At 72.1% G+C, this 56,997-nt stretch carries 53 protein-coding genes (2 of these 53 only partly in view); 40 read left to right on the forward strand and 13 right to left on the reverse strand.

Translation table 11 applies throughout. The annotated features are described in order from the left end of the window. Window positions 1-281 carry the 5' portion of a LacI family DNA-binding transcriptional regulator gene (locus tag ACGFR9_RS15680; RefSeq protein WP_393207941.1) on the reverse strand. 733 nt of this gene lie to the left of the window's left edge, so only the first 281 of its 1,014 coding nucleotides appear in the window; its start codon is at window positions 279-281; the stop codon falls past the left edge of the window. Between the two features lie 94 nt (window positions 282-375). Between ACGFR9_RS15680 and ACGFR9_RS15685 the strand changes: the two genes are divergently transcribed. The 17 genes from ACGFR9_RS15685 (at window position 376) to ACGFR9_RS15765 (ending at window position 17,880) form a co-directional block, all read left to right on the forward strand. Further along, a complete protein-coding gene (locus ACGFR9_RS15685) occupies window positions 376-1,635 on the forward strand; it encodes an MFS transporter (RefSeq protein WP_393207944.1) in 1,260 nt (419 codons plus the stop codon). Window positions 1,636-1,644: 9 nt separating this feature from the next. Then, window positions 1,645-3,006: a Pup--protein ligase gene (gene pafA, locus ACGFR9_RS15690; protein WP_030225367.1), complete on the forward strand. Its 1,362-nt coding sequence runs from the start codon at window positions 1,645-1,647 to the stop codon at window positions 3,004-3,006. A gap of 138 nt (window positions 3,007-3,144) precedes the next feature. Then, window positions 3,145-4,146 carry an FKBP-type peptidyl-prolyl cis-trans isomerase gene (locus tag ACGFR9_RS15695; protein WP_393207947.1) on the forward strand — a complete coding sequence of 334 codons (1,002 nt, stop codon included), beginning with the start codon at window positions 3,145-3,147 and terminating at the stop codon, window positions 4,144-4,146. 61 nt (window positions 4,147-4,207) lie between these two features. Continuing rightward, window positions 4,208-4,579 carry an FKBP-type peptidyl-prolyl cis-trans isomerase gene (locus tag ACGFR9_RS15700; RefSeq protein ID WP_311710743.1) on the forward strand — a complete coding sequence of 124 codons (372 nt, stop codon included), beginning with the start codon at window positions 4,208-4,210 and terminating at the stop codon, window positions 4,577-4,579. A 123-nt stretch (window positions 4,580-4,702) separates the two neighbouring features. Then, window positions 4,703-5,680: a helix-turn-helix transcriptional regulator gene (locus ACGFR9_RS15705; protein WP_393207950.1), complete on the forward strand. Its 978-nt coding sequence runs from the start codon at window positions 4,703-4,705 to the stop codon at window positions 5,678-5,680. Window positions 5,681-5,698: 18 nt separating this feature from the next. Further along, window positions 5,699-6,694 carry a WYL domain-containing protein gene (locus ACGFR9_RS15710; RefSeq protein ID WP_311645702.1) on the forward strand — a complete coding sequence of 332 codons (996 nt, stop codon included), beginning with the start codon at window positions 5,699-5,701 and terminating at the stop codon, window positions 6,692-6,694. Between the two features lie 53 nt (window positions 6,695-6,747). Continuing rightward, window positions 6,748-7,041, forward strand: a complete 294-nt coding sequence (locus ACGFR9_RS15715; protein ID WP_030225358.1) for a hypothetical protein — start codon at window positions 6,748-6,750, stop codon at window positions 7,039-7,041. Between the two features lie 9 nt (window positions 7,042-7,050). Further along, window positions 7,051-7,245, forward strand: coding sequence for a hypothetical protein (locus ACGFR9_RS15720; protein ID WP_393207954.1), 195 nt, complete (start codon window positions 7,051-7,053; stop codon window positions 7,243-7,245). A gap of 630 nt (window positions 7,246-7,875) precedes the next feature. Then, on the forward strand, window positions 7,876-8,160 hold the full coding sequence (gene tatA / locus ACGFR9_RS15725; protein ID WP_311645698.1) for a Sec-independent protein translocase subunit TatA: 285 nt from the start codon (window positions 7,876-7,878) through the stop codon (window positions 8,158-8,160). A gap of 47 nt (window positions 8,161-8,207) precedes the next feature. Then, a complete protein-coding gene (gene tatC, locus ACGFR9_RS15730; protein WP_393207958.1) occupies window positions 8,208-9,146 on the forward strand; it encodes a twin-arginine translocase subunit TatC in 939 nt (312 codons plus the stop codon). Between the two features lie 31 nt (window positions 9,147-9,177). After that, entirely contained in the window at window positions 9,178-10,068 is an 891-nt protein-coding gene (locus ACGFR9_RS15735) for a diacylglycerol kinase (protein WP_393207961.1), read from the forward strand. 7 nt (window positions 10,069-10,075) lie between these two features. Then, window positions 10,076-12,934, forward strand: a complete 2,859-nt coding sequence (locus tag ACGFR9_RS15740) for a DEAD/DEAH box helicase (RefSeq protein ID WP_393207963.1) — start codon at window positions 10,076-10,078, stop codon at window positions 12,932-12,934. A gap of 405 nt (window positions 12,935-13,339) precedes the next feature. Next, window positions 13,340-14,917, forward strand: a complete 1,578-nt coding sequence (locus ACGFR9_RS15745) for an ATP-binding protein (protein ID WP_393207966.1) — start codon at window positions 13,340-13,342, stop codon at window positions 14,915-14,917. After that, window positions 14,914-15,321, forward strand: coding sequence for a roadblock/LC7 domain-containing protein (locus ACGFR9_RS15750; protein WP_030225334.1), 408 nt, complete (start codon window positions 14,914-14,916; stop codon window positions 15,319-15,321). Before ACGFR9_RS15745 ends, ACGFR9_RS15750 begins: the two co-directional genes overlap by 4 nt. Further along, window positions 15,318-15,728, forward strand: a complete 411-nt coding sequence (locus ACGFR9_RS15755; protein ID WP_393207969.1) for a DUF742 domain-containing protein — start codon at window positions 15,318-15,320, stop codon at window positions 15,726-15,728. The genes ACGFR9_RS15750 and ACGFR9_RS15755 overlap by 4 nt, the downstream gene beginning before the upstream one ends. Then, a complete protein-coding gene (locus tag ACGFR9_RS15760; RefSeq protein WP_393207972.1) occupies window positions 15,709-16,329 on the forward strand; it encodes an ATP/GTP-binding protein in 621 nt (206 codons plus the stop codon). Before ACGFR9_RS15755 ends, ACGFR9_RS15760 begins: the two co-directional genes overlap by 20 nt. A 54-nt stretch (window positions 16,330-16,383) precedes the next feature. Then, window positions 16,384-17,880: a cytochrome P450 gene (locus tag ACGFR9_RS15765; protein WP_393207975.1), complete on the forward strand. Its 1,497-nt coding sequence runs from the start codon at window positions 16,384-16,386 to the stop codon at window positions 17,878-17,880. Here ACGFR9_RS15765 and ACGFR9_RS15770 read toward each other — a convergent pair. From ACGFR9_RS15770 to ACGFR9_RS15780, 3 genes are all read right to left on the reverse strand, one after another. Then, entirely contained in the window at window positions 17,874-18,827 is a 954-nt protein-coding gene (locus ACGFR9_RS15770; RefSeq protein WP_393207978.1) for an RluA family pseudouridine synthase, read from the reverse strand. The genes ACGFR9_RS15765 and ACGFR9_RS15770 overlap by 7 nt on opposite strands. Before the next feature lie 244 nt (window positions 18,828-19,071). Then, window positions 19,072-19,917 (reverse strand): siderophore-interacting protein, encoded by an 846-nt coding sequence (locus tag ACGFR9_RS15775; protein ID WP_393207981.1) that lies wholly within the window; start codon window positions 19,915-19,917, stop codon window positions 19,072-19,074. A 59-nt stretch (window positions 19,918-19,976) separates the two neighbouring features. Further along, window positions 19,977-20,906, reverse strand: a complete 930-nt coding sequence (locus ACGFR9_RS15780) for a 5'-3' exonuclease H3TH domain-containing protein (RefSeq protein WP_393208545.1) — start codon at window positions 20,904-20,906, stop codon at window positions 19,977-19,979. Between the two features lie 236 nt (window positions 20,907-21,142). Here ACGFR9_RS15780 and ACGFR9_RS15785 point away from each other — a divergent pair, with 236 nt between their 5' ends. From ACGFR9_RS15785 to ACGFR9_RS15800, 4 genes are all read left to right on the forward strand, one after another. Continuing rightward, window positions 21,143-22,234 carry a glycine betaine/L-proline ABC transporter ATP-binding protein gene (locus tag ACGFR9_RS15785; RefSeq protein ID WP_393207984.1) on the forward strand — a complete coding sequence of 364 codons (1,092 nt, stop codon included), beginning with the start codon at window positions 21,143-21,145 and terminating at the stop codon, window positions 22,232-22,234. Continuing rightward, window positions 22,227-24,845 carry an ABC transporter permease/substrate binding protein gene (locus tag ACGFR9_RS15790; RefSeq protein ID WP_393207987.1) on the forward strand — a complete coding sequence of 873 codons (2,619 nt, stop codon included), beginning with the start codon at window positions 22,227-22,229 and terminating at the stop codon, window positions 24,843-24,845. The genes ACGFR9_RS15785 and ACGFR9_RS15790 overlap by 8 nt, the downstream gene beginning before the upstream one ends. Window positions 24,846-25,263: 418 nt before the next feature. Continuing rightward, entirely contained in the window at window positions 25,264-25,833 is a 570-nt protein-coding gene (locus ACGFR9_RS15795) for a helix-turn-helix domain-containing protein (RefSeq protein WP_393207990.1), read from the forward strand. Further along, window positions 25,830-26,558 (forward strand): helical backbone metal receptor, encoded by a 729-nt coding sequence (locus ACGFR9_RS15800; protein ID WP_393207993.1) that lies wholly within the window; start codon window positions 25,830-25,832, stop codon window positions 26,556-26,558. Before ACGFR9_RS15795 ends, ACGFR9_RS15800 begins: the two co-directional genes overlap by 4 nt. Here ACGFR9_RS15800 and ACGFR9_RS15805 read toward each other — a convergent pair. Beyond that, window positions 26,485-27,660, reverse strand: a complete 1,176-nt coding sequence (locus ACGFR9_RS15805) for a TDT family transporter (RefSeq protein ID WP_393207995.1) — start codon at window positions 27,658-27,660, stop codon at window positions 26,485-26,487. The genes ACGFR9_RS15800 and ACGFR9_RS15805 overlap by 74 nt on opposite strands. 70 nt (window positions 27,661-27,730) lie before the next feature. On the opposite strand from ACGFR9_RS15805, the gene ACGFR9_RS15810 reads away from it, so the two are divergent. Next, window positions 27,731-28,672: a LysR family transcriptional regulator gene (locus tag ACGFR9_RS15810; protein WP_393207998.1), complete on the forward strand. Its 942-nt coding sequence runs from the start codon at window positions 27,731-27,733 to the stop codon at window positions 28,670-28,672. Between the two features lie 129 nt (window positions 28,673-28,801). Here the strand turns inward: ACGFR9_RS15810 and ACGFR9_RS15815 are convergent, their stop codons facing one another. From ACGFR9_RS15815 to ACGFR9_RS15825, 3 genes are all read right to left on the reverse strand, one after another. Next, window positions 28,802-29,494 (reverse strand): gamma-glutamyl-gamma-aminobutyrate hydrolase family protein, encoded by a 693-nt coding sequence (locus tag ACGFR9_RS15815; protein WP_393208001.1) that lies wholly within the window; start codon window positions 29,492-29,494, stop codon window positions 28,802-28,804. Between the two features lie 5 nt (window positions 29,495-29,499). Next, window positions 29,500-30,948 (reverse strand): ethanolamine permease, encoded by a 1,449-nt coding sequence (eat, locus tag ACGFR9_RS15820; protein ID WP_393208004.1) that lies wholly within the window; start codon window positions 30,946-30,948, stop codon window positions 29,500-29,502. 138 nt (window positions 30,949-31,086) lie between these two features. Continuing rightward, the gene (locus ACGFR9_RS15825) at window positions 31,087-31,821 is read right to left on the reverse strand and encodes a FadR/GntR family transcriptional regulator (RefSeq protein ID WP_393208007.1); all 735 of its coding nucleotides are present in this window, start codon (window positions 31,819-31,821) and stop codon (window positions 31,087-31,089) included. Window positions 31,822-31,938: 117 nt separating this feature from the next. On the opposite strand from ACGFR9_RS15825, the gene ACGFR9_RS15830 reads away from it, so the two are divergent. The 4 genes from ACGFR9_RS15830 to ACGFR9_RS15845 are packed head-to-tail and all read left to right on the forward strand — an operon-like array spanning window position 31,939 to window position 36,383. Further along, window positions 31,939-33,309 (forward strand): glutamine synthetase family protein, encoded by a 1,371-nt coding sequence (locus ACGFR9_RS15830; protein WP_393208010.1) that lies wholly within the window; start codon window positions 31,939-31,941, stop codon window positions 33,307-33,309. A gap of 8 nt (window positions 33,310-33,317) precedes the next feature. Next, window positions 33,318-34,691, forward strand: a complete 1,374-nt coding sequence (locus tag ACGFR9_RS15835; protein WP_393208012.1) for an aldehyde dehydrogenase family protein — start codon at window positions 33,318-33,320, stop codon at window positions 34,689-34,691. Between the two features lie 6 nt (window positions 34,692-34,697). Continuing rightward, window positions 34,698-35,480: a 3-oxoacyl-ACP reductase gene (locus ACGFR9_RS15840; protein WP_393208015.1), complete on the forward strand. Its 783-nt coding sequence runs from the start codon at window positions 34,698-34,700 to the stop codon at window positions 35,478-35,480. Window positions 35,481-35,507: 27 nt separating this feature from the next. Further along, window positions 35,508-36,383, forward strand: coding sequence for a DUF2510 domain-containing protein (locus ACGFR9_RS15845; RefSeq protein WP_393208548.1), 876 nt, complete (start codon window positions 35,508-35,510; stop codon window positions 36,381-36,383). Window positions 36,384-36,387: 4 nt separating this feature from the next. Here ACGFR9_RS15845 and ACGFR9_RS15850 read toward each other — a convergent pair whose 3' ends face one another. Beyond that, the gene (locus tag ACGFR9_RS15850; protein ID WP_393208018.1) at window positions 36,388-37,590 is read right to left on the reverse strand and encodes an amino acid deaminase/aldolase; all 1,203 of its coding nucleotides are present in this window, start codon (window positions 37,588-37,590) and stop codon (window positions 36,388-36,390) included. A gap of 1,179 nt (window positions 37,591-38,769) precedes the next feature. Between ACGFR9_RS15850 and ACGFR9_RS15855 the strand changes: the two genes are divergently transcribed. Together ACGFR9_RS15855 and mycP are read left to right on the forward strand one after the other, a co-directional pair. Then, complete coding sequence (locus ACGFR9_RS15855) at window positions 38,770-39,582, forward strand: hypothetical protein (protein ID WP_393208551.1); 813 nt, start codon at window positions 38,770-38,772, stop codon at window positions 39,580-39,582. Next, window positions 39,579-40,751 carry a type VII secretion-associated serine protease mycosin gene (gene mycP / locus ACGFR9_RS15860; protein ID WP_393208021.1) on the forward strand — a complete coding sequence of 391 codons (1,173 nt, stop codon included), beginning with the start codon at window positions 39,579-39,581 and terminating at the stop codon, window positions 40,749-40,751. The genes ACGFR9_RS15855 and mycP overlap by 4 nt, the downstream gene beginning before the upstream one ends. Here mycP and ACGFR9_RS15865 read toward each other — a convergent pair. Further along, window positions 40,736-41,704, reverse strand: coding sequence for a serine hydrolase (locus ACGFR9_RS15865; protein ID WP_393208024.1), 969 nt, complete (start codon window positions 41,702-41,704; stop codon window positions 40,736-40,738). The two genes, mycP and ACGFR9_RS15865, sit on opposite strands and share 16 nt — an antisense overlap. A gap of 117 nt (window positions 41,705-41,821) precedes the next feature. Here ACGFR9_RS15865 and ACGFR9_RS15870 point away from each other — a divergent pair, with 117 nt between their 5' ends. Beyond that, window positions 41,822-42,553, forward strand: a complete 732-nt coding sequence (locus tag ACGFR9_RS15870; RefSeq protein WP_393208027.1) for an SseB family protein — start codon at window positions 41,822-41,824, stop codon at window positions 42,551-42,553. Between the two features lie 4 nt (window positions 42,554-42,557). Here the strand turns inward: ACGFR9_RS15870 and ACGFR9_RS15875 are convergent, their stop codons facing one another. Next, window positions 42,558-42,935: a DUF1844 domain-containing protein gene (locus ACGFR9_RS15875; protein WP_393208030.1), complete on the reverse strand. Its 378-nt coding sequence runs from the start codon at window positions 42,933-42,935 to the stop codon at window positions 42,558-42,560. Window positions 42,936-43,332: 397 nt separating this feature from the next. Between ACGFR9_RS15875 and infC the strand changes: the two genes are divergently transcribed. From infC to ACGFR9_RS15925, 10 genes are all read left to right on the forward strand, one after another. Next, on the forward strand, window positions 43,333-43,974 hold the full coding sequence (gene infC / locus ACGFR9_RS15880) for a translation initiation factor IF-3 (protein WP_393208554.1): 642 nt from the start codon (window positions 43,333-43,335) through the stop codon (window positions 43,972-43,974). Between the two features lie 111 nt (window positions 43,975-44,085). Continuing rightward, window positions 44,086-44,280: a 50S ribosomal protein L35 gene (rpmI, locus tag ACGFR9_RS15885; protein WP_003977225.1), complete on the forward strand. Its 195-nt coding sequence runs from the start codon at window positions 44,086-44,088 to the stop codon at window positions 44,278-44,280. A 95-nt stretch (window positions 44,281-44,375) separates the two neighbouring features. Further along, the gene (rplT, locus tag ACGFR9_RS15890; protein WP_004933571.1) at window positions 44,376-44,759 is read left to right on the forward strand and encodes a 50S ribosomal protein L20; all 384 of its coding nucleotides are present in this window, start codon (window positions 44,376-44,378) and stop codon (window positions 44,757-44,759) included. A 270-nt stretch (window positions 44,760-45,029) separates the two neighbouring features. After that, window positions 45,030-45,878, forward strand: coding sequence for a TrmH family RNA methyltransferase (locus tag ACGFR9_RS15895; RefSeq protein ID WP_393208035.1), 849 nt, complete (start codon window positions 45,030-45,032; stop codon window positions 45,876-45,878). A 92-nt stretch (window positions 45,879-45,970) separates the two neighbouring features. Beyond that, window positions 45,971-47,116 (forward strand): ATP-binding protein, encoded by a 1,146-nt coding sequence (locus ACGFR9_RS15900; RefSeq protein WP_030225243.1) that lies wholly within the window; start codon window positions 45,971-45,973, stop codon window positions 47,114-47,116. A gap of 174 nt (window positions 47,117-47,290) precedes the next feature. Beyond that, on the forward strand, window positions 47,291-48,436 hold the full coding sequence (gene pheS, locus ACGFR9_RS15905; protein WP_393208038.1) for a phenylalanine--tRNA ligase subunit alpha: 1,146 nt from the start codon (window positions 47,291-47,293) through the stop codon (window positions 48,434-48,436). Beyond that, window positions 48,436-50,949: a phenylalanine--tRNA ligase subunit beta gene (pheT, locus tag ACGFR9_RS15910; protein ID WP_393208041.1), complete on the forward strand. Its 2,514-nt coding sequence runs from the start codon at window positions 48,436-48,438 to the stop codon at window positions 50,947-50,949. The genes pheS and pheT overlap by 1 nt, the downstream gene beginning before the upstream one ends. Window positions 50,950-51,226: 277 nt before the next feature. Then, complete coding sequence (locus ACGFR9_RS15915) at window positions 51,227-52,273, forward strand: PP2C family protein-serine/threonine phosphatase (protein WP_393208044.1); 1,047 nt, start codon at window positions 51,227-51,229, stop codon at window positions 52,271-52,273. 253 nt (window positions 52,274-52,526) lie between these two features. Continuing rightward, window positions 52,527-53,867 carry a transcriptional regulator gene (locus ACGFR9_RS15920; RefSeq protein WP_393208047.1) on the forward strand — a complete coding sequence of 447 codons (1,341 nt, stop codon included), beginning with the start codon at window positions 52,527-52,529 and terminating at the stop codon, window positions 53,865-53,867. Between the two features lie 200 nt (window positions 53,868-54,067). Next, the gene (locus ACGFR9_RS15925; protein ID WP_393208050.1) at window positions 54,068-54,613 is read left to right on the forward strand and encodes an NUDIX hydrolase; all 546 of its coding nucleotides are present in this window, start codon (window positions 54,068-54,070) and stop codon (window positions 54,611-54,613) included. Window positions 54,614-54,687: 74 nt separating this feature from the next. Here the strand turns inward: ACGFR9_RS15925 and ACGFR9_RS15930 are convergent, their stop codons facing one another. Next, window positions 54,688-55,545 (reverse strand): 3-hydroxybutyryl-CoA dehydrogenase, encoded by an 858-nt coding sequence (locus tag ACGFR9_RS15930; protein ID WP_030225233.1) that lies wholly within the window; start codon window positions 55,543-55,545, stop codon window positions 54,688-54,690. 165 nt (window positions 55,546-55,710) lie between these two features. On the opposite strand from ACGFR9_RS15930, the gene ACGFR9_RS15935 reads away from it, so the two are divergent. Further along, window positions 55,711-56,946 carry a glycoside hydrolase family 10 protein gene (locus tag ACGFR9_RS15935; protein WP_393208053.1) on the forward strand — a complete coding sequence of 412 codons (1,236 nt, stop codon included), beginning with the start codon at window positions 55,711-55,713 and terminating at the stop codon, window positions 56,944-56,946. A gap of 1 nt (window position 56,947) precedes the next feature. On the opposite strand, the gene ACGFR9_RS15940 is transcribed toward ACGFR9_RS15935, so the two are convergent. Then, a protein-coding gene (locus ACGFR9_RS15940) for a DUF1918 domain-containing protein (RefSeq protein ID WP_393208056.1) crosses the window boundary here: on the reverse strand, window positions 56,948-56,997 show its final stretch. The gene runs 148 nt beyond the window's last position; the window shows 50 of its 198 coding nt (coding positions 149-198); its start codon lies off the right edge, out of view; its stop codon occupies window positions 56,948-56,950.

Genomic DNA, 56,997 nt, shown 5'->3' on the forward strand with positions numbered 1-56,997 from the left:
GAGGCCACCCGGGCCGCACCCGTGTAGACACCCGCGAAGAACTCCGTGGTGAGCGCCGGGACGACCAGCAGGACCGTACGGGTGCGGCCCAGGCGGAGATTGCGGGCGGCCAGATTGGGCCGGTAGCCCAGTGTGCGCGCGGCCTCGCGGACACGCTCCGCCGTGGCCTCGGAGACCCGGCCGCGCCATTTGTCGCCGAGGACCAGGGAGACCGCGGCCTGGGAGACACCGGCGGCCTGGGCGACGTCCCGGCTCGTGGGGCGGGTGCCGGCTCGGGGCATCGTCGTGCCGCTCCTTCGTCTGGACTGGTGAACAGCCGACATGGTACGTATGGAGAACGAAGTTATACGTAAAACCTACAGAGGAGAGGCCCGCATGGCCACGGGGTACCTGGAGATCCTCCGGGCGCGGCACGCCACCCGGCTGCTCGTGGGCACGCTCGTGGGACGGCTGCCCAACGCGACCGCCGCCATCGCGATCGTGCTGTTCGTGCGCGCGGAGGGCGGCACGTACAGCCTGGCCGGCGCGCTGGCGGCGGTGTACGGCGTCGCCAACGCCGTGGGGCAGCCGGTGCTGGGGCGGCTGGTGGATCTGCGCGGGCAGCCGCGGGTGCAACTGCCCGCCGCCGTGCTGTCGGCGCTGGCGATGGCCGTGTTCGCCTTCACGGGCACCGGCTCACCGGTGGTGGCGTACGGCGCGGTGGCCGCGGCGGGGCTCTTCTCGCCGCCCCTGGAGGGCGGTCTGCGGGCCCTGTGGTCCTCCGTGCTGCCCAAGGAGGACCACGTCCACCGGGCGTACGCCATGGACGCCGTCGCCCAGGAGGTGATGTTCACCGCCGGGCCGCTCCTGGTGACGGTGTGCGCCTCCTTGTGGTCCGCGCAGGCCGCACTGCTCGTACTGAACGTCATCGGGGTGCTGGGCGCGCTCTCCGTCGTCGTGTCGCCGCCCTCGCGCGCGTGGCGGTCCGCGCCGCGCGAGGCGCACTGGCTGGGCGCGCTGCGCTCCCCGGGGCTGCTCGCGCTGCTGGGAGCCTTCCTGGCCGTCGGCATGGCGCTGGGCTCCATCACCGTCGCGGCCCTGACGTACGCGGACGAGCACGGCGGCGACCGGGTGTACGGCTGGCTGATGGCGGGGATCGGGCTGGGCGCCCTGATCGGCGGCATGGCGTACGGGGCGCGGCAGTGGGCCGGTGAACCCGCGCGGCGACTGCGGGTGCTCGTGGCACTTCTGGCGGTGTGTTACCTGCCGCTGATGCTGATGCCCGGCCCGGTGGCCATGACGCTGCTCACCGTGGTCGCGGGACTCTTCCTGGCGCCGGCCATCGCCTGTGCCTTCGTGCTCGTGGACCGGCACGCCCCGCGCGGGACCGTCACGGAGGCGTTCTCCTGGCTGGTGACGACCTTCACCGTCGGCGCGTCGGTCGGCACGGGCCTGACCGGTCCGGTCGTCGAGGCGGGCGGGGCGCTGTGGGGCTTCGCGGTGCCGGGCGTCGCGGGCGGCGTGTCGCTGCTGGTTTTGATCGCCACCGGACGGGTATTGGCAGTTCCCGCCGGGCGAGCGGTTGTTGCGGCCGGTTCGGAAAATGATCCAAATCGTGCTGTCGAACCTCGTTTCAGGTCGGGTGATCGGGCGTAATGTTCCCTCATGGACCGCCGCATTTTCGGGCTGGAGAACGAGTACGGCGTCACGTGCACGTTCAGGGGACAGCGCCGCCTGTCGCCTGACGAGGTGGCGCGGTACCTCTTCCGCCGTGTCGTGTCATGGGGCCGCAGCAGCAATGTCTTTCTGCGGAACGGCGCCCGCCTCTATCTCGACGTGGGATCACATCCGGAATACGCAACGCCGGAATGTGACAACGTGACCGAACTGGTCACCCACGACAAGGCCGGCGAGCGCATTCTCGAAGGACTCCTGGTGGACGCCGAACGACGCCTGCACGAGGAGGGAATCGCGGGCGACGTCTACCTCTTCAAGAACAACACCGACTCCGCGGGCAACTCGTACGGATGCCACGAGAATTATCTGGTGGCCCGGCACGGGGAGTTCTCGCGGCTCGCGGACATCCTCATCCCGTTCCTGGTGACAAGACAGCTCCTCTGCGGCGCCGGCAAGGTGCTGCAGACGCCGCGCGGCGCCGTGTACTGCGTGAGCCAGCGGGCCGAGCACATCTGGGAGGGCGTCTCCTCGGCGACGACCCGCTCGCGGCCCATCATCAACACGCGCGACGAACCGCACGCGGACGCCGAGCGCTACCGGCGGCTGCACGTCATCGTGGGCGACTCCAACATGTCCGAGACGACCATGCTGCTCAAGGTCGGCGCCACCGACCTGGTGCTGCGCATGATCGAGGCGGGCACCGTGATGCGCGACCTCACGCTGGAGAACCCGATCCGGGCGATCCGCGAGGTCAGCCACGACATCACGGGACGGCGCAAGGTGCGCCTGGCCAGCGGCCGGGAGGCGTCCGCCCTGGACGTGCAGCGCGAGTACTACGAGAAGGCGGTGGACTTCTGCGAGCGCCGCGGCATCCGCACGGGCACCGTCGAGCAGGTGCTGGAGCTGTGGGGCCGGACGCTGGACGCGATCGAGGCCGAGGACCTCGACCGTATCGGTACCGAGATCGACTGGGTCATGAAGTACAAGCTCCTCGAGCGGTACCGGGCCAAGCACAACATGACCATGTCGCACCCGAGGGTCGCGCAGATAGACCTCGCCTACCACGACATCCACCGCCGGCGGGGCCTGTACTACCTGCTGGAGAAAAAGGGACAAGCGGCCCGGATCTGCAATGATTTGAAGATCTTCGAGGGCAAGTCCGTTCCCCCGCAGACCACCAGGGCCCGGCTGCGCGGCGACTTCATCCGGCGGGCCCAGGAGCAGCGCCGGGACTTCACCGTCGACTGGGTGCACCTCAAGCTCAACGACCAGGCCCAGCGCACCGTGTTGTGCAAGGACCCGTTCCGCTCGGTGGACGAACGCGTGGAGAAGCTGATCGCCGGAATGTGAGAGAGACGTTCCACCGGGAGATCCCGAAATTCCCGGAACGTCACACGGGCGCCGTACGTTACACCGTGCGGCGCCCTTCTCACGCCGTAGAGTTGCGCGGACGCCATCCACAAGATCGACGATTACGAGGCCCCCACCGTGCGCCGACGCTCACTTCTCATTGCCGTTCCCGCCGGACTGGCCACGCTCGCCGCGTGCGGCGACGACAAGTCCGACTCGGGCAAGGCCAGCGACAGCGCCTCCCCCTCGGCGCCCCAGACGTCCGCGGCGCCCTCGCCGAAGATCGTCGACGGACCGCTGCCGGCGATCACGGCGGGCACGAAGTTCGGGGAGAAGCCGACGGTGGCCAAGGGCAGCGGCGACCCCTCCAAGGACCTCGCGGTCAAGACGGTCATCGCGGGCAACGGCAAGACGGTCGCGGAGAACGACTTCGTGGTGGCCCACTACCTCGGCCAGGTGTGGAGCACCGCGAAGGTCTTCGACAACTCCTACGACCGCAAGGCCCCGCTGGCCATCCAGCTCGCCCAGGGCACCATCATCGACGGCTGGCGGTACGCGCTGACCGGTAAGAAGGCCGGCAGCCGCGTCCAGATGGCCGTCCCGTCCACCTGGGGCTACGGCGAGCAGGGCAACGCGCAGGCGGGCATCAAGGGCACCGACACCCTGGTGTTCGTGGTCGACATCGAGGACTCGTACAACGCCAAGAGCTCCGCCAAGGGCACCGACGTCGCCCAGGACGACACCGCCCTGCCCAAGGTCGGCACCAACACCGACGGCAAGGCGCCCTCCATCGAGGTGCCCGACGAGGACGCCCCGAAGAAGCTGGTGTCCAGCTATGTCATCGAGGGCGACGGCGAGAAGGTCGCGGCCGACAGCAGTGTCCTGGTCCAGTACAAGGGCGTGCTGTGGGACGGCGGCAAGGAGTTCGACTCCACGTACGCCCGGGGGCAGTTGACGTCGTTCTCGCTCCAGCAGGTCGTCAAGGGCTGGGCGCAGGGACTGACCGGCAAGAAGGTCGGCAGCCGGGTCCTCATCGTCATCCCGCCGGAGCTGGGCTACGGCGACAACCCCCCGCAGGGCAGCGGCATCAAGAAGGACTCGACCCTCGTCTTCTCGGTCGACATCCTCGCGAAGCTGTGACGCCTCGAGGATGTAAGACTGTGCGTGTTCGCCTTTCCGCAGACAAGCAGGAGCGTTAGACGTGAGCAGCGACAAGCCCGAGATCGACTTCCCGGGCGGCGAGCCCCCGGCGGACCTCGAGATCAAGGACATCTGGGAGGGCGACGGCGAGGTGGCGCAGGCGGGCCAGACCGTCACCGTGCACTACGTCGGGGTCGCCTTCAGCACGGGCGAGGAGTTCGACGCCAGCTGGAACCGTGGCACCCCCTTCCGCTTCCCGCTGGGCGGCGGCCGGGTCATCAAGGGCTGGGACCAGGGCGTGCAGGGCATGAAGGTCGGCGGCCGCCGTCAGCTGACCATCCCCGCGCACCTCGCCTACGGCGACCAGAGCCCCACCCCGGCGATCAAGCCCGGTGAGACCCTGATCTTCGTGGTCGACCTGCTCGGCGTCTGATCCGACCGGAGCCGATCATCCGGGGCCCATGCCTGTCCGGGCATGGGCCTCCGGCTTTTACCGCGCCACCTCGGGGCGGTACGGTCATCGCTCGTAAGCACCATAGGGAGGCGAAGCGGGTCGATGGCCATTGCCAAGGCCGAGCGGCTGATGAATCTGGCGCTGTGTCTGCTCGGGACGCGGCGGCCGCTCAGCAAGCGTGAGCTGCGGGATTCCATCGAGGCGTACGTCGAGGCCTTCAGGCCGGGAATCGGCGCGGCGGGCTCGGACGACTCCTTCAACCGCATGTTCGAGCGCGACAAGGACGATCTGCGCGAACTCGGACTCGTCATCGAGACCGTGGAGAACGTCGACGGCGAGGTCGGCTATCTCGCCCGCCGCGACAGCAACCGGCTGCCGCCCATCACCCTCGACGCCGAGGAGGCCGCCGCGCTCGGGCTCGCCGCCAAGGTGTGGCAGCAGGCCCGGCTCGCCGGAGCGGCCAGCGGCGCCCTGCAGAAGCTGCGGGCGGCCGGACTGCCCGAGGACGTCGACCCGTACGGCGCCCATGGCGCGCTGGAGCCGCGCATCCCCGTGCACGAGGCCGCGTTCGAGCCGCTGATGCTGGCCTGTCGCGACCGTCGGCCGGTCGTCTTCGACTACCGCAAGGCCAACGCCGCGCAGCCCGGCCAGCGGCATGTCGAGCCGTGGGCGCTGGAGTGCTGGCGCGGCCACTGGTATCTGGCCGGCTGGGACCGCGACCGGGGCGCCGAGCGCGTCTTCCGGCTGTCCCGGATCACCGGGAAGGTGCGCTCGCGCAGCGGACGGTTCACCGTCCCGGTGCCGGACGTCGTCACCGTACGGGAGACCGTGGCGAGCTGGGCGGGGGAGAGCGCGGAGCGTTCGGCGCGGATCCGGCTGCGTTCCGACGCCGGTTACCCCCTGCGGGCGAAGGCCACCGCGGTGCGGGAACTCGGCGACGGCTGGGACGAGTTGGAGATTCCGTACGGGCACGGGCTGGACGCCTGGCTGGTGGAGTTCGGGCCGGACGTGGTCGTTCTGGAGCCCGCCGAGCTGCGGGCCGACGTGGTGGACCGGCTGCGTGCCGTGGCCAAGGGCTGAGGGGGAGCGGACAAGAACGTGGCAGGCAAACCGGTCAGGCCCGTGAACGCCATCGACCAGACCCGGCGGATGCTCTCCCTGGTCACCTATCTGCGGGAGCGTCCCGGCGCGCGGATCGAGGACGTGGCGCGCGCCTTCGGCATCACCGAGGACGAGCTGGTCTCCGACCTCGATGTGCTGCCCATGTGCGGCACCAGCTTCCGCGGCGGCGATCTGCTCGACATCGACACCGACGGTGAGCGCATCTGGTGGCACAACCCGGCCGCCCTCGGCGCGGAGGCGGCCGAGCCGCTGCGGCTCGCCGCCGACGAGGCCACCGCCCTGCTGGTCGCCGCCCGCGCCGTGGCCACCCTGCCCGGACTGCGCGAGAGCGACCGGCAGGCGCTGCTGCGGGCCACCGCCAAGGTGGAGACCTCGGCCGGTGAGGCGGCCGGCGCCAGCTCCCGGCTGTCGGTGACCTTCGAGTCGGAGGGCGGCGTCTTCGCGGACGTCGACCGGGCCATCGCCGAGCGCCGCAGACTGTGGATCCGCTACTACTCGCCCGCCCGTGACGAGGTCACCGAGCGGGAGATCGACCCGATCCGCCTGGTCAGCGTCGGTCATACGTACGTCGAGGCGTGGTGCCGCCGCTCCGAGGCACGCCGCACCTTCCGGCTCGACCGGGTCGCCGAGATCCGCATCCTCGACGAGCCGTCCGCGCCGCCCGAGGTCGAGCTGCGGGATCTGTCGGAAGGGCTGGTGCAGCCGGCGGCGGAGGACCCCGAGGTCGTGGTGGAGGTCGGACCGGGCGGGCGCTGGGTCGCCGAGTACTACCCGCACGACAGCGCGGATGAGCTTCCCGACGGCGGGCTGCGTATCACTCTGCGCACCCCCGAGCCGGCCTCGCTCAGACGGCTGGCCCTGCGGCTGGGCCGCGACGGCCGCATCGTCGCGCCGCAGGCGCTGGCCGACAGCGCCCGGCAGGCGGCGCGTGAGGCGCTCGCGGCGTACGACGGGGTCGAGGCGGCGGGATGACCGCCCCCGCGCAGGGTGCGGGACGGGCAGGACGACAGGCAGGAGCGAGGGCTTTGAGCGAGTCGGCGACGTCCGGTACACGGGGCATGACGGCGGCGTCCGCGTTCGCGGGGATGAGAAGCGTGGCCCCGGTGCTGTTCAGGGCGGGGTGCCCGGACTGCCGGGAGCGGTTCGAACTCGCCGCCAGTGCGTTGCGGCTCGCCATCGGGGCGAGCAGCCGTACGACCTTCTACTCCTTCACCTGCCCCGAGTGCGGGGTGGCCGTCCGCAAGCCGGCGGGGGAGCGGATCGTGGAACTGCTGACCGGTGGCGGGGTGCGTACGCTGCGGCTGCACTCGACGGTCTAGGCTCGCGTCATGTTCTGGCCGATGTTCGCTGTTGTCGTGGGGTTTCTGGGTCTGCTGGTGCTCGCGGTTCTCGCCGTCCGGGTCTTCGTGGAGGCGGAGCGGCTGGGGAGACAGGTCGCGGACTCGGCCGGCCGGATCGGCCGCGCGGCGGAGGAGCTGGAGCGGGCGGCGAGCAGTACGGCTCGGTCGGCGGAAGCGCTGTAGCCCGCCCACCCGCACCCGAAGTCCGGCCCGCGGGGCCGATGCCCACCCCCAGCCCGTCCGCTGCTCAAGCCCGCAGTCCGTCCGGCGTTTGAGGACAAGGCCCGTTCAGGGCCGATGGGGCTGGGGCGCAGCCCCGGGGACGGGAAGGGGCGGCGGGGGCGAGGAACTGGTGCGCTGCCCGCTGGAGGGGGTGCCGCCTGCGCCCACCCGTGCCGCCCCAGCGGCACGACTGCCCGCAGGCTGCGGGGCCGAGGAACTGTCTCTATGGTGCGGCTGCCCGCAGGCTGCGGGGCCGAGGAACTGTCTCTATGGTGCGGCTGCCCGCAGGCTGCGGGGCCGAGGAACTGTCTCAGTGGCACGGCTGCCCGCAGGCTGTGGAAGAAGCAGGCTCGCCGGGGGTGGGCGGGGTTCGGCCTGTCGGGTGGTGGGGCGTGGCAGGTACGCTGCTGATCGCGGCCCGGAGACGAGGCCCGGACCGCGGACGGGAGTACGCACGGGGATTGCCTCACGTTCACCCCCGAGCGTTACGATCGCTGACGACACGATCGTTCGGACGCGTGTCCGACTGGTCGGACGGTCTGGTCGGACGGCATCCCACCCCCAGCAGCCTCGGTGAGAAGGTAAAGACTTATGTTCGGTGGCAAGATCGGCGCTCCCGAGTTGATTCTCATCCTCGTCGTCGTCATTTTGTTGTTCGGCGCCAAGAAGCTCCCGGACATGGCGCGGTCGCTCGGCAAGTCGGCCCGCATCCTCAAGAGCGAGGCCAAGGCGATGAAGGACGACAAGTCCTCCGCCCCCGCCGACCCGCCGGCTCCCCCGGAGGAGCCCTCCGCGCAGCGCACCATCCAGGCCGCCCCCGGCGACGTGACCAGCGCCCGCCCGGTGGCGGAGCCGACGGACACGACCAAGCGCTGACGCAGGGCCGGTGACCACCGGCCCGCCGCACGAGATGGGAACGTGGGTTGCTGAAGCCTGCCCGCAAACAGGAGAAGGATCCCGAGGGGCGGATGCCCCTCGCGGAGCACCTTCGTGAGCTCCGCAACCGGCTCGCGAAGGCCCTGCTGGCCATCATCGCCGTGACGGTCGTCGCAGCCTTCTTCTACAACGACATCATCAACTTCTTCACCGAGCCGGTCTTCAAGTCGGTCGGGTGCGAGAAGTCCTTCGCGGAGCTCGCCCGCTCGGACAGCGAGGAGCCGTGCGCGCAGATCACGATCAACGGTCTGCTCACGCCGTTCACGCTGGCGCTGAAGGTCTCGCTGATGGCCGGTGTCGTACTGGCCGCCCCGGTCTGGCTGTATCAGCTGTGGGCCTTCGTCGCGCCGGGCCTGCACCGGCACGAGAGGAAGTACGCCTACGCGTTCGTCGCGACGGGCTTCCCGCTCTTCCTGGCCGGCGCCTACTTCGCCTACGCGGTGCTGCCGACCACCGCCGAGGTGCTCCTCACCTTCACGCCGTCCAACGTCGACAACCTGCTGCCGCTGGACGACCTGCTGGACCTCGTCACCCGCATGGTGATCGTCTTCGGCCTCTCCTTCGAGCTGCCGCTGCTGCTGGTGATGCTCAACTTCACCGGTGTCCTCACGGGCCGGCGGATGCTCGGCTGGTGGCGCGGCATGATCATGGGCATCACACTGTTCGCGGCCATCGCCACGCCGAGCACCGACCCGCTGACCATGCTCGCGCTCGCGGGGCCGATCTGGATCCTGTACTTCGCCGCGGTCGTCGTGTCCTTGCTCAACGACCGCCGCAAGCGCCGTCTCGAGGCCATGGGCCCCGCCGACGACGAGGCCTCGGACCTGGATCTCACCCCCGAGGACATCGATCCCGTCGAGCCCGTGGCCTCCGTGCCCGAGCAGACGACCCGGGACCGGGTCAACGGTTATGACGACGTGACCTGAGGAGCGTCCCGCAGATCGTAGGGTCACTCCCGTGACCAGCGAGATCACCCTCTTCGTCAACCCCACCGCGGGCCGCGGCCGGGGCGCCCGCGCGGCGCGGCCGGCCGCTGCCGCGTTGCGGGACGCCGGCTTCTCGGTGCGGACCGTGCTCGGCGACGACCCGCAGGACGCCCTGGCCCGGGCCCGTACCGCCGTCGAGGAGGGCACCGGCGCCCTGATCGCGGTCGGCGGCGACGGCATGGCGAACCTCGCGCTGCAGGCCGTCGTCGGCACCGGCACGCCGTTCGGCCTGGTCGCCGCGGGTACCGGCAACGACTTCGCCCGCGCGCTCGGCATGCCGCTGCGCGAACCCGCCGCGGCCGGCCGGATGATCGCCGACGCCCTCAAGTGCGGCCGGGTCCGCGACATCGACCTCGGCAGGGTCGGCGACCGCTGGTTCGGCGCCGTACTCGCCTCCGGCTTCGACTCCCGGGTCAACGACCGCGGCAACCGCATGCGGATGCCCCTCGGACGCTTCAAGTACGACCTGGCGATGGTCGCCGAGCTGGCCGCCTTCAAGCCGCTGCCGTACCGGATCACGATCGACGGCGGCGAGGTCCGCGAGATCGAGGCGACACTGGTGGCCGTCGGGAACGGGCCGTCGTACGGCGGCGGCATGCGGATCTGCCCCGGCGCGGACCTGACCGACGGGCTGCTGGACATCACGGTGGTCGGCGAGTGCAGCCGGGCCACACTGCTGCGGGTGTTCCCGAAGGTGTACCGGGGCACGCACACAGACCACCCGGCGATCACCGTGCTGCGGGCGGCGACCGTCGAGCTGGCCGCCGAGGAGGTCACGGGGTACGCGGACGGGGAACCGGTGGGACCGCTGCCGCTGACCGCCCGGTGCGTGCCGGGAGCGCTGCGGGTCGTCGGCCCCTGAACGGATAATGATCGTCCTGTTGTCGGTGCGGCCCGGTACGCTCGAAAGCACGATGACAGAGGACCTCTCACCGGCCGAGCGGTACGCGGCAGCACGCAGGCGCGCTGCCGAGCAGGCCACCGCGCTCGCCTCCTTCCGCGAGATGTACGACTTCGGCCTCGACCCCTTCCAGATCGAGGCCTGCCAGGCGCTCGAGTCGGGGAAGGGCGTCCTGGTCGCCGCGCCCACCGGCTCCGGCAAGACGATCGTCGGCGAGTTCGCCGTCCATCTCGCCCTCCAGCAGGGCAAGAAGTGCTTCTACACGACACCCATCAAGGCGCTGTCGAACCAGAAGTACGCCGACCTGTGCCGCCGCTACGGCGCGGAGCGGGTGGGCCTGCTCACCGGCGACAACAGCGTCAACTCCGGCGCCCCGGTGGTCGTGATGACCACCGAGGTGCTGCGGAACATGCTATACGCCGGTTCGCAGACCCTCCTCGGCCTCGGCTACGTGGTGATGGACGAGGTGCACTACCTCTCCGACCGCTTCCGCGGCGCCGTCTGGGAGGAAGTGATCATCCACCTCCCCGAGTCCGTGACCCTGGTGTCACTGTCGGCGACGGTGTCGAACGCGGAGGAGTTCGGGGACTGGCTGGACACCGTCCGCGGTGACACACAGGTGATCGTCTCCGAGCACCGGCCGGTGCCGCTGTTCCAGCACGTGCTCGCGGGCCGCCGGATATACGACCTGTTCGAGGAGGGGGAGGGCCGCAAGAAGGCCGTCAACCCGGACCTCACGCGCATGGCCCGCCTGGAGGCGAGCCGTCCGTCCTGGGGCGACCGCAAGCGCGGGCGGGGCAATGTGCGCGAGGCCGACCGGGAGCGGGAGCGCAGACAGCGCTCGCGCGTGTGGACGCCGAGCCGTCCCGAGGTCATCGAGCGGCTCGACGCCGAGGGCCTGCTGCCCGCGATCACCTTCATCTTCAGCCGCGCCGGCTGCGAGGCCGCCGTCCAGCAGTGCCTGTACGCGGGCCTCAGACTCAACGACGACGAGGCGCGGGCGCGGGTCCGCTCCCTGGTCGAGGAGCGCACGGCCTCCATCCCGGCCGAGGATCTGCACGTCCTGGGCTACTACGAGTGGCTGGAGGGCCTGGAGCGCGGCATCGCCGCCCATCACGCGGGCATGCTGCCGACGTTCAAGGAGGTCGTCGAGGAACTCTTCGTCCGCGGCCTGGTGAAGGCCGTGTTCGCGACCGAGACCCTCGCCCTGGGTATCAACATGCCCGCCCGCTCGGTGGTCCTGGAGAAGCTCGTCAAGTGGAACGGCGAGCAGCACGCCGACATCACCCCCGGCGAGTACACCCAGCTGACCGGCCGGGCCGGCCGCCGCGGCATCGACGTCGAGGGCCACGCGGTCGTGCTGTGGCAGCGCGCCATGAATCCCGACCATCTGGCGGGACTGGCCGGTACCCGCACCTATCCGCTGCGGTCCAGCTTCAAGCCGTCGTACAACATGGCGGTCAACCTGGTCGAGCAGTTCGGCCGGCACCGCTCGCGCGAGCTCCTCGAGACGTCGTTCGCGCAGTTCCAGGCGGACAAGTCGGTCGTCGGCATCTCCCGGCAGGTGCAGCGCAACGAGGAGGGCCTGGAGGGATACAAGGCCTCCATGACCTGCCATCTCGGCGACTTCGACGAGTACGCGCGGCTGCGCCGTGAACTCAAGGACCGGGAGAACGAACTGGCCCGGCAGGGCGCGGTGCAGCGGCGGGCGGAGGCCGCTGTCGCGCTGGAGAAGCTCAAACCCGGTGACGTCATCCACGTGCCCACCGGAAAGTACGCGGGGCTGGCGCTGGTCCTCGACCCCGGCCTGCCGGCGGGGCGGACCGACGGCCACCGCGGTTACGAGTACTCCGACGGTCCGCGCCCGCTGGTGCTGACCGCCGAGCGGCAGGTGAAGCGGCTGGCGTCGATCGACTTCCCGGTGCCGGTCGAGGCGCTGGAGCGGATGCGGATCCCGAAGTCCTTCAACGCGCGCTCCCCGCAGTCCCGCAGGGACCTCGCCTCCGCGCTGCGCACGAAGGCCGGGCACATCTCCCCGGACCGGCACCGCAAGAAGCGGTCCCAGGCGGCCGACGACCGGGAGATCGCGCGGCTGCGCAAGGCACTGCGGGCGCACCCGTGCCACGGTTGCCAGGACCGTGAGGACCACGCCCGCTGGGCAGAGCGCCACCACCGGCTGCTGCGCGACACCTCGCAGCTGGAGCGGCGTATCGAGGGCCGGACGAACACCATCGCCCGGACCTTCGACCGCATCGTCGCGCTGCTGACCGAGATGGACTATCTGCGCGGCGACGAGGTCACCGAACACGGCAAGCGGCTGGCGCGGCTGTACGGCGAACTCGACCTGCTGGCCAGCGAATGCCTGCGCGAGGGCGTGTGGGAGGGGCTCGCCCCCGCCGAACTGGCCGCGTGCGTCTCGGCCCTGGTGTACGAGGCCCGGGTCGCCGACGACGCGATGGCGCCCAAGCTGCCGTCGGGCGGGGCGAAGGCGGCGCTCGGCGAGATGGTCCGGATCTGGGGGCGCCTGGACGCCCTGGAGGAGGACTTCCGGATCAGCCAGACGGAGGGTGTCGGCCAGCGCGAGCCCGACCTCGGCTTCGCCTGGGCCGCCTACACGTGGGCCTCGGGCAAGGGCCTGGACGAAGTGCTGCGCGAGGCGGAGATGCCGGCCGGTGACTTCGTGCGCTGGTGCAAGCAGGTCATCGACGTGCTCGGCCAGATCTCGGCGGCGGCACCGACCGGCGACGGATCGACGGTCGCCAAGAACGCCCGCAAGGCGGTCGACGGACTGCTGCGCGGAGTGGTCGCCTACTCGTCCGTGGGCTGAACACCGCCCGGACCGAGGGGACTTCGAAGCCCGGCGCGCCAGGTGCGCGCCGGGCTTCCGCCGTTTCCGGAGCGTCAACGCCCCGTTCGGCGGGCAGGATCAGGGAGGCCCGCCGCCTCTCTCACTCATAACGGTGAGTGGTTTTCGTACGCCCGAACGCCGTGACGCACTGCGTTCGAACGGGCGCGCAGCGTGCAAACGACCCGAGCGTACTCCTGCCCCAGGGGCCGTTTCCGGCACTTGCCGAATATGACATGGCGATGATCCCGCCGGACTAAGCTCGCCCGCAGCGCACCGGGTTGAGATGAATTCGTGCGCTTGTTCCCCTATGTGCATGTTCCCCGACCATCAGTCGATTCGTTTCAGAGGGCTCACATGGCGAGTGTCCAACTTTCCCACGCACGCGTGTTGTTGCTGCCGGCCATAGTGATGGCCGCGGCGACCGGAGCCGCCGTCGCCCTGGTGACGGAGCCCGCCCGGATCGCCGTCGGCGTGTGCGGCGCCGTCGCGACCCTGCTGGTGACCGTCGCCGCGACCGAGGCGGTGCGCCGCGGCCGGGTACTGCGGGAGTCGCAGGCCGAGTACGACCGTCACCGTACGTATCTGGAATCCCGGATCGCCGCCCACGACACGGAGACGCAGTACTTCACCCAGCGGGTCACCCCCGCGGCCCTGGACTTCCTGCACAGCGGGAACGACCCCGACGAAGTCATCCGCGGCCTGCCACAGCTCGACCCCACCTGGCGCGATCTGCCCAAGTACCAGATCGACCTGCTGCGCACGATCCTCAAGATCATCGACGACGAGGAGAACCTGCGCGACTCCGCCCAGCGTTCCTTCGTCAGCATCGCCCGCCGCGTCCAGGCGATCGTCCACCAGCAGGCCAACGAACTCCGCGAGATGGAGGAGGACCACGGCCGCAACCCCGAGGTCTTCGACGACCTGCTGCGTATCGACCACGGCACCGCGCTGATCGGCCGTCTCGCCGACTCCATCTCCGTCCTCGGCGGCGGCCGCCCCGGACGCCAGTGGCCCATGCCCGTCGCGCTCTACAGCGTGCTGCGCGGCGCCATGTCCCGCATCCTCGAGTACCGCCGCATCGACCTGAAGTCGATCGCCAAGGTCAACATCAAGGGCATCTACGTCGAGCCGGTCATCCACGCCGCCGCCGAGATCCTCGACAACGGCACCCGCTACTCGCCGCCGACCAGCAAGGTGAGCGTCACCGCCACCGAGGTGCAGACCGGCGTCGCCATCGAGATCGAGGACGCCGGCGTCAGCCTCGACGAGCAGGCCCGCGCCCGTATCGAGGGCATCCTCGAGCAGGCCCAGAAGGGCACCGACCTCCAGGAGATCACGGAGAACCCGCGCCTCGGCCTCGCCGTCGTCGGCCGCCTCTGTACCGCGTTCGACATGAAGGTCTCGCTGCGCGCCTCCGCGTACGGCGGTGTCCGCGCCGTCCTCATCGTGCCCAGCGAGATGCTGACCGACGAGCCCGGCGTCGGCCTCGCCCACGGCATCGGCGCCACCGCCGTGCCCCGCCCGGTCGACGCCCTCCCGGGACCGGAGCGCACCCCCAAGAAGCGCCGTCCCACCAGCCCCCGCATCCCCGAGACGGTGTCCATGGAGGACGACGTCCCCGAGGTCACCGAGTGGACCGCGGGCGGCCTGCCGCAGCGCCGCAGCCGGGTGAAGACCCCGATCCACCAGCGCTACGCCGAGCAGGCGGCCGCCGAACGGGCCGAGCGGGAGGCCAGGGAACGGGGCGAGGAGTACCACGACATCTGGGCCAGGCCCGAGCCCGAGAAGAAGCAGGACGACCGCGAACCCGGCCTGTGGGTCGACGCCTTCTGGGAGGGCATGCGCAAGGGCCTCGACCCGGACGTCCCCACCACCGACTTCACCCGGAACCCGACCGCCTACCTGCATCTCATCAACGAACCGGCCCGCACCGAGGCCGATGACGAGGGGGACCTCAAGTGATCCAGCAGCGAGCCAACTTCGACTGGATGCTCAAGGAGCTCGCCGACGGCGTACCCGGCGTCGAGATGATCGTGGTGCTCTCCGCCGACGGCCTGCGCATCGCCCGCTACGGCGGCGAGCCCGACGCCGCCGACCGGGTCGCCGCCGCCTGCGCGGGCGTACAGAGCCTCGCCGGGGCCGTCGCCCAGGAACTCCCTTACGGCAACGGCGAGATGAAGATGGTCCTCATCGAGATCAACGAGGGCTACTTCTATCTCATGGCGGCCGGCGCCAACGCCTATCTCGCGGTGCTCTCCGACATGACCTGTGAGCCGGGCCGCATGGGCGGCATGATGCGCGACCTCGTCGTCCGTATCGGCGCCCATCTGACCAGCCCGCCCCGACGGAACGGGCAGACCGTATGACTCCTCCGCAACGCCAGAGGCGCTTCCCCCGGGCCGCCCCCTCCCCGAAGCCGGCCGGACCGGCCGGGAAGAAGGAGGGCGGCGGCAACCCGGAGCGGCTGTACGTGGTCGCCGGACCGGACGGCGAACGGGCGGACCTGGACCTCGTCACGCTCATCGTGGCCGGTTCCCCGGACCCCCCGCCCTCCGCCACCCCCGAGCAGGCGGCGCTGCTCCGGCTCTGTGCCGCCCCCCTGTCCGTGGCCGAACTGTCGGCCTATCTCAGCCTGCCGTTCGGCGTGGTGACCGTGCTGCTCACCGACATGCTGGCGGCGGAACTGGTCCAGGCGCGCTTCCCGATCGTCCGCGAGGCGCTTCCGGACCGTTCCCTTCTCGAAGCGGTGATGCATGGACTTCAAAGGCTCTGAGACCGTCCCGGGCCCCCGCGCCGAGGACCGGCTGCCGCAGACGGCACAGGCCGCGGTGAAGATCGTGATCGTGGGCGGGTTCGGGGTCGGCAAGACGACCATGGTCGGCTCGGTCAGCGAGATCAAACCGCTGACCACCGAGGAGACCATGACCCAGGCCGGCGTCGGGGTCGACGACAACTTCGGCTCCGCGACCAAGACGGCCACCACCGTCGCCATGGACTTCGGCCGGATCAAGATCACGGACCAGCTGGTGCTGTACCTGTTCGGCACCCCCGGCCAGGAACGCTTCTGGTTCCTGTGGAACGGGCTGTTCGAGGGCGCGCTCGGCGCCGTCGTCCTGGTCGACACCCGCCGCCTCGAGGTCAGCTTCGATGTCATGGGGCGGCTCGAGGAACGCGGAGTGCCGTTCGTCGTCGCCGTCAACTCCTTCCCTGACGCCCCCCGTTACCCCATCGCCGACCTGCGGTCCGCCCTCGATCTGTCCGAGCGGGTCCCCATCATGGAGTGCGATGTGCGGCGCCGCGCCTCCAGCCGTGACGTCCTGCTGACCCTGATGCGGTTCCTGCACTCGCTCGCCATGACGGGTTCGCTCACCTGACCCCGGGATCCGCCCCCTCCCCAGCCCCCCGTTCTTCCCTCCGGAGCGACCACTGTGACGACTGAATCGAACCCCCTGACGGGAGACTCCCCGGCCGGCGCGGACTCCTCCCGCCCCGCCCCGCCCCCCGGCTGCCCCGCGCACGGCCAGGGCCCCGGAGGGCTGAGCCGGCTCCATGAGTCGGCGGACCTGAAGAAGCTGTACGAGGAACTGCGGGCCGAGCACGGCCCGGTGGCACCCGTGCTGATCCACGACGACGTACCGCTGTGGGTGGTCCTGGGCCACGCCGAGAGCCAGCAACTGCTGCGCACCCCCGCGCACTTCTGCAAGGACAGCCGCATCTGGTCCGCGCTCGGCGACGGTCTGGTCAAGCCGGACCACCCGCTGATGCCGCACATCGCCTGGCAGCCGATGTGCGCCCACGCCGAGGGAGACGAACACCGGAGGCTGCGCGGCGCCATCGACGTCGCCGTGGCGGCCACCGACTTCCGGGGCCTGCGCCGGCACGTCAACCGCAGTGTGCAGCGCGTCGTCAACCGGTTCTGCGAGACGGGCGAGGCCGAACTGGTCGGCCAGTACGCCGAGCATCTGCCGATGGCCGTGATGTGCCATGTCCTCGGCATGCCCGACGAGTACAACGACCGGATCGTCGAGGCCGCCCGCGACATGCTCCGGGGCACCGAGACCGCGATCGCCAGCAACGCCTACATCATGGACGCCCTGCAGCGCCTCACCGCCCGCAGCCGGGCCGAACCGCTGGACGACTTCACCGGCCACCTCACCAGGCACCCGGCCGGGCTGACCGACGAGGAGATCGCGCAGCACCTCCGGGTGGTCCTCATCGCCGCCTACGAGGCCACGGCCAACCTTCTCGCCAATGTGCTGCGCCAGGTGCTGATCGATCCGCGCTTCCGTTCCCAGCTCAACGGCGGCCAGATGACCGTGCCCCAGGCGGTGGAGCAACTGCTGTGGGACGAACCGCCGTTCAGTACCATCTTCGCCTACTACGCCAAGCAGGAGACGGAGCTCGGCGGGCAGCGCATCCGCAAGGGCGACGGACTGCTCTTCGCACCGGCACCCGCCAACGTGGATCCCCGGGTACGGCCCGACCCGACCGCCGACATGATGGGCAACCGCTCGCACCTCGCCTTCGGCGGAGGCACGCACGAGTGTCCCGGGCAGGACATCGGCCGTGTCATCGCGGAAGTCGGCGTCGACGCCCTGCTGATGCGGTTGCCCGACGTCGAACTGAGCGTGCCGGAGTCGGAGTTGCGCTTCACCGAGTCCATCGCGTCCCGGCATCTCGTGGAGCTGCCCGTCAACTTCATCCCCCGGCCGCAGCAGGATGTCCTGCAGCGGCCGAGCCACGAGAACGACGCACCGCCGAGGCAGGACTGGCACATCGGGGTGAGCCGGCCGGTCGCGCCCCCCGCGCCGCGCGTGGAGGCGCCCGTGCCGACGCCGATGCCGGTGCCCCCGCCCCCGCCGGCGACGCGGCCTGAGCCGCGGGGCGCCTGGCAGCGGTTGCTGCGCTGGTGGCGCGGCTACTGACCGGCCGCCGCCCAGTCGTCGTACGACGTCCAGGCCGCGAGCACCCGACCGCTGACGAAGCGGTGCTCCACCCCTGTCACCGGGTCGGTGAACTCCAGTCTCCGTGCCAGCAGTTGCAGCGGGCGCCGGAAGTCACCGGCCGGGACGGGCGGGGTGACCTCGGGATACAGCGGGTCACCGAGGATCGGCAGGCCGAGCGCGTTCATGTGCACCCGCAGCTGGTGGGTCTGGCCGGTGCCGGGTACGAGCCGGTACCGGGCCAGACCGTCCGCGCGGTGGTCGGCGATGTCGACCAGGGTCTCGGCGTTGGGCTCGCCCTCGACCTCCTCGGCGGTGAGCACCCCGCGCTCCTTCACGATCCGGCTGCGTACGGTGCGGGGGAGCGCGATCGCCGGGTCGTACGGGGCGACGGCCTCGTACTCCTTGCGCACCAGGCGGTCGCGGAACAGGGTCTGGTAGGCGCCGCGCTCGTCCGGCCGGACGATGAACAGCACCAGGCCGGCGGTGAGCCGGTCGAGGCGGTGTGCGGCGCCGAGTTCCGGGATGCCCAGCTCGCGGCGGAGGCGGGTGAGGGCGGTCTGGGTGATGTGGCTGCCGCGGGGGGTGGTGGCGAGGAAGTGGGGTTTGTCGACGACGAGGATGTGGTCGTCGCGGTGGACGATCTCCAGGGCGAAGGGGACCGGCGCCTCTTCGTGGAGGTCGCGGTGGAACCACAGGTGGAGGCCGGGTTCGTACGGGGTGTCCGGGGCCAGCGGATGTCCGTCGACGCCTACGATCCGGCCCTCGGCGAACATGCGGTCCACGGTGCTCGGGGTGGTGGGCAGCCGCTGCACCAGGTGCTCCCTGACGGTGGCCCCCCGTCCACCGGCGGGGAGCCGGACCCGTACCGGGTCCACCCCGTCGCGCTGCGGCAGCGGAGGGGGCGGGGCGGGGCGTCTGCGTCTCACAACGGGCAAGGGTACGGGGGCGTACGGGGCCCGGCGTCGGTGCGGGCCGGGGGCGGGTTGCGCGGCCCGGCGTCGGCGGGGTGCCGTCGCGCCCACCTGCGCGGGTGGGGTTGGGCGGGTGTCCGGTGCGGGGGCGGGGCGGGGGGTGTTCGCGCGGCCCGGCGCTTGCGGGGTGCCGTCGCGCCCACCCGTGCCGCCCTGCGGCACGATTGCCCGCGGAGTGCGGCACCGGGTCCGACAGTGGTCAGGCGGACGGGGGCGTGGGTTCCTGTTCTGCTTCGATCCGGGCGTTCCAGTCGCGCTTCGAGGCCTGCCAGCCGTCCTCGTTGTGGCCCAGGCGCCAGTAGCCCGAGATGGACAGGTCCTCGCGGGGGACGGCGCGTTCGACTCGGAGCAGTTGGCGCAGGGCCTTGACGGAGTGGGCCTCGCCATGGACGAAGGCGTGCACCCGGCCCTCCGGGAAGTCGAGGCCCCGGACGGCTTCCACCAGGGCCTCGCCGACCGGGCGGCCACCGCGGTGCAGCCAGCGGACCTCCACGTCCGAGTCGATCTTCTGCTCCTCCTCCGGACCGGAGATCTCCACGAACGCGAACGCCCTCGCACCGTCCGGCAGCGCCTCCAGCGAACGCGCGATCGCCGGCAGAGCACTCTCGTCACCCGCCAGCAGATGCCAGTCCGCGGCCGGGTCAGGGGCGTACGCCCCGCCGGGGCCGAGGAAACGGACGAGCTCACCCGGCCGGACGTTCGCCGCCCACGGCCCGGCCAGCCCCTCGTCGCCGTGGACCACGAAGTCCAGCGTCATCTCACGGTGCACCGCGTCCCACTGCCGCACCGTGTACGTCCGGGTCACCGGCCACTGCTCGCGAGGGAACTCCTCCCGGACGCGCTGGAGATCGAACGGCTCCGGATACGTCGCGCCCCCCGCCGGGAACAGCAGCTTGACGTAATGATCGGTGCAGGTGTCCGCCGAGAAGTCGGAGAGCCCCTCACCACCGAGCACGACACGCTGCATATGCGGGGTCAGCCGCTCGGTGCGGACGACCTCGGCGGTGTGCGGCGCGCGCGGGGCGCGTCCCGGTCGCTCTGCCATGAGGAGCCTCCCAGCTACCACAGTTAGGGTTACCTAAGTTAGCACCTCGGGTCTGTGGCTCACACCGACAGCGTGGTCAGCAGCCGCTGCAGCGAGCCGCCCAGCCCCCAGCGGGCCGCCAGCGCCTGAACCGCGGCCGGGTCGCGCGGCCCGTGCGGCAACGCCGTGTCGACGTCCGGGAGCGGGACGTCGTCCGCGACCCGGACGACCTTGGGGGCGACCGCGAGATACGGCCGCGCCTCGTCCAGACGCCTGCGCTGCGACGGCGTGAGCCTGGCCTGCCGGTCGTCCACGGCCGCGAGGATCCCGGCCAGGTCACCGAACTCGGCCAGCAGCTTGGCCGCGGTCTTCTCCCCGATGCCCGGTACGCCCGGCAGGCCGTCACTCGGATCACCGCGCAGCAGCGCGAGGTCCGCGTACCCCTTGCCGTCCACCCCATACTTCTCGCGCAGCAGGGCCTCGTCGGTGATCTGGAGCGTGCCGACGCCCTTGAGCGGGTACAGGACGCGCACCGCGCGCTCGTCGTCCACCAGCTGGTACAGGTCGCGGTCGCCGGTGACGATGTCGACCGGGCCGGTCGCGTGACCGGTGAACGTGCCGATCACGTCGTCGGCCTCGTACTCGGCGACTCCGACCCGGGCGATGCCGATCGCGTCGAGCACGCTCTCGATGACCGGGACCTGGGGGGACAGGGTGTCGGGGACCTCCTCCTCGTCCGGGCCGGACGGGCGCTCCTCGGCGACGCGGTGCGCCTTGTAGGAGGGGATCAGCTCCACCCGCCAGTGCGGGCGCCAGTCGGCGTCCATGCAGGCGACGAGGTGGTCCGGGCGATGGTCCTTGACCAGGCGGTCGATGAACTCGAGGAGTCCGCGGACGGCGTTCACCGGGGTGCCGCCGGGGGCCTTGACGGAGTCGGGGACGCCGAAGTAGGCGCGGAAGTAGAGGGAGGCGGTGTCTAGGAGCATGAGTCGTCCGGTCACGTTGCGCATCATGCCGCACCGGGCTGACAACGCGAGCGTGCACGACCGCCCGCCCAAGCGGCAGATGCAACGTGTTGCGCACAGCGCGACTCGTGTGAGGCGGAGCACGAACCAGTTTGCGTCAAGGGAAACCGGGGAGGCGCGGCCACGGAGCGATGCCGGTTACGGATTCAACTGTTTTGGGCCGCGTGCAGCTGCCCGTCCGGCATCGCTTCAGCCATTTGCCGTCGAGACAAGAGGTACGCGTGTCATCCAGGCTTGAGGCCGAGCACCTGTTCAAGGTGTTCGGCAGACGACCGGACCAGGCGGTCGAACGACTGCGCCAGAAGAAAGCCGACCGGGAGGAACTGCGCGCCGACGGCACCACCGCCGCCGTGATCGACGCCTCGTTCACCGTGGAGCCGGGCGAGATCTTCGTCGTCATGGGCCTGTCGGGCTCCGGCAAGTCCACCCTGCTGCGCATGCTGAACGGACTGCTGGAGCCGACCGCCGGACACGTGCGCTTCGACGGCGAGGACCTGACCGCGCTGCCCGACCGGGAACTGCGCAAGGTGCGTTCCAAGAAGATCAGCATGGTCTTCCAGCACTTCGCGCTGTTCCCGCACCGCAGTGTCCGTGACAACGCTGCCTACGGTCTTGAAGTGCAGGGCGTGCCCCGCGCCGAGCGCGAACGCCGCGCCGACGAGGCGCTCGCCCTGTGCGGCCTGGCCGGCTGGGAGAAGTCGTGGCCCGACGAGTTGTCCGGCGGTATGCAGCAGCGGGTCGGTCTCGCCCGCGCGCTCGCCACCGACGCCGACCTGCTGCTGATGGACGAGTCCTTCAGCGCGCTCGACCCGCTGATCCGCCGTGACATGCAGGACCAGCTGATCGAACTGCAGAAGAAGCTGAAGAAGACGATCGTCTTCATCACCCACGACCTCAACGAGGCAATGCGTCTGGGGGACCGGATCGCGATGATGCGGGACGGCCGTATCGTGCAGGTCGGCACCGCGCAGGACATCCTGATCCGGCCCGCCAACGACTACGTCGCCTCCTTCACCCAGGACGTCGACCGCTCGCGCGTCCTCACGGCCGGTTCCGTGATGGAGCGCGAGGTGCGCGGTGACGAGGCCGACTGCGGCTGTGAGACCGCGACGTCCGACACGCCGTTCACCGACCTGTGCGCGATCAGCGCGCGTGTGCCGCACCCCGTGGCCGTGCTCGACAAGGAGGGCGTGCTGGTCGGTGTCGTGCCCCGGCAGCGCCTCATCGGATTCCTCGGCGACGAGGAGGCCGATCCCGGGGTGTGCGACACCCCGCGCGACAAGGGCGGCGAGAAGGTGATGGCCCGTGCCTAGGATTCCGCTCGGCAACTGGGTCAACAGCGCCGTCGACTGGCTGCTCGCCAACGTCAGCTGGCTGTTCGACTTCTTCAAGGCCGTCTTCACGGGTGCCTACGACGGTGTCAACGCCGTACTCCAGGCCCCCGCGCCGCTGATCCTCTGCGGCATCTTCGCGGTCATCGCGTTCTGGCTGCGCGGCACCTTCGCCGGTGTCCTCACCTTCGTCGGATTCGCCTTCCTCGACTCCATGGAGTTGTGGGAGGACTCGATGGTGACGCTGGCCCTGGTCATCGTCGCCACGGTGATCGCGCTGATCATATCGGTGCCGGTGGGCATCTGGGCGGCCCGCTCGGACCGGGTCAGCGCCGTGGTCCGGCCGATCCTGGACTTCATGCAGACGCTGCCCGCGATGATCTACCTCATCCCGGCGATCCTGTTCTTCGGGACCGGATCCGCCCCGGGCATCGTCGCCACGCTGATCTTCGCGCTCGCTCCGGGCGTGCGCATGACCGAGCTGGGCATCCGCCAGGTCGACAAGGAACTGGTCGAGGCGGCCGAGGCGTTCGGCACCACCCCGCGCAACACCCTGCTGCGCGTCCAGCTGCCGCTGGCGCTGCCCACGGTGATGGCGGGCGTCAACCAGGTGATCATGCTCGGTCTGTCCATGGCCGCGATCGCCGGCATGGTCGGCACCGGCGGACTCGGTGGCGCGGTCATCGAGGCCATCGGCCAGCTGAACATCGGTCTCGGCGCCGAGTCCGGTATCGCCATCGTCATCCTGGCGATCTACCTGGACCGGATGACCAGCGCCCTGGGCACCCAGGTCTCCCCGCTCGGCCGGCGTGCCGCCGCCAAGGCGCGCGCCACGCAGGGGCTGAAGATCTGGTCGTACCGGCCCCGTCCGCAGGTCGCCGTGGTCGGTGTCGTCGTCCTCGCGCTGGTCGCGGGCGGCATGGGGATCTTCGGCGGCGGCTCCGGCGGCTCCGCCCCCGCCGCGGACGGCAAGAACGTCGGCAACGGCAAGAAGATCACCATCGGCTACATCCCCTGGGACGAGGGCGTCGCCTCCACCTTCCTGTGGAAGGAGATCCTGGAGCAGCGCGGTTTCGAGGTCGACGCCAAGCAGTTCGAGGCCGGCCCGCTGTACACCGCCCTCGCACAGGGCAACATCGACTTCCAGACGGACTCCTGGCTGCCCACCACCCACGAGGCGTACTGGAAGAAGTACGGCAAGCAGCTCGACGACCTCGGCTCCTGGTACGACGAGACGTCGCTGGAGCTGACCGTCCCGTCGTACATGAAGGACGTCAACTCCCTCGAGGACCTCAAGGGCAAGGCGTCCGCCTTCGGCGGGGAGATCACCGGCATCGAGTCCAGCGCCGGCATGATGGGCCTGCTGAAGAGCAAGGTCCTCAAGGAGTACGGCCTGGACAAGGAGTACAAGGTCGTCGACAGCTCCACGCCGGCGATGCTGGCCGAGCTGAAGCGGGCCTACAGCAAGCAGGAACCGGTCGTCGTCACCCTCTGGTCCCCGCACTGGGCGTACAGCGACTACGACCTGAAGAAGCTCGAGGACCCCAAGGGCACCTGGGGCAAGGGCGACGGCGTGCACACGCTGTCCCGCAAGGGCTTCGCCGGCGAGAACCCCGCCGTGGGCCAGTGGCTGAAGGACTTCTCGATGACCGAGAAGCAGCTCACCAGCCTGGAAGCCGAGATCAACAAGGCCGGCAAGGGCAAGCAGCGGGCCGCCGTCCGCGCCTGGCTGAAGGACAACCCGGGTGTCGTCGACAAGCTGGCGCCGGTCGAGTCCGGCTCGGGCGGTACGCCCGCCGAGGCGAAGCGGGCGCTGGACGTGGCCTGGTTCCCGTGGGAGGAGGACGTCGCCGTCACCTACCTGTGGAAGAACGTCCTCGAGCGGCGCGGCTACAAGATGAACCTGAAGCAGATGGACGTGGGCCCGGTCTACACCGGCCTCGCCTCCGGGGACCTCGACCTCAACTTCGACGCCTGGCTGCCGTACGCGCAGAAGAACTACTGGGACAAGAGCAAGGACCAGCTCACCGACCTGGGCACCTGGTACGAGCCCACGTCGCTGGAGATCGCCGTCCCGTCGTACGTCAAGGACGTGAAGTCCCTGGCGGACCTCAAGGGCAAGGCGGACCTGTTCGACGGGCGGATCATCGGCATCGAGCCGGGCACCGGTGAGATGAACCTGCTCAAGACGAAGGTCATGCCGGGATACGGCCTGGAGGACGAGTACGAGGTCGTCGACGGCTCCACGCCGGCGATGCTGGCCGAGCTCAAGCGCGCCCTCGCCAAGAAGGAGCCCGTCGCGGTCACCCTGTGGTCCCCGCACTGGGCGTACAGCGACTACGAGCTGACCAAGCTGAAGGACCCGAAGAAGGCCTTCGGTGAGGGCAACACGATCCGCACCATCTCCAGCAAGAAGTTCCCCGAGCAGTATCCGCAGCTCACCGAGTGGATCAGGAACTTCAAGATGAGCGAGGACGAGCTCGGCAGCCTGGAGGCCGAGATCAAGGACCGCGGCCAGGGCCACGAGGAGGAGGCCGTCGCGGCCTGGCTGAAGGAGCACCCGGGCATGGCGGAGCGGATGACCCCGCAGTAACCGCCGTACCGGCCGCGCCCGCAGGGGCGGGCCCGGACCCGCACCTGACGGCGCGGCCCGGGCCCGCCCCTTCGGTCTCTCCCGGGTCTGTGAGCCCCTCCCGACCTGAACCGAAACACGGAAAGAATCCGGACAACCACGCAGCGCGAAGCCCTCCCGGGACCTACCCCGTGACCTTCCGGCCGCGGGGGTGAACAATGGCGGGAACACCCCTTATCGCATGCGGGGGAAACCGAGGGGCCCCCGCGGCGGCTGGCGCGAACTGGCGGGTCGGCGCCGGTCGCGCACGACGGCGACGTGACAGGCGCCTGAAACGGTTTGCCGAACATGCGTAGGGTGCAGACAACCCGACAGAAGGAGTGCGCCCGCACAGCGGCGCACGGGGTGCGGGACGATCGGTGAGGAGGGAGCCGGAGCGATGGGCGACCACAAGGAACAGCCCTTGCGGGTGGGCGCGGCCGTCCGGCGGCGACGCCGTGCGCTGGACCTCACGCTCGCCGTCGTGGCCGAGCGCAGCGGCCTGTCGGTCCCGTTCCTGAGCCAGATCGAGAACGAGCGGGCGCGACCCAGCCAGACCTCGCTGGAGAAGGTCGCCGACGCCCTGCGCACCACCGCCGTGGAACTCCTCGCCGCCGCAGACCCGGCGTGCAGCGTGGACGTCGTCCGCGTCGACGGCGCCGAGCCGTTGACCGAACCGCGGGTGCGGTCCCTGGTACGCGGTCACCATCAGATGTACGCCTCCGAGTTCACCGGCGACCATGACGCGGGCCGTGAACTCCAGTTCCGCAACGACCAGTTGATGTATGTGGCGGACGGCGCCGTGGAGATCGAGGCGGAGGGCAGGGCGTACCGCCTCGGCCGCGGCGACACCCTGTACCTCACCGGCGGCGTACGGCACCGCTGGCGGGCCACGGTGCCGGAGACCCGGCTGCTGGTCGTCGCCGTCGCCGAACACATCGAGGCGGTACGGGACAAGCCGCGCCGATGAGCCCCGCCAGGATCGTCTCCCTCGTCCCGTCGCTCACCGAGGCCGTGGCGCTCTCCGCCCCCGGCGCCCTGGCCGGCGCCACCGACTGGTGCACCCACCCGGCCGGGCTGGACGTCGTACGCGTCGGCGGCACCAAGAACCCGAAGGTCGAACGGATCGTCGCCCTCGCCCCCGATCTGGTGATCGCCAACGAGGAGGAGAACCGCGAGCCGGACCTGGAAGCCCTGCGCGCGGCGGGAATCGACGTGCTGGTGACCGAGGTACGGACCCTGCCGGCCGCGTTCCGTGAACTGGACCGGGTGCTCACCGCGTGCGGGATCACCGCCCGCCCCCGTTGGCTGGACGAGGCCGAGGCCGCCTGGGCGGCGCTGCCCGAGCCCGGGGAACGCCGGACGGCGGTCGTGCCGGTCTGGCGGCGGCCCTGGATGGTGCTGGGCCGCGACACCTTCGCGGGCGACCTGCTCACCCGCCTCGGCGTCGACCACCTGTACGCGGGCCATCCGGAGCGCTATCCCCGTGTCCCGGCCGACGTGCTGCGCGCGGCGGAACCGGACCTCGTCGTGCTCCCCGACGAGCCCTACCGCTTCACCGCCGACGACGGCCCGGAGGCCTTCCCCGGACTGCCCTGCGCACTCGTCGACGGCCGGCACCTCACCTGGTACGGGCCGTCGCTGGCCGAGGCCCCGGCAGCGCTGGCACGGGCCCTGCGAGGAGCGCGCCGCTGACCAGCCCGCGCGCGGTGCACCGGGCCGCGACGGCCCAGGCCACCAGCAGCAGGGCGTACAGGACGAGCGTCAGCGCGTCGTAGGCGGCCAGCCCGGTGTGCGCGGCGAGGGCTCCCGCGCCGGTGACACAGGTCCCGACCGGGAACGTGAACGACCACCACGTCATCGCGAACCGCATACCCCGCCGCCACGCCCGTACGACCAGGGCGGCGGCAAGGCCCAGCCACAGCAGCGCGAACCCCATGACCGGCACCCCGTACAGGACCGCGAGCACCCGGAAACCCTCGGCGTACGGCACCGCCACGACCCCCGGGGCGACATCCGCGAACGCGCCGACGGCGGTCGTGGACTGGCCGAGCGGCCCGAGCACAAGGAACAGCGCCGGGGTGAGTGCGAGGGGCGGTGGACCGCCGGTGAGCAGCCGGCCGAAGACCAGCGGCAGCGTGATCAGGGTGGCCAGCAGGCTCAGCCCGAACATCGCGACGCAGGCGAGCAGCAGGGTCGCGCGGGCCTGGCCCTCCGGGAGGTACGGCACCAGGCGGGGACCGAGCGCGGCGGACACCATGGGCGCGACCAGCGGCAGCAGCCAGACGGGCGACGCGTCGTCCGCCGTCACCCGGTGGCGTACGGCCATGAGGTACGGGACGGCCACGGCCGCCGCCAGTCCGACGGCCGTACCGGCGGTGAAGAGCACGGCGTCGAGGACGACCGCCGCGCGCAGCCCGATCCAGTCCCGGCCGACGGCCAGGGTGCCGCCGCCGACGGCCAGCAGGGCCATGGAGAGACAGCCGTAGAAGGGGGCCATGGCCGGGTCGAGGAGGTGGGCGCGGGCGCGGTCGCGGTGGTGGGCCCAGTGCAGGGTGCGGGCGGTGAGGAGGGCGGTGAGCAGGATCAGGGACAGGGCCCAGACCGTGGTGAGCGCCGGGCGCAGGCCGGGTGCGTGCGCGGGGAGAACGGGGAGCGTGGCTCCCGCTCCGGCGACGATGGCGGTGCCCATGACGCAGGCGTACCAGTTGGGTCCGAGGTGACGGACGGCCGTGGCGCGCGGGGGCCGTGCGGTGGCACGGGGGAGGGGCGGCAGGTGCCGGGTTGCGGTGACCATGGTCCTACGGTCGGACGGGTGGGGCGCCGTGACCAGGGAGCACTCCTCTATGGCGGCATAAGCTGGGCTTATGAGCAAGACGGACGACCACGATCATCCGGGGCAGCGCACGGTGAGTCCGGGGTCCTTGGCGCACCGGGTGCCGGACCTCGGCGCGCTGGAACTGCTGCTGGCCGTGGCCCGGTTGGGGAGTCTGGGCGGGGCGGCGCGGGAACTGGGCATCACCCAGCCGGCCGCCAGCAGCCGTATCCGGTCGATGGAACGGCAGCTGGGGGTGGCGCTCGTCGACCGGTCGCCGCGCGGGTCGCGGCTCACGGACGCGGGGGCGCTCGTCACCGACTGGGCGCGGCGGATCGTGGAGGCGGCGGAGGCGTTCGACGTGGGCGCGCAGGCGCTGCGGGACCGCAGGGACTCGCGGCTGCGGGTCGCCGCGAGCATGACGATCGCCGAGTATCTGCTGCCCGGGTGGCTGCTCGCGCTGCGCGCGGAGCGGCCGGACACGGCGGTGTCGCTGCTCGCGGGGAACTCGGCGGCGGTGGCGGAGCGGTTGCTGTCCGGGGAGGCGGACGTGGGGTTCGTGGAGGGGCTCACGGTGTCGACGGGGCTGGACTCAGCGGTGATCGGGCACGACCGGCTGATCGTGGTGACGGCGCCTTCGCATGCGTGGGCGCGGCGGCGGCGGGCGCTGGCGGCGGAGGAGCTGGCGGCGACGCCGCTGATTCTCCGGGAGGAGGGGTCGGGGACCCGGCAGGTGCTGGACGCCGCGCTCGGAGGGCTGGCTCGGCCGCTCATCGAGCTGTCCTCGACCACTGCGGTGAAGGCCGCGGCGGTGGGTGGGGCGGGGCCGGCGGTGCTGAGTGAACTCGCGGTGGGGGAGGAGCTGGCGTTGCGGCGGTTGGTGCCGATTCCGGTGGACGGGGTGGCGTTGGCCCGGGACTTGCGGGCGGTGTGGCCCACGGGCCATCGGCCCACGGGTCCGGCGCGGGACCTGTTGTCGCTGACGCGGGGGTGAGGTCGGCCGGCGGCGGGGGGTGTTCGCGCGGCCCGGCGCTTGCGGGGTGCCGTCGCGCCCACCCGTGCCGCCCTGCGGCACGACTGCCCGCGGGAGCCGGGAGCGGGGGGTGTTCGCGCGGTCCGGGGTCTACGGGTGGGCGCGGATCGCGCCGACCAGGGACTGCATGACGCGTAGGTCGTTGGACATCTCTGGGTGCCACTGGATGCCCAGGGTCCAGGTGGGCGGGGGGAGTTCGATGGCTTCCACGGTGCCGTCCTCCGCGTGGGCCGAGGGGGACAGGCCCTTGCCGAGGCGGTCCACCGACTGGTGGTGGTGGGTGGGAACCGAGATCTGGGCAGGGGCCGCCGCGGCGTAGAGGGTGCCCGGGACCGGTTTGATCGAGTGGTGGGTGAAGGTGCCCGGGGCGGTCGCGTGACCGTCGATGTGCTGGGTCAGGGTGCCGCCCAACGCGACGTTCAGGAGCTGCATGCCCCGGCAGATGCCGAGCAGCGGGACGCCCTGGGCCAGGGCCGCCTTGATCAGGGCCAGTTCCCAGGCGTCCCTCGCCCGGTCCGGCGGGCCCGTGCGGGGGTCCGGCTCGGCGCCGTAGTGGACCGGCTCCACGTCAGGACCGCCCGCGATGACCAGGCCGTCCAGGCGGGCCACGGTCGCCGCCGCGTGCTCCGGGCCGTCCGGCGGGAGCATCGCGGCCAGCGCTCCCGCCCGCTGCACCAGCTTCGGATAGCCGGACGGCAGCAGCGCGGCGTCGAGCCGCCACGCCCCCCAGCTCACCTCGGGCTCCGCGTACGTACTGATGCCGATGAGTGGCCTCGCCGTCATGCCGTTCACCCTTCCCGTGACAACTCCGCCTCGGCCGCCGCCAGCGCCGCGAACTCCTCCTCCGGCGCCCTCGCCACCAGATGCTTGCGGCTGTACAGCCCGAAGTAGGCGACCGCCACGCCGTACACGGCCAGCGCGATGAACGCCGCCGTCACATCCACCAGGAACGTCGCCACCAGCGCCGCACAGGCCAGCACCAGCGCGACGGAGGAGGTCAGCACCCCGCCCGGGGTCCGGTACGGCCGGGGCAGTTCCGGTTCCCGGCGGCGCAGCACGATGTGCGAGAGGGACATCAGCGCGTACGAGATCGTCGCGCCGAAGACGGCGATGTTCAGCATGCGGGCGCCGTTGCCCGTCCCCGCGGCCAGCGCGAAGCCGATCGCGCCCGGCACCAGGAGACCGAGATACGGCGCCCTGCGACTGCTGGTGAGGGACAGGAACCTCGGCAGATAGCCCGCCCGTGACAGCGCGAACAGCTGGCGCGAACCGGCGTAGATCAGCGAGAAGAACGAGGCGACGAGCCCGGCGAGGCCCGCGTAGTTGACGATCCGGCTCAGCGTCGTCGCCTCGCCGTCCGGCTGCAGCGCCTCCACCAACGGGTTGCCCGCGTCCTGGACCGCCGCCGAGCCCCGCGCCCCGGCCGCCGCGACGAAGGTCACCACGGCCAGCACCACCAGGATGCCCATGGACCAGCGGATCGCCCTCGGCAGCGTACGGGCCGGTTCCCTCGTCTCCTCGGCGGCCAGCGGTACGCCCTCCACGCCCAGGAAGAACCACATGCCGAACGGGAACGCCGCCCAGATGCCCAACAGCCCCATCGGCAGCCAGGAGTTCGCCCCGAACGCCGAGGAGTCCACCGGGATGTCGTCGAGCGAGGACGCGTCGAACTCGGGCAGCGCGCCCAGCGCGAACACCACCAGCGCCGCCACCGCGATGCCCGTGACGACGAAGCTGAAGCGCAGCGCCTCCCCGACGCCCCACAGATGGATGCCGATGAAGACGACGAAGCAGACGAGGTACACCGGCCAGCCGGACTCCAGGCCGAACAGGCCGAGGGACTCGACGTAGTCGCCGATGAAGATGGAGATCGCGGCCGGGGCGAGGACGTACTCGATGAGGATCGCGGTCCCGGTGAGGAAGCCGCCCCACGGCCCGAGCGCCCGGCGGGCGAAGCCGTAGCCGCCGCCGGCCGTGGGCAGGACCGACGACAGCTCGGCCAGCGCGAACACCATGCAGGTGTACATGGCGCCCATCAGCACCATGGCGATGGCCAGGCCGCCGAAGCCGCCCTCGGCCAGGCCGAAGTTCCAGCCCGAGTAGTCGCCGGACACGACGTAGGCGACACCGAGGCCGGTCAGCAGCAGCCAGCCGGCGCTGCCACGGCGCAGTCTGCGGCGTTCGAGGTAGTCGTCCGCCTCACCGGCGGGTTCGGGGGACGCGGATGGAAGGCTCACGGGGCGACTCCGCAGGGGGCGGTGGCGAGCAACGGTTAATGGAGCGGATCCAGACCTTTGTCGGCCCATACCTTCGTGGGGGGAACGGCGTCAGCGCAAGACCCGTGCGTCAAGCCGCGGTGAACCAGCCGGACCGCGTCACGCCAGGAACCCCCGCAGCAGCGCCGCCGTCCCCGCACAGTGCTCGCGCGCCATCTCCCGCGCCCCGTCCGCGTCCCCCTCCAGCACCGCCTCCACGAGCGCCGTGTGCTGCCGCTGCGAGTGCTCCAGGTTGCGCACCAGCAGCGGGATGCAGTCCAGCAGGTCGTTCACCGACGCCCGTACCGCCGCGTACCGCGCCGTCAGCGTCGGCGAACCGCACAGCTCCGCCAGCGTGAGGTGGAACAGCGTGTCCAGGCGGCGGTACTCCGCCAGCGGCGCGTCCCGCGTGCCGGACAGCGCCTCGCGCAGCCGCGCCGCCTCCTCGTGGGGCAGCCCGTGCGCCGCGCACAGTCCCGCCGCGCCCACCTCCAGCACCTCCCGGAAGCGCAGCACGTCCTCGATGTCGACCCCGGCGATCCGCCGCCGCAGCTCCTCCCCGCCGGTGTCCGTCGGGCGGGGCAGCACGAACGTTCCGCCGTACCTGCCGCGCCGCGACTCCACCAGCCCCTGGTCCTGGAGCACCTTCAGCACCTCGCGCAGCGTCACCCGGCTGATCCCCAGCCGCTCCGCCAGCTCCCGCTCGGCCGGCAGCCGCTCCCCGCCCGCCACCAGACCCAGCCGCACCACCTGGAGGATCTGCTCCAGCGCCTCCTCGAAGCCGTTGCCCGCGCGGACCTGCCGCAGCACCGGCGCCAGCCGGTCCCCGACCCCGCCGCCCGCATCCTCCGGCATCCCGCCGCGCCCCCTTCCCAAGCAATGGTTCCCGGCAATACCTTATGGCTCCCGGCCCGACCGCAGAAGCCCGCACCCTCCCCACAGCAACTCGCAGCGGCCCGAGGAGGCCCTCCCGTGGCAGACCGCACACCCCCGCTCTCCGTCGAGGAACTGCGCGCCCTCGTCGCCGGCGGCGAGATCGACACCGTCGTCCTGGCCTTCCCCGACATGCAGGGACGCCTCCAGGGCAAGCGGTTCGCCGCCCGCTTCTTCCTCGACGAGGTCCTCCGCCACGGCTCCGAGGGCTGCAACTACCTGCTCGCCGTCGACGCCGACATGAACACCGTCGACGGCTACGCCATGTCCTCCTGGGAGACCGGCTACGGCGACTTCGCCATGTACCCCGACCTCGACACCCTGCGCCGGGTGCCGTGGAACGAGGGCACCGCCCTGGTCGTCGCCGACCTCGCCTGGGCCGACGGCTCCCCGGTCGTCGCCGCCCCCCGGCAGATACTGCGCCGCCAGCTGGACCGTCTCGCCGCCCTCGGCTACACCGCCCAGGTCGGCACCGAGCTGGAGTTCATCGTCTTCAAGGACACCTACGAGCAGGCCTGGGACGCCGGCTACCGCGGGCTCACCCCCGCGAACCAGTACAACGTCGACTACTCGGTGCTCGGCACCGGCCGCGTCGAGCCCCTGCTGCGCCGCATCCGCAACGAGATGGCCGGGGCCGGACTCACCGTCGAGTCCGCCAAGGGAGAGTGCAACCCCGGCCAGCACGAGATCGCCTTCCGCTACGACGAGGCCCTGGTCACCTGCGACCAGCACGCCGTCTACAAGACCGGCGCCAAGGAGATCGCCGCCCAGGAGGGCGTCTCGCTCACCTTCATGGCGAAGTACAACGAGCGCGAGGGCAACTCCTGCCACATCCACCTCTCCCTCGCCGGCCTCGACGGCGGGACCGCGATGCCGGACTCCGCCGCGGTACCGGATGCCATGTCCGAGGTCATGCGGCACTTCCTCGCCGGGCAGCTCGTCGCGCTCCGCGAGTTCTCGCTGCTCTACGCCCCGCACATCAACTCGTACAAGCGGTTCCAGCCCGGCTCCTTCGCCCCCACCGCCGTCGCCTGGGGCCACGACAACCGCACCTGCGCGCTGCGCGTGGTCGGCCACGGCCGCTCCCTGCGCTTCGAGAACCGGCTGCCCGGCGGCGACGTCAACCCGCACCTCGCCGTGGCCGGCATGGTCGCGGCCGGGCTGTACGGCATCGAGCAGGAGCTCGAACTGCCCGAGCCCTGCGCGGGCAACGCCTACACGGCCGACTTCGCGCACGTCCCCACCACCCTGCGCGAGGCCGCCGAGCTGTGGGAGACCAGCCCGATCGCCAAGGCGGCCTTCGGCGACGAGGTCGTCGCGCACTACCGCAACATGGCGCGCGTCGAGATCGACGCCTTCGACGCCGCGGTCACCGACTGGGAGCTGCGCCGCTCCTTCGAACGCATGTGAGGCCCTCCGTGTCCGACCAGCCCTCCGAGCTCCAGGTACGCAACCCCGCGACCGAGGAGCTGATCGCCACCGTCCCGGCCACCACCCCCGCCGACGTCGACACCGCCGTCGTACGCGCCGCACACGCGCAGACCGCCTGGGCCGCCCTCGCCCCCGCCGACCGGGCCCGGCTGCTGCGCGGGTTCGCCGCCACCGTCGACGAGCACCTCGAGGAACTGGCCCGCCTGGAGGTCCGCGAGGCCGGCCACACCCTCGGCAACGCCCGCTGGGAGGCCGGCAACGTCCGCGACCTGCTCGACTACGCGGCCGGGGGAGTGGAACGCCTCACCGGCCGGCAGATCCCGGTCCCCGGCGGCGTGAACGTCACCTTCCTCGAACCGCTCGGCGTCGTCGGCGTCATCGCCCCCTGGAACTTCCCGATGCCCATCGCGGCCTGGGGCGCCGCACCCGCCCTCGCCGCCGGCAACGCGGTGCTCCTCAAACCCGCCGAGACCACCCCCCTCACCGCCCTGCGCCTCGCCGGACTCGCCCTGGAGGCGGGGCTGCCCGAGTACCTGTTCCAAGTGCTCCCCGGACACGGCCCGGTCGCCGGGAACGCCCTCGTCGAACACCCCGGCGTCGCCAAGATCGTGTTCACCGGGTCCACGGCCGTCGGCAGACAGGTGTGGGCCAAGGGCGCCGCCCACCTGAAGCGCGTCACCCTCGAACTCGGCGGCAAGAGCCCCAACATCGTCTTCGCCGACGCCGACCTGGAGGCCGCCGCCGCGGCCGCCCCCATGTCCTTCCTCGACAACGCCGGCCAGGACTGCTGCGCCCGCACCCGCATCCTCGTCCAGCGCTCCGCGCACGACCGGTTCCTGGAACTGCTCGCCCCCGCGATCGAGGCCGTCCGGGTCGGCGACCCGGCGGACGAGAGCGTGGACATGGGTCCGCTGATCTCCGCCGCCCAGCTCGCCCGCGTCCGCTCCTACGCCACCGACGGCCTCGACGGCATCCGCGGAAAGGCCCCCGAGGGCGCCGGGTACTGGTTCCCGCCCACCGTCCTCACCGGCGTCGACCCGCAGGCGCGGGTGGCCGTCGAGGAGGTCTTCGGCCCTGTCGCCGTCGTCCTCCCCTTCGACGACGAGGCCGACGCCGTACGCCTGGCCAACGCCACCGACTACGGCCTCTCCGGCTCTGTCTGGACCCGCGACGTCGGCCGCGCCCTGCGTGTCTCGCAGGCCGTCCGCGCGGGCAACCTGTCCGTCAACTCCCACTCCAGCGTGCGCTACTGGACCCCCTTCGGCGGGTTCAAGCAGTCCGGGGTCGGGCGCGAGCTCGGCCCGGACGCGCTGACCGCCTTCACCGAAACCAAGAACGTCTTCATCAGCACGGAGGCCTGACCGCACATGAGCGAAGAGATCATCTGCCGCCGACTCGTCGGCCGTACCGCCGTCGTCACCGGAGCCGGCAGCGGCATCGGCCTCGCCACCGCCCGCCGGCTCGCCTCCGAGGGCGCGCACGTCGTCTGCGCGGACGTGGACGAGGTACGCGGCAAGGCCGCGGCCGAGGAGACCGGCGGCATCTTCGTGCACGTCGACGTCACCGACCCCGAGCAGGTCGAGGCGCTGTTCAGGACCGCGTACGACACCTACGGCAGCGTCGACATCGCCTTCAACAACGCAGGGATCTCCCCGCCCGACGACGACTCCGTCCTGGAGACCGGGCTCGACGCCTGGAAGCGCGTCCAGGAGGTCAACCTCACCTCCGTCTTCCTGTGCTGCAAGGCCGTCATCCCCTACATGCGGCGCCAGGGCAGGGGCTCCATCATCAACACGGCGTCCTTCGTCGCCCGGATGGGGGCGGCGACCAGCCAGATCTCGTACACGGCCTCCAAGGGCGGCGTACTCGCCATGTCCCGCGAACTCGGGGTGCAGTTCGCCCGCGAGGGCATCCGGGTCAACGCCCTGTGCCCCGGCCCGGTCGACACCCCGCTGCTGCGGGAACTGTTCGCCAAGGACCCCGAGCGGGCCGCCCGCCGGCTGGTGCACATCCCGCTCGGCCGGTTCGCCGACGCCGCCGAGATCGCCGCCGCCGTCGCCTTCCTGGCCAGCGACGACTCCTCCTTCGTCAACGCCACCGACTTCCTGGTGGACGGCGGGATCTCGGGGGCGTACGTCACACCGCTGTGAGCCGCGCCCTACAGTGCCCGGATGAGCATGACGCCCCCGCCCGGCTGGTACGCCGACCCGCACGCCCCGCACCTGGAACGCTGGTGGGACGGCACGGCCTGGACCGAGCACCGACGCACACCCGGGGCTCCCGCCGTGCCGCCGGCGCCGTCCGGCGGCCGTACGAAGGCGATCGCGCTCACCACGGCGGGGGCCGTGCTGGTCGCGGCGATCGTCACCGGTGCGGTACTGCTCAACGGTGACGACGGCGATTCGGAGACGCGGAGCGGCCCGACGACCTCCACGTCCGCCCCGCCGTCGTCACCGACGCCGCCACCGTCCCCCTCCGAGGACCCGAACGTGGTCGAGGACCAGCTCAACGGGATCACCTTCCCCCTGCTCGACGGCTGGGTCCGGCCCGAGCACGTGCCGCAGGAGGACGTCGTCATGACCACCGACGGCACCCACGACTGCCCCGGCGACGGCAGCGTCTGCCGGCACGGCCTCGTCATCTCCCGCACGGTCACCGTGAACGACGAGACCTCGCCCGAACGGCTCGCCGAGGAGGACATCTCCGACGCGGCCGACGCCGCCTTCGACAAGGACGCCCTCGGCCGGCGCCCGTACGGCGGCCTGGAGTCCCACGAGGTCGTGAAGTCCGGCCCGGTCGCGGTGGCGGGCCGCGCCGGCTACCTCGTGCGCTGGCGCGTCACGACCGCCGAGGGGCCCGGCGGTCATGTGCAGTCGCTGGTGTTCCCGTCCAGCGTCGGCACCGAGTCCCCGGTCCTCGTCCGGTACGTCTTCGAGGCCGGCGAGGACGGCCCGCCCCTGGCCGACATGGACCGCATCACGGACGGCATCCGCTCGGTCACCGACGCGGCCTCCTCCGGTGGCGTCGGCAGCGGCATCGGCCCCACGGACTGAGCCGCTACAGGAACGTGTGGCCCTCGCCGCGATACGTCGGCACGGTCGCCGTCACCGTGTCGTCCTCCACCAGATGCAGCGCGTCGAACCGCTCGCACAGCTCGCCCGCCTTCGCGTGCCGGAACCACACCCGGTCGCCGATCAGCAGATCGTCGGCGGGCGACCCCAGCAGCGGCGTCTGCACCTCGCCGGCCCCCTCCTGCGGGTCGTAGCGCAGCCCCTCCGGCAGATACGGCACCGGCAGCCGGTCCGTGCCGGGCGCCCCCGACGCCGGATAGCCCCCGCCCAGCACCGTCACCACGCCGACACCGGGCCGCCGTACGACGGGCAGGGCGAACAGCGCGGCCGGACGGCCGGTGAACGACGTGTAGTTGTCGAACAGCCGCGGCACGTACAGCCCCGAACCGGCCGCGATCTCGGTGACCGCGTCCTCCGCGGCGGTGTGCTGCACACTGCCCGTACCGCCGCCGTTGACGAACTCCAGCTCCGGTACGACCTCCCGGACCGCCCGCACCACCGCGGCCCGCCGCTCGGCCAGCTCCCCGCGCGCCGCGGTCTGCATCAGCCGCACCGCACGCGACCGCAGCGGGCGCCCGGCCACCGCGTCACCGACACCGGCCACATGACCCTCGTACGCCATGATCCCGACGACCTCGAATCCCGGCCGCCGGGCCACCGCGCGCGCGAACTCCGCGACCTGGGCGGGGGAGTGCAGCGGGGAACGCCGGGCACCGATCCGCACCCGCCCGCCGAACAGCTTGAGCGACGTGTCCAACTCCAGGCACACCCGGACCACTTCGCCGCCGCCCGCGCGCGAGGCGTCGATCAGGTCCAGCTGCGCCGGATCGTCCACCATGACCGTCACGGCGGCGGCGAGCTTGGGATCGGCGGCGAGCTCCGCGTAGGCGGACCGGTCGGCGGAGGGGTAGGCCAGCAGGACGTCGTCGAACCCGGAGCGGGCCAGCCACAGGGACTCGGCCAGGGTGAACGACATGATCCCCGCGAAACCGTCCCGCGCGAGCACCCGTTCGAGCAGCGCACGGCAGCGTACGGACTTGCTCGCGACCCGGACCGGCTTCCCGCCCGCCCGGCGGACCAGATCGTCCGCGTTGGCGTCGAAGGCGTCCAGGTCCACGATCGCGAAAGGGGCGTCGAGCGGTGCGGTGGCCCTGTCGTAACGGGCCCGGTCGGCGGCGCGCACAGTCATGAACGCAGCCTGCCAGACGCGATTACCGCACGGTAGGGGATGTTCCGGGCAGATGCCGCGGGCCTGCGGACTGGTTCCCGTTCGACGCGGATCACGCCGTAGAGTGACGCGCACGCACGGCGGAACAGACGCCGGCCGTCAGGCCGGGCCGGGATGACGCGCCGTCCGTGCGGGTATCTGTGCCCGGGACGAGTCCGTGCCGGGCGGGCACGACGGAACGGGGGGTGCATGAGCACGGAAGCGCGCCGCGCCTCCCACCCGCCACGACCCGCCGTCCCGCCGCGCCCCGCGCATCCGCCGAAACCGAACGAGTCCCCGACGGGCGAACGCGACGGCCGGGACGCCCCGGAACCCAGCGTCCCCCGAGGCCGCACCTCGGGCGGCGCCGGCCTCTTCGACCCCCGCGAACCGGTCGCCACGGACGCCGACGGCACGGACGGGCCGCGTGGACGCGCCTCCGGCGCCTTCGAACGGCGCGAGCCGCCGGCCGGGAACACCGGCCCCTCGGCGCCCCACCCGCGTACCGGCGAGGGCACGCCCCCGCCGCCACGCGCCTCCGCCCGCTTCCCCGACACCCCGCCGGCCGTCGGCGGCGAGACCCGCTCCGTCCCGCCACAGCCCACCCACCGCCCCACCCCACCCGAGTCCCCCGCGGAGACGACCACCCGCCTACGCCCCCTCCGCCCCCGGGACGCCCACACACCCCCGTCGGGGGACACCGACGAACGCCCCCCGGTCACGCGCGAGACACGCGGCCCCGGGGCACCCCCGGCGTACCCGCCGACCGACCCGCCGCGCCCCGAGCGCCGGCCGAGCGCCGGCGAGCGGTCTTCGGACACGGGTCCGGGTACCGGCGGTGCCGGGCGTCCCGGGGCGGCCCCCGCGTACCCGCCGACGGGCGGTCACCGCTCCCCGCAGCGGCCGGGCGCGGACGCGCGGTCCCCTGGTGCGCGCGAGACGGTCGCGCCGGCTGACGGTTCACGTCATACGCGGCGGGCGAGCTCCGGTGAATGGTCCCCGGGCGGGCGCCCGGGTGCCGGCCCGGGCAGGGGCGCCGCCGGGGCGCCCCCGGCGTACGGGGCCCCGTACGAGGCCGGCAGCGGTCGTGTGCCCGATCCCGCGTTCTCCTGGAGTGCGCCCATGGCGCCGGGCGGCGCGTCCGGGGCGGGGCGGCCCGTGGTGTCCTTCGGGGAGCCGGAAGGGTACGGCCAGGGTGCGCGGCCCCGGCCGCTCGGGCGGCGCGGGCGGTCGCAGGCCATCGCGGCAGCCGCCTGCCTGGTCCTCGGGACCGGACTCATCGGCGGTGCCGTCACCGGGAGCTGGCTCACCGGCGACTCCGACGGGACGGGCACCCGGCCCGGCTTCGCCGCCGCCCAGGACATCTGGCACGACGTCCCGGTCGACCAGCTGTTCCCGCCCACCGTGCAGGGCAAGGGCGCGGGCCCCGGCGGCGCCGACCGGGTCTGGACCCGTATCGCCGTGGCCCCCGACAGCGACTGCGACGGCGCCTTCGACACCCTGATGCGCAAGGTCCTCGCCCCCGTCGGCTGCGAGCGCCTGCTGCGCGCCACCTACACCGACGCCACCCAGAGCCATGTCACCACCGTCGGCCTGCTGTTCACCAAGGCGGACGCCGCCGCCATGACCACCCTCGCCCGCCGCTTCGACAAGGAGCGCCTGGACCGCCGCAGCGACCTGATGCCCCTGCCGTACGCGGCGAAGGGCACCGCCGCCGCCGGGTTCGGCGCGAAGCAGCGCGCCTCCTGGACGGTCTCCGTCCTCACGGACGCCCCCGTCGTCGTCTACGCCGTCACCGGATGGGCCGACGGCCGCACCGTCGACACCCCCCAGCCCGCCGAGGACGCCATGGAGTCCGGAGCCACCACCGCCCCAGCCCAGGCAGGCCTCGGCCACGAGGCCCAAGGCCTCGCCGACCGCGTCGAACGCGGCCTGCGCAAGAAGGCCGGCACCGCCACGGAGCAGCCGTCATGAGCCCTCGCACCGGCACCGCCGCACTCGGCGGCCTCCTCGCCGCCGCCCTCGTCCTCGTCCCCGCCACCGAGGCGCACGCGGACAGCATCCGCGCCCGGCAGTGGGCCCTCGAGGCCATGCACACCACCGAGGCGTGGCAGACCACGAAGGGCGCGGGCGTCACCGTCGCCGTCCTGGACACCGGCGTCGAGGCCGACCACCCCGACCTCGACGGCAACGTCCTCACCGGCACGGACCTCGTCGGCTTCGGCGCGAGCGAGGGCGACCGCGCCTGGGCCCGCCACGGCACCGCCATGGCCGGCATCATCGCCGGCCACGGACACGGCGCCGGCAACGCCGACGGCGTCATGGGCATCGCCCCCGAGGCGAAGATCCTCCCCGTCCGCGTGATCCTCGAGGACGGCGACGACGCCCGCGCCAAGGCCCGCCGCACCCGCGGCAACGCCCTCGCCGACGGCATCCGCTGGGCCACCGACCACGGCGCCGACGTCATCAACCTCTCCCTCGGTGACGACTCCGCCTCCGCGCACCCCGAATCCGGCGAGGACCAGGCCATCCAGTACGCCCTGCGCAAGGGCGTGACCGTCGTCGCCTCCGCCGGGAACGGCGGCGAGAAGGGCGACCACGTCTCCTACCCGGCCGCCTACCCCGGCGTCATCGCCGCCACCGCCGTCGACCGCTACGGCACCCGCGCCCCCTTCTCCACCCGCCGCTGGTACGCCACGGTCAGCGCCCCCGGCGTCGACGTGATCATCGCCGACCCCGACCACAAGTACTACGAGGGCTGGGGCACCAGCGCCGCCGCCGCGTTCGTCTCCGGCGCCGTCGCCCTGATCAAGGCCGCCCACCCGGACCTCACCCCGGCCCAGGTCAAGGACCTCCTGGAGGACACCGCCCGCAACGCCCCCGCCGACGGGCGCGACGACTCCCGCGGCTTCGGCTTCATCGACCCCGCCGCCGCGATCGAGGCCGCGTCCCGGCTGAAGCCGGAGGGCCTGAAGGCGGCGGCGTACGGCGACCCGTACTTCGGCCCGGGACCGGACACCGCGGACTCCGACGGCGACACCGCCGACTGGGCGGCCCCCCTGGCGGGCGGCGCGGGCGGGGTCCTGCTGGTCGCCGCCGTGGTCCTGTGGCGAGGCCGCCGCCCCCGCTACGACGAGGCCTGAGCCCCGGCCGGCCCGCCCCCGGTGAACACCGACACCGCCGCCCGCGCCGCCGCCTCGGCCGGCCCGCCCCCGGTGAACACCGACACCGCCGCCCGCGCCGCCGCCTCGGCCAGCGCGATGCCCTCCTCCTGGGTCGCGCTGCCCCGCGACAGCGCCGCCACCAGGTAGTCGTGGCCGCCCGCCGTCACCCGCCCGATGCTGTTGATCACCCACAGGCCGGTGGTGCCGCGCCGCAGCCAGCCGTTCTTCAGAGCCCACTCCGTGCCGTCGGCGGCCGCCGACACCCCCCACCGCTGTCCCGCGGCGATCCGCCCCATCAGCTCCCGCGCATACGCCCGCGAGGCCTCGCTCAGCAGCGACCCCTCCGCGACGAACACCTGCCGCAGCAGCCGGATCCGGTCGTCGGCCGTGGTCTGCGTCAGCCCCCACAGCGGCCCGTCCCCGCCCGCCGTGTCCGTCAGCCCGAACCGCTCGTTCGCGGCGTCGAGCCCCTCCGCCGTCCCGATGGACCGCCACAGCGCCGACGTGGCGTCGTTGTCACTGTTCTCGATCATCGCGGTGGCGTACGTCCGCTCCTCCGCCGTCAGCGTCCGGCCCGCGTCCTGCGCCCGGAGCAGCAGCGCCGCGAGGACGTCGACCTTGACGACGCTCGCCGTGTCGAAGACACCCGCGCCGTACGAGGCACCCTCCCCGGAGCCGGTCTCCAGCACCGCCACCGACACCTCGGCGCCGTCCGCCACGTCCACCCGCTCCATGGCCGCCGCCAGCAACGCGTCCCGGTCCACCGCCGCCTCCGTCGCGCTCTCCACCGTTTCCTCCCTGTCCGCCGTGCGCACCGCCGCCGGGTGCGAGGTCGTGTACATCGTCCCCGCCGCCGTACCGCACCCGACGGTGACCAGGGAGAGAACGAGGGACATCAGGGCACGGCGCCGGGTCCTGCGGGGTGATTCCATGGCCGCGATCGTCGGGGCGGCGCCTGTGCGGGCCCTGGGACGGGGCTGAGATCCGGCTCAGATCTCGGTGAGAGGCCGATGAGGAACCCCGGCCCGCCCCCGATAGGGTCGGTGACCGTGGCGAACAAGAACATCCCCGACTCCCCGTTCCGCGACGACGACGGCACCGCCGACCCCCGGCTGAGCGCCGCGCTCGCCGCCTGGGCGGAGGACGGCAACGCCGTCGGACCCGTCCTCGCGGCACTCAAGGGCGCCCGGCTGCTCGTTCCGGTGGTGGCCGTGCTCGGTGAGGTCGAGGAGGATGAGAACGGGTTGCGCCGTGAGAAGACCAGCGACATGGCCGTACCGACGCTGAAGGCGGGCAACCGCACCGCCCTTCCGGCGTTCACCTCCACCGAGTCGCTCGCCCGCTGGGACCCGGAGGCCCGCCCCGTCGCCCTACCGCTGCGCCAGGCCCTGGAGGCCGCCGCGCACGAGAAGGCGGACACCGTCGTACTGGACCTGGCCGGGCCCGTGCCCTTCGAACTGACCGGCCCCACCCTGCTCGCCCTCGCCGAGGGCCGCACCAGCACCGACCCGCTCGCCGACCCGGTCGTCGTCGAGGCCGTACGCGCCGCGGTCGCCGCGGAACCCGCCGTGCTGCGCGCCCACCTCGGTCCGGGCCAGGCCGACGGCACCCTCGCCCTCGTCCTCGACCCCGCCGTGCCGGCCGCCGAGGCCGCGCGCGCCGTGGCGCAGCGGCTGGCCGCGGACGAGACGCTGAGGGCCCGCCTGGTGCGCGGCCTCGACCTGGCAGTCCTGCCGGCCGGGACGACGCCTCCCGGCGAGCCCTTGTACGTACGTCCCTGAGACCTCAGCCGTAGACGGCGCCCGTGTACTTCTCGCCCGGACCCTGACCCGGCTCGTCCGGGACCAGCGAGGCCTCGCGGAACGCCAGCTGGAGCGACTTCAGACCGTCGCGCAGCGGCGCCGCGTGGAACGAGCTGATCTCGGTCGCGGAGGCGTCCAGCAGACCGGCCAGCGCGTGCACCAGCTTGCGGGCCTCGTCCAGATCCTTGAACTTGTCGCCCTCCTCGGTCAGACCGAGCTTCACGGCGGCGGCGCTCATCAGGTTGACGGCGACCGTCACGATCACCTCGACGGCCGGGACCTCGGCGATGTCGCGGGCCATGGCGTCGAAGTCGGGGTCACCGGAGGTCGCGGGGGTGTCCGAAGGGGGGGTCTCACTCATGCCCCACACGATAGGCGCAAGGGGGGCGCCCCCTTGACGGCAGGAGGCCGGGTACGGCCGGTTGGTGCGGCCCACCGGGAGCTGCTAACCTTGTGTAACGACCGGTCGGACCCGTGTGCCTCGCAGCATATGAGCCCGGCCCACAAGTGGAGGCTTCGAACTCCCACCTGACCGCCCCCCGGGCGGCGGGTCACCGGTCAGGCGGTCCCGTCCCCCGAGGCGGCGATCGGCCCGAAAGCGCGCCCCGCGATCATCGTGGTGGTGTTCCGGTAGTTCGAGGAACCCCGCCTGTGATCGGCCGGGGCATTTTTTCTGTTTCGGCGCGGTTAGGTCTCACGAATACAGACGTTACGCGGCTGTCCGCCAGACCGTCGCGTGGTGCTACCGAGGAGGATCCATCAGCGCCGAGCCCCGCATCAACGACCGGATTCGCGTTCCCGAGGTGCGACTTGTCGGTCCCAGCGGCGAGCAGGTCGGGATTGTCCCGCTTGCCAAGGCCCTGGAGCTTGCGCAGGAGTACGACCTCGATCTCGTCGAGGTCGCGGCGAACGCCCGTCCGCCCGTGTGCAAGCTCATGGACTACGGGAAGTTCAAGTACGAGTCGGCCATGAAGGCCCGTGAGGCGCGCAAGAACCAGGCGCACACGGTCATCAAGGAGATGAAGCTCCGGCCGAAGATCGACCCGCACGACTATGACACCAAGAAGGGTCACGTCGTCCGGTTCCTCAAGCAGGGCGACAAGGTCAAGATCACGATCATGTTCCGTGGTCGCGAGCAGTCCCGGCCGGAGCTCGGTTACCGACTGCTCCAGCGTCTCGCGGAGGACGTGGCCGACCTCGGGTTCGTGGAGTCGAACCCGAAGCAGGACGGCCGGAACATGATCATGGTTCTCGGTCCGCACAAGAAGAAGACCGAGGCGATGGCCGAGGCCCGACAGGCGCAGGAAGCCCGCAAGGCGGACGCGAAGGCCAACCCCGGCAAGTCGCAGAACGTCGCGGAAACCGAGGACCTGCCGGCCGAGGAGCCTGCCGAGGCGTGACTCCCCGGGGTGCGAGCCCCAGGAAGCAACCGACAACAAGTACGACGCTCCACCGTGCCCGGTTCGCAAGACCGGGCACCGGAGCGCCACCGACGAGGAGAGAACGGCGCTATGCCGAAGAACAAGTCGCACAGCGGTGCCAGCAAGCGCTTCAAGATCACCGGCTCCGGCAAGGTGCTCCGTGAGCGCGCCGGCAAGCGCCACCTGCTCGAGCACAAGTCGTCCCGCGTGACGCGTCGCCTCACCGGCAACGCCGAGATGGCCCCGGGCGACGCCGCGAAGATCAAGAAGCTTCTCGGCAAGTGAGGTCGGGCGCACCGCGCCTGATCCACGCACACCGGGACCCAATCGTTTCCGGGCCGTGTGACGACAACCACGGCCCCGCTACAAGGAGTTAACAAGTGGCACGCGTCAAGCGGGCAGTCAACGCCCACAAGAAGCGCCGGGCGATCCTCGAGCAGGCCTCCGGCTACCGCGGTCAGCGCTCGCGCCTGTACCGCAAGGCCAAGGAGCAGGTCACCCACTCGCTGGTCTACAACTACAACGACCGCAAGAAGCGCAAGGGTGACTTCCGCCAGCTGTGGATCCAGCGCATCAACGCCGCTGCCCGCGCCAACGGCATCACGTACAACCGCTTCATCCAGGGCCTGAAGGCCGCGAACGTCGAGGTCGACCGCAAGATCCTCGCGGAGCTGGCCGTCAACGACGCGACGGCGTTCGCCGCGCTGGTCGAGGTCGCGCAGAAGGCGCTGCCGGCGGACGTCAACGCGCCGAAGGCCGCGTAAGCACTGCGTTGGCTTGAGGCCGACGTGAGTTCAGGACCCGCAAGCCTTGAGCCTGCGGGTCCTGTTGTTTGCCGTTCCTCGGCGGTCCTTCGGGTGCGGGCCCGGCTGTGGCCGGTCGCGCCCACGCGGCGGAGCCGCACATCGAAACAGCCCCGCGCCCCCAGAGGGTTGCGGGCGCCGCTGTTCGCAGGGCGGCGTGCCCCAGTGGTGCCGGAGGGACGGCACCGTTGCCGTGACCCCGTCCATTGCGATTCCTCCGAAGGTGAAGAAATGGTTCCCGTCAGCCCTGAGCTGATCTCCCCCCGGTCTCCGCGTGTCGCTGCCGCCCGGCGGCTCGGGAAGCGGAATTTCCGGGGGAAGGAGCGGCTGTTTCTCGCCGAGGGGCCGCAGGCCGTGCGGGAGGCGGCGGGGCACGGGGACACGCTCGTCGAACTGTTCGCCACCGTCGAGGCCGCCGAGCGGTACGCCGACATCGTCGGGGCGGCCCGTGACGCCGGGGCGCGTATCCACCTCGCGTCCGAGGACGTCATCGCCGACATCTCCACCACCGTCACCCCGCAGGGACTGGTAGGGGTGTGCCGGTTCCTGGACACGCCGTTCCAGGAGATCCTCGCCGCCCGGCCCAGGCTCGTCGCCGTCCTCGCCCATGTACGCGACCCCGGGAACGCCGGCACCGTGCTGCGCTGCGCCGACGCCGCCGGAGCCGACGCCGTCGTCCTCACCGACGCCTCCGTCGACCTGTACAACCCCAAGGCCGTACGCGCCTCCGTCGGCTCCCTGTTCCACCTTCCCGTCGCCGTCGGCGTCCCCGTAGAACAGGCCGTGGCCGGACTGCGGGACGCGGGCGTACGCCTCCTCGCCGCCGACGGCGCGGGCGACCGGGACCTCGACGACGAGCTGGACAAGGGCACCATGGGCGGCCCCACCGCCTGGGTCTTCGGCAACGAGGCCTGGGGCCTGCCCGAGGAGACCCGCGCCCTCACCGACGCCGTCGTCCGCGTTCCCATCCACGGAAAGGCGGAGAGCCTGAACCTCGCGACCGCCGCCGCCGTATGTCTCTACGCGTCGGCCCGTGCACAGCGCGCCGCCGGAGGGTGCCGCTCCGTCACCGGGAGCTAGTAGGGTGACCAGCCCGGGGACCCTCCCCAAGCTCTCGGCAGGGGCTCGAGCACGGGGCGCCCCGAGGATGGTCCGAGAGGTGGGGTACGGGGATGAGTGTCGGCACGAGCAGCGCACCGGGGGCACGACGGGCCGCGCGCCCGCCCGCGCCCCGGCCCGGTGATCTCGCCGAACTCGGCATCGACCCCGACCAGCTCCCCGACGGACTCGTCGTCGCCGACGAGCACGGGCGGGTGATCTGCTTCAACACGGCCGCCGCCCGTATCACCGCCGTCCCCGCCGAGCGTGCCCTCGGGCAGCCGCTGGAGACCGTCCTGCCGTTAGAGGACCTGGAGGGCCGCCGCTGGTGGCAGCTCACCGACCCCTACGGCGGCCTCGCCATCCGCGTCCGCCAGCCCGAACGCAACCTGCTGCTCCCCGGCGGCCGAGAGGTCCTCGTCTCCGCCCGCTACGTCCGTACCCGGCCCACCGGCCCCGTCCGCCGGGTCGTCGTCGGCCTGCGCGACACCGAGGCCCGGCGCCGCACCGAGCGCAGTCACGCCGAGCTGATCGCCACCGTCGCCCACGAACTGCGCTCCCCGCTCACCTCCGTCAAGGGCTTCACCGCCACCCTGCTCGCCAAGTGGGAGCGGTTCACCGACGACCAGAAACGGCTGATGCTGGAGACCGTCGACGCCGACGCCGACCGGGTCACCCGGCTCATCGCCGAGCTGCTCGACATATCCCGTATCGACTCCGGCCGCCTCGAGGTGCGCCGCCAGCCCGTCGACATCGGGGCCGCCGTCGGACGGCACATCCAGGCCTACGTCGCGGCGGGCCAGGAGGCCGACCGCTTCCTGCTCCGGGTGCAGCACCCGCTGCCCGACCTGTGGGCCGACCCCGACAAGGTGGACCAGGTGCTCAGCAACCTGCTGGAAAATGCGGTGCGCCACGGCGAGGGAACTGTCACGATCGACATCACGCCCTCGGCGTCCCCGCGCGAACGGGAGACCGGCGAGAGCGCGGCCACGTCGGTCACGGTGAGCGACGAGGGGCCCGGCATCCCGGAGGAGTCCATGAACCGCGTCTTCACCCGCTTCTGGCGGGGCAGCAAACGCGGCGGCACGGGCCTCGGGCTGTACATCGTCAAGGGCATCGTCGAAGCCCACGGCGGCACCATCACGGTCGGACGCGCCCCCGGCGGCGGCGCCGAGTTCCGATTTACGTTGCCCGTGGCGGCACCCGCGTATCTCAGCTGAGATCCGGGCCCGGCCCCACGGGCGCATTCGCTCACCCCCGCACCGTTAGACTCGGCCTTTGGCACCTTTGTGTCCCAAAGACCTGGACGGACCGTCCAGGAGTCGGTACGGGGACCATCAGCCTGGGGGCACCTCCCAGCGGTAGCTGGGGGACAATCGGAAGTACGGGAAGAGATGTCGGCACCGAATAAGTCGTACGACCCTGTCGAGGTCGAGGCGTTGAAACCGGAAGAGATCGAGCGCATGCGGGACGAGGCGCTCGCCGCCTTCGCCGCCGCGGACTCCCTCGACGCGCTCCAGGAGGCCAAGGTCGCCCACACCGGCGGCGCCTCCCCGCTGGCGCTGGCCAACCGCGAGATCGGCGCCCTGCCCCCGCAGGCCAAGGCCGAGGCCGGCAAGCGCGTCGGCCAGGCACGCGGCGCCGTGAACAAGGCGCTCGCCGGCCGCCAGGCCGAACTCGAGGCCGAGCGCGACGCGCGCGTCCTGGTCGAGGAGGCCGTGGACGTCACGCTCCCCCACGACCGCGTCCCGGCCGGCGCCCGCCACCCGCTCACCACGCTGTCGGAGCGCATCGAGGACGTCTTCGTGGCCATGGGCTACGAGGTCGCCGAGGGCCCCCAGGCCGAGGCCGAGTGGTTCAACTTCGACGCCCTCAACATCGGCCCGGACCACCCGGCCCGCGGCGAGGCCGACACCTTCTTCGTACAGACCGCATCCGACAACGGCTCCGCCGTGGGCTCGGGCGGCACCGGGTCCGGTGTCGTCCTGCGCACCCACACCTCGCCCGTGCAGATCCGCTCCCTGCTGGAGCGCGAGCTGCCGGTCTACGTGATCTGCCCCGGCCGGGTGTACCGCACCGACGAGCTGGACGCCACACACACCCCCGTCTTCCACCAGGTCGAGCTGCTCGCCGTGGACGAGGGCCTCACCATGGCGGACCTCAAGGGCACCCTGGACCACATGGTCCAGTCGCTGTTCGGCGCGGAGATGAAGACCCGGCTGCGGCCGAACTTCTTCCCCTTCACCGAGCCGTCCGCCGAGATGGACATGCTCTGCTACGTGTGCAAGGGCGCGTCCGTCGGCAACCCCGACCGGCCCTGCCGCACCTGCTCGTCCGAGGGCTGGATCGAGCTCGGCGGCTGCGGCATGGTCAACCCGCGGGTGCTCACCGCCTGCGGCGTCGACCCCGAGAAGTACAGCGGCTTCGCCTTCGGGTTCGGCATCGAGCGGATGCTGATGTTCCGCCACAACGTCGAGGACATGCGAGACATGGTCGAGGGTGACGTCCGGTTCACCCGGCCGTTCGGGATGGAGATCTGATGCGGATCCCGCTTTCTTGGCTGCGGGAGTACGTCGACCTGCCGGCGACGGAGACCGGCCGTGACGTACAGGCCAAGCTCATTTCGGCCGGGCTGGAGGTCGAGACCGTCGAGCACCTCGGCGCCGACCTCAAGGGCCCCCTCGTCGTCGGCCAGGTACTGACCATCGAGGAGCTGGAGGGCTTCAAGAAGCCGATCCGCTTCTGCACGGTGAACGTGGGGCAGGCCAACGGCACCGGTGAGCCGCAGGAGATCGTCTGCGGCGCCCGCAACTTCGCCGTCGGCGACAAGGTCGTCGTGGTCCTCCCCGGCGCCACCCTGCCCGGCGGCTTCTCGATCAGCGCCCGCAAGACGTACGGCAAGACGTCCCACGGCATGATCTGCTCCGCCGACGAGCTGGGCATGGGCGACGACGGTACGCACGGCATCATCGTGCTGCCGCCGGAGACCGAGGTCGGCAAGGACGCCATCGAGCTCCTCGAACTCGTCGACGAGGTCCTGGACATCGCCGTCACCGCCAACCGCGGCGACTGCCTCTCCCTCCGCGGCGTCGCCCGCGAGACCGCCATCGCCTACGGGCTGCCGCTGCGCGACCCGGCCCTCCTCGACGTGCCCGGCCCGAACGCGTTCGGCTACCCGGTGAAGGTGTCCGACCCGGCCGGCTGCGACCGCTTCACCGCCCGTACGGTGACCGGCCTCAGCCCCGAGGTGCGCTCCCCGATCTGGCTGAAGCGCCGGCTGCAGAAGGTCGGCATGCGCCCGATCTCGCTCGCCGTCGACGTCACCAACTACGTGATGATGGAGCTCGGCCAGCCGCTGCACGCCTACGACCGCTCCCTGGTCCAGGGCACCATCGGCGTGCGCCGGGCAGCCGAGGGCGAGAAGCTCGTCACCCTCGACGGCGTCGAGCGGAAGCTGCACGCCGAGGATCTCGTCATCACCGACGACCGCGGCCCCATCGGCCTCGCGGGCGTCATGGGCGGCGCGAACACGGAGATCGCCGACCACGACGACCTCGAGAAGTCGACCGGCGACGTGGTCATCGAGGCCGCCCACTTCGACCAGGTGTCCATCGCGCGCACCGCCCGCCGCCACAAGCTGTCCTCGGAGGCGTCCCGCCGCTTCGAGCGCGGCGTCGACCCGCAGGCCGCCGCCGCTGCCGCGCAGCGCACCGTCGACCTGCTGGTGCTGCTCGCGGGCGGCACCGCCGAGGCCGGCGTCACCGAGGTCATCGCCCCGACCGCGCCGCACACCATCACCGCGCCCGCCGACCACCCGGACAAGGTCGCGGGTGTGACGTACGGCCGCGAGACCGTCGTACGCCGCCTCCAGGAGGTCGGCTGCGACGTGTACGGCCAGGACGAGCTGATCGTCACCGTGCCGTCCTGGCGGCCCGACCTCACCGACCCGAACGACCTGGCCGAAGAGGTCATCCGGCTGGAGGGCTACGAGAACCTGCCCTCCACGCTGCCCAAGCCGCCGGCCGGCCGCGGGCTCACCGCCCGCCAGCGTCTGCACCGCCGGATCGGCCGCGCCCTGGCCGGCGCCGGCTACGTCGAGGCGCTGAACTACCCGTTCGTCAGCGAGCAGGTCTTCGACCAGCTCGGCCTGGACGCCGACGACCCGGCCCGCCGTGTCGTGAAGCTGGTCAACCCGCTCAGCGACGAGGAGCCCGCGCTGCGCACCTCGCTGCTGCCGGGTTTGCTCGGCGCGCTGCGCCGCAACGACGGCCGGGGCTCGCACGACCTCGCCCTGTTCGAGACCGGCCTGGTCTTCCAGCCGCGCGACGGGCAGCGGGCCGCCGCGAACCTGCCCGTGGACCGGCGCCCCAGCGAGGACGACATCGCCGCGCTGGACGCCGCGCTGCCCGACCAGCCCCGGCACGTCGCCGTGGTGCTGGCCGGCGCCCGCGAGCAGGCCGGCTGGTGGGGCAGGGGCCGTGCCAGCGACTGGGCCGACGCGGTCGAGGCCGCCCGGACCGTCGCCCGTGAGGCCGGCGCCGAACTGGGCGTCCGCAAGGGCCAGTACGGCCCGTGGCACCCCGGCCGCTGCGCCGAGCTGACCGTCACGGTCGACGGCGAGGAGCGGATCATCGGGCACGCCGGCGAGCTGCATCCGCGCGTCCTGAAGACCCTGGGCCTGCCCGCGCGCGCCTGCGCGATGGAGCTGGACCTGGACGCCCTGGAGCAGGTCGGCGACGACACCCCGCAGGCGCCGGTCATCTCCACCTTCCCGGTCGCCACGCAGGACGTCGCCCTGGTCGTCGACGCGTTCGTGCCCGCGTCGGAGGTGGAGGCGGCGCTGCGCGAGGGCGCCGGCGAACTGCTGGAGTCCATCCGCCTGTTCGACGTGTACGAGAACGCCGACCAGCTCGGCGAGGGCCGCAAGTCCCTGGCCTACGCCCTTCGCTTCCGAGCCACCGACCGCACCCTGACGGTCGACGAGGCGTCGGCGGCCAGGGAGGCGGCGGTGACGCTGGCGGGAGACCGCACGGGAGCGACCCTGAGGGGCTGAGTTCCAGCCCCTCCGGCGTTTGAAGGAGCGGGGTCCGGGGCGGAGCCCCGGGGACGGGAAGGGGCGGCGGGGGCGACAATTCCCCCGCCCCCCGGGCCGCGCGGGGGCGCGACACAACCCCCGCGCCTCCCCCACTCCCCTCAACCCGCCGGTCACCTCACTCGTTCGGGTGACTAACCACTCCGATACCCCCATTTCACGCCACCCACTGGACAGAATCAGACCGGCCTCGCGAGGCCGGTCTGCGCTGTCCGGGCCAAAATGGGGGGCCATCCGCATGATCCGCTTCAAGCCTGGGGCTCCCCACAGGGTGCCACCAAGGTTCCAGCCCACAAGGCTGCCCACCTACGCCGTACCCACTGCCCTGGGCGCCACCGCGGTGGCCTACCGCGCGACCTGCCCACTCGCCCACGACGACGCCCTCACCGCCCGCCTCATCAGCAGCGCCGTCATGTGCGCGCTCATCACCGGCCTGGTGATGCACGTGCGCCACCGCCTCCTGCGCGACCTGCGTGAGGCCCGCCGGACCGCCGAGGCCGCACAGAGCGCGCTGCTGAGGCCGCCGCCCCCGAAAGTCGACGGCCTGGCCGCCGCCGCGGTCCACCTCTCCGCCGACCCCGGCGCCCGGATCGGCGGCGACCTGTACGAGGTGGTCTCCACCGAGCACGGCGTGCGCGCCGTCATCGGCGACGTACGCGGCCATGGCCTCGGGGCAGTCCGGACCGCCGCCGCCGTCCTCGGCAGCTTCCGCGAGGCCGCCCACGACGAGGCGGACCTCGCCGGTGTGCTGCGCCGGCTGGACCGGGCGATGGCCCGGCACCTGCGCGCACACGCCCAGGACGGCCCGCCCGGCGAGGAGTTCGTCACCGTCCTGCTCCTGGAGATCCTCCCCGACGGCGTCGTACGGGCCCTGAACTGCGGCCACCCCTGGCCGTATCTGCTCACCGGCGCACGGGCAGAACCGCTCGCCCGCACCGAACCGCTCCCGCCGCTCGGCCTGTTCCCGCTGCCCGCGGACCTTCCCGCCGTCCTCTGCCGCCCGCTGCTGCCCGGCGACGCGCTCGTCCTGCATACGGACGGAGCCGAGGAGGCGCGGGACGCAGAGGGCCGGTTCTTCCCGCTGCGCGACGTCCTCACCGCGGCCGCCCGGGAACGCCCCCTCACGCCCCGGTCCGTCCTGTGCACGGTCCTGACCGCACTCCTGCGGCACACCGCCGGCCCGCCGGACGACGACGTGGCGCTGCTGATCCTCAGAAACGAGCGGCATGTGGGCGTCACCGCCGCGCACCCGCACGCGAAACCCCACCTCCAGTCCCCCGCGTGACCGGCCGCGCCACGCCGTCCGTCCCACCACGGAGTGTCGGGCAGGCAGCGGGGCGGACGGCGTGGAATCGGGCCGCCGCACTGTACGAGGGGGAGCCGGCGGCCCGGCCGGCCTCTTGCGAGGCAGTTCAGTCAACCGGCCGGACACGCTCAGCGACAGTGTGCGCACACTACGGATCGGGGCACTCCGTTCACACCCCGTGTGAACGGCCGGCCATTACTCTGTCCGCCACCGAGCCAACGGGGGGCCTGGAATGCAGCCCAACACTCTCCTCGACGCGATCCTGGACGAGTCCGGGATCTCGCACGCGGGCCTGGCGGCCCACGTCAACCAGGCCGGACGGGCCCGCGGACTGTCGCTCCGCTACGAACACACCGCCGTGGCACGGTGGCTGAAGGGACAGCGGCCCCGCGGCCAGGTGCCCGACCTGATCTGCGAGGTGCTCGCCGCCCGGCTGCGGCGGCAGGTCACCCTCGACGACATCGGCCTCGGTGTGCCCGGCGAACCGGCCGCCCCGCACACCGGCTCCCTCTCCGGGTTCGTCGAGCGGGCCACCGCGCTGTGGCGCTCCGACCAGCAGCGCCGCCCGCACATACTCGGCGCCCCCGCCGTCACCGGCACGCCCGCCGTGATGCCCGTCTGGGAGTGGGAGAACCCGCCCGAGGACGTGGACGTCTCCCGCGGCGGCCGGCACCGCGTCACCACCGGCGACCTCGACATGCTGCGCACCGCCCGCACCCACTACGAGCGGCTGTACCGCAAGGCGGGCGGGGTCGCGACCCGCGCCCGGATCGTCGGCTTCCTCAACGCCGAGGCCGCCCCCCTGCTGCGCGGCAGCTACACCGACGCCACCGGCCGCCAGCTCCACCGCGCCACCGGCGGCCTGGTGGCGATCGCCGGCATCTGCGCGTACGACTCCGACGCGCACGGGCTCGCCCAGCGCTACTTCCACCAGGCGCTGCGGCTGGCGAAGGCCAGTGGCGACCGGGGACTGGGCGCCTATGTGATCGCGCTCCTCGTCAACCAGTCGCTGTTCATGCGGGAGTACCGGCAGGCCGTCGCCTTCGCGGAGGCCGCGCTGCGCGCCGCCGGCCCCCACATCACCCCGGCGCTCGCCTCCGACCTGTACGCGATGCAGGCCAAGGCGTACGCGCACCTCGGCGACGGCAGCGGCGCGCTGTCCTGCATCCGGCGGGCCGAGCAGGCCGCCGAGCGGATCCGGCGCGGCACCGAACCCGACGAGACCGGCTATGTCCAGCCGGGCCTGGTCAACGTCCAGGTGGCGGAGGCACTGCTCAGCCTGGGCGAACTGGCGGCGGCCGGCGAGCACGCGGCGGCGGCCGTGGACACGCCGGCGCACGACCGGGGCCGGGTGCACCGGCTGGCCATGCTGAGCACCGTCGAACTGCGCCAGGGCAATGCCGACAGGGCGGTCGTCCTCGCCGTGCAGATGGCCGAACTGGCCAGGGGAATGGAGTCGCAGCGGGTGCGGGACCGGCTGCGCGCGGTGCGTGAGCACCTCGTCCGCAGCGGCGGCGCCGGCAGCGCCGAGGCGGCCGAACTCATCGACGGGGCACTGCGCGTACCGCTCTAGAGGGTGTCCGACCCATGGCCGCGGCGTCGCGTGCTCCCGTGTCGGACGCCCCCTGGCGACCGGCGCATCCCCCACGCCACGTGCCCTGTCCGCGCCCCCGCCGCGCCCGTCGCTGCGCCGCGGGCGGCCTCCCGTGCGCCTGCCTGCGGGGCCGTCGCTGCTGCGATATTGCGCCTTACCCGTCGGAAGGTGGCAGCACCATGCAGTGGACGAAGCAGAGCGAAAAGACCGTGTACGCCAACCGCTGGTTCAGCGTCAACCTCGCCGATGTCGAGCTGCCGGACGGCCGGCACCTCGACCACTTCCTCGTACGGCTGCGGCCCGTCGCCGTGGCCACGGTGGTGAACGAGGCCAACGAGGTCCTCCTGCTGTGGCGCCACCGCTTCATCACCGACAGCTGGGGATGGGAGCTCGCCGCCGGCGTCGTCGAGGACGGCGAGGACATCGCGGTGGCCGCCGCGAGGGAACTGGAGGAGGAGACCGGCTGGCGGCCGGGACCGCTGCGCCGTCTGATGAGCGTGGAGCCGTCCAATGGCCTCACCGACGCCCGGCACCACGTCTACTGGTCCGACGAGGGCGAGTACGTCGGCCACCCGGTGGACGACTTCGAGTCGGACCGCCGGGAGTGGGTGCCCCTGAAGGTGGTCCCCGATCTGGTCGCCGCCGGAGAGGTCCCGGCCGCGGGCATGGCCGCGGCGTTACTCCTGCTGCACCACCTCAGGCTCGGCCAGGACGACAGGCCCTGAAACGCCGAAGGCCCGGCACCCCGCGGGGACGCTGTCGGTCGGTTTCCCGCGGGGTGCCGGGCCTTCACCGGAGCTCAGTAGGTGTAGAAGCCCGAGCCGCTCTTGCGGCCGAGGCGGCCCGCGTCGACCATGCGCTGGAGCAGCGGGGGAGCGGCGTAGAGCGGTTCCTTGTACTCCTCGTACATCGAGTACGCCACCGAGGCCACCGTGTCCAGGCCGATCAGGTCGGACAGCTTCAGCGGACCCATCGGGTGGGCGCAGCCCATCTCCATGCCGTTGTCGATGTCCTCACGGCTGGCGATGCCCGACTCGAACATCCGGATCGCGGAGAGCAGGTACGGGATCAGCAGCGCGTTCACCACGAACCCGGAGCGGTCCTGGGCGCGGATCGCGTGCTTGCCCAGCGTCTTCTCGGTGAAGGCCTGGGCACGGCTCAGCGTGCCCTCGGAGGTGGTGAGCGCCGGGATCAGCTCGACCAGCTTCTGCACAGGGGCCGGGTTGAAGAAGTGGATGCCGATGACATGGTCCGGCCGAGCGGTGGCGACCGCCAGCTTCACCAGCGGGATGGAGGAGGTGTTGGACGCCAGGATCGCGTCGGGCCGGGTCACGACCTGGTCGAGAACCTGGAAGATCTCGGTCTTGACCTGCTCGTTCTCGACCACGGCCTCGATCACCAGATCACGGTCGGCGAACTCGCCGAGGTCCGTGGTGAAGCTCAGCCGCGCCTGCGTGGCCTCCAGCTCCTCCGTGGAGATCTTGCCGCGCTCGGCCGCCTTCGACAGGGAGTTGAACAGCCGGGTGCGGCCGATCTCCAGAGCCTCGCCGGTGGTCTCGGCCACCTTGACGTCCAGTCCGGCCCGGGCGCACACTTCGGCGATCCCCGCACCCATCTGACCGCAGCCCACCACTCCGACGCGTTCGATGTCCGTCACATCGGTCCTTTCGCTCCTGCTTACGGCTGTGGCAGGTTCCGGTCCCGGGCCTGCTCCGTTCGTGCACGTTACCCGGAAGTATCGATGATCGATCGCGGGGGTGGGGCATCCTGGCCGCAGGACCGTACCTGACCAGGTGTTCCGACGGTGTTGCAGGGGGATGCGATGGGGCGGGTGTCACGCAGGGTGTTCGCCACGGCGGCGCTGGCCGCGCTGGCGACGGTGCCGCGGGCGTCGGCCGCGCCCGGCCGCCGCGAGGTGCCGGCCACCGCGACCGGTGAGATGCGGGCCATGTGGGTGGCCACCGTCACCAACCGGGACTGGCCCTCCCGGCCGGGGCTGAGCGCCGCGCGGCAGCGCGCCGAACTGCTCGCCCACCTCGACACGGCTGTCCACAACCGCCTCAACACGGTGGTCCTCCAGGTACGGCCCACCGCCGACGCGCTGTGGCCGTCGCCGTACGAACCCTGGTCGCGGTACCTCACGGGTATCCAGGGCGCGCATCCCGGCTGGGACCCGCTCGGCACGGCCGTCGAGGAGGCGCACGCGCGCGGGCTGGAGCTGCACGCCTGGTTCAACCCGTACCGCGTGGCCACGCACGCCGACCCCGCCCGGCTCACCGCCTCCCATCCCGCCCGCCGCAACCCCGGCTGGATCGTGACGTACGGCGGCAGGCTCTACTACAACCCGGGCCTGCCCGAGGTCCGCGCGTTCGTGCGGGAGGCGATGCTGGACGCGGTCCGCCGCTACCCCGTCGACGCGGTCCACTTCGACGACTACTTCTACCCGTACCCGGTGGCCGGGCAGACCTTCGACGACGACCTCGCCTACGACGCCTTCGGCGGTGGCTTCGAGGACCGGGCGGCCTGGCGGCGGGACAACACCGACCGCCTGGTGCGCGAGACGGCCGACCACATCAAGGGGATCAGGCCCGGCACTCGCTTCGGCATCAGCCCCTTCGGCGTGTGGCGCAACGCGGAGACGGACGAGCGGGGCTCGGACACACGCGCGGGCGTGCAGACGTACGACGATCTGCACGCCGACACCCGCCGGTGGGCGCGGGAGAACTGGATCGACTACATCTGCCCTCAGCTGTACTGGAACATCGGCTTCGCCGCCGCCGACTACGCGAAGCTGCTTCCCTGGTGGGCGGAGGTCGTCCGCGGTACCGGGACCCGGCTCTACGCCGGGGAGGCTCTCTACAAGGCGGGCGATCCGGCCCAGCCCGCGCCCTGGCGGGATCCGGCCGAGCTGTCCCGTCACCTCACGCTCGCCGGGACGTACCCGGAGGTGCGCGGGCATGTCTTCTTCGCCGCCCGTGAGGTGGCGGCCGATCCGGCCGGGGCGATGGCGCGGGTGGTCGCCGACCACTACGGCCGGCCGGCGAAGCCCCCGCGCTGAGTCACCTCCGCTGGGCCGCCCGGTGCCGGATCTCGGTGTCGGGGCCGGGTG

The sequence above is a fragment of the Streptomyces sp. NPDC048584 genome (assembly GCF_043199595.1).
Taxonomy (GTDB): Bacteria; Actinomycetota; Actinomycetes; order Streptomycetales; family Streptomycetaceae; genus Streptomyces; species Streptomyces edwardsiae.

Excerpts from the sequence above, each read along its gene's own strand:
- ACGFR9_RS15685 (WP_393207944.1), top strand. The coding sequence starts at position 376 with ATGGCCACGGGGTACCTGGAGATCCTCCGGGCGCGGCACGCCACCCGG.
- pafA (WP_030225367.1), top strand. The coding sequence starts at position 1,645 with ATGGACCGCCGCATTTTCGGGCTGGAGAACGAGTACGGCGTCACGTGC.
- ACGFR9_RS15705 (WP_393207950.1), top strand. The coding sequence starts at position 4,703 with ATGGCCATTGCCAAGGCCGAGCGGCTGATGAATCTGGCGCTGTGTCTG.
- ACGFR9_RS15720 (WP_393207954.1), top strand. The coding sequence starts at position 7,051 with ATGTTCTGGCCGATGTTCGCTGTTGTCGTGGGGTTTCTGGGTCTGCTG.
- tatA (WP_311645698.1), top strand. The coding sequence starts at position 7,876 with ATGTTCGGTGGCAAGATCGGCGCTCCCGAGTTGATTCTCATCCTCGTC.
- ACGFR9_RS15740 (WP_393207963.1), top strand. The coding sequence starts at position 10,076 with ATGATCGTCCTGTTGTCGGTGCGGCCCGGTACGCTCGAAAGCACGATG.
- ACGFR9_RS15755 (WP_393207969.1), top strand. The coding sequence starts at position 15,318 with ATGACTCCTCCGCAACGCCAGAGGCGCTTCCCCCGGGCCGCCCCCTCC.
- ACGFR9_RS15760 (WP_393207972.1), top strand. The coding sequence starts at position 15,709 with ATGGACTTCAAAGGCTCTGAGACCGTCCCGGGCCCCCGCGCCGAGGAC.
- ACGFR9_RS15775 (WP_393207981.1), bottom strand. The coding sequence starts at position 19,917 with ATGGCAGAGCGACCGGGACGCGCCCCGCGCGCGCCGCACACCGCCGAG.
- ACGFR9_RS15780 (WP_393208545.1), bottom strand. The coding sequence starts at position 20,906 with ATGCGCAACGTGACCGGACGACTCATGCTCCTAGACACCGCCTCCCTC.
- ACGFR9_RS15795 (WP_393207990.1), top strand. The coding sequence starts at position 25,264 with ATGGGCGACCACAAGGAACAGCCCTTGCGGGTGGGCGCGGCCGTCCGG.
- ACGFR9_RS15800 (WP_393207993.1), top strand. The coding sequence starts at position 25,830 with ATGAGCCCCGCCAGGATCGTCTCCCTCGTCCCGTCGCTCACCGAGGCC.
- ACGFR9_RS15805 (WP_393207995.1), bottom strand. The coding sequence starts at position 27,660 with ATGGTCACCGCAACCCGGCACCTGCCGCCCCTCCCCCGTGCCACCGCA.
- ACGFR9_RS15810 (WP_393207998.1), top strand. The coding sequence starts at position 27,731 with ATGAGCAAGACGGACGACCACGATCATCCGGGGCAGCGCACGGTGAGT.
- ACGFR9_RS15815 (WP_393208001.1), bottom strand. The coding sequence starts at position 29,494 with ATGACGGCGAGGCCACTCATCGGCATCAGTACGTACGCGGAGCCCGAG.
- ACGFR9_RS15825 (WP_393208007.1), bottom strand. The coding sequence starts at position 31,821 with ATGCCGGAGGATGCGGGCGGCGGGGTCGGGGACCGGCTGGCGCCGGTG.
- ACGFR9_RS15840 (WP_393208015.1), top strand. The coding sequence starts at position 34,698 with ATGAGCGAAGAGATCATCTGCCGCCGACTCGTCGGCCGTACCGCCGTC.
- ACGFR9_RS15845 (WP_393208548.1), top strand. The coding sequence starts at position 35,508 with ATGACGCCCCCGCCCGGCTGGTACGCCGACCCGCACGCCCCGCACCTG.
- ACGFR9_RS15850 (WP_393208018.1), bottom strand. The coding sequence starts at position 37,590 with ATGACTGTGCGCGCCGCCGACCGGGCCCGTTACGACAGGGCCACCGCA.
- mycP (WP_393208021.1), top strand. The coding sequence starts at position 39,579 with ATGAGCCCTCGCACCGGCACCGCCGCACTCGGCGGCCTCCTCGCCGCC.
- ACGFR9_RS15865 (WP_393208024.1), bottom strand. The coding sequence starts at position 41,704 with ATGGAATCACCCCGCAGGACCCGGCGCCGTGCCCTGATGTCCCTCGTT.
- ACGFR9_RS15875 (WP_393208030.1), bottom strand. The coding sequence starts at position 42,935 with ATGAGTGAGACCCCCCCTTCGGACACCCCCGCGACCTCCGGTGACCCC.
- rpmI (WP_003977225.1), top strand. The coding sequence starts at position 44,086 with ATGCCGAAGAACAAGTCGCACAGCGGTGCCAGCAAGCGCTTCAAGATC.
- ACGFR9_RS15895 (WP_393208035.1), top strand. The coding sequence starts at position 45,030 with ATGGTTCCCGTCAGCCCTGAGCTGATCTCCCCCCGGTCTCCGCGTGTC.
- ACGFR9_RS15900 (WP_030225243.1), top strand. The coding sequence starts at position 45,971 with ATGAGTGTCGGCACGAGCAGCGCACCGGGGGCACGACGGGCCGCGCGC.
- pheS (WP_393208038.1), top strand. The coding sequence starts at position 47,291 with ATGTCGGCACCGAATAAGTCGTACGACCCTGTCGAGGTCGAGGCGTTG.
- pheT (WP_393208041.1), top strand. The coding sequence starts at position 48,436 with ATGCGGATCCCGCTTTCTTGGCTGCGGGAGTACGTCGACCTGCCGGCG.
- ACGFR9_RS15915 (WP_393208044.1), top strand. The coding sequence starts at position 51,227 with ATGATCCGCTTCAAGCCTGGGGCTCCCCACAGGGTGCCACCAAGGTTC.
- ACGFR9_RS15920 (WP_393208047.1), top strand. The coding sequence starts at position 52,527 with ATGCAGCCCAACACTCTCCTCGACGCGATCCTGGACGAGTCCGGGATC.
- ACGFR9_RS15925 (WP_393208050.1), top strand. The coding sequence starts at position 54,068 with ATGCAGTGGACGAAGCAGAGCGAAAAGACCGTGTACGCCAACCGCTGG.
- ACGFR9_RS15935 (WP_393208053.1), top strand. The coding sequence starts at position 55,711 with ATGGGGCGGGTGTCACGCAGGGTGTTCGCCACGGCGGCGCTGGCCGCG.